Source organism: Gemmiger sp. (assembly GCF_036306485.1).
In the GTDB taxonomy this organism is placed as follows: Bacteria; Bacillota; Clostridia; order Oscillospirales; family Ruminococcaceae; genus Gemmiger.
On the sequence record NZ_JAXJZK010000044.1, the window covers coordinates 1 to 56429 of the forward strand.

Here is a 56429-nt window from a genome sequence, read left to right on the forward strand (position 1 = left end):
TCCAGGAAGGGAATGCAGGCGGTGGCCACGGAAACCATCATTCGCGGAGAAACATCCATGAAATCGACCTGTTCGCGGGCAAATTCCTGAATGTCGTTGCGGTGACGGCCGGAAACGCGGGGACGGACGAAACGGTTGTTCTCGTCCAGAGGTTCGTTGGCCTGCGCGACGATGTACTCGTCCTCGATGTCGGCAGGCATATAGACGACCTCGTCGGTGACAACGCCGGTGGCCTTGTCAACGCGGCGGTAAGGCGCCTCGATGAAGCCGTACTTGTTGATCTTGGCGAAGGACGCCAGGTAGGAGATCAGACCGATGTTGGAACCTTCGGGGGTCTCAATCGGGCACAGACGGCCGTAATGGGTGTAATGAACGTCGCGGACTTCGAAGCCTGCGCGGTCACGGGACAGACCGCCGGGACCCAGAGCGGACAGACGGCGCTTATGGGTCAGCTCGGCCAGCGGGTTGTTCTGGTCCATGAACTGGGACAGCGGGCTGGAACCGATGAATTCGCGGATGGCTGCCACAACCGGGCGGATGTTGACCAGGCTCTGCGGGGTGATCTCGCCGGATTCCTGGTTCTGGAGCAGCTCGCCCACGCTGCGGACACGACGGTTGCCGAGGTGGTCGATCTCGTCCGTCGAACCGATGCCGTGGTCCAGGCCGATCAGGTAGCTGACCGAGGCGAAGATGTCGTCCACGGTCACGGTGCGGCTGATCAGCTTGTCGTGGTTCTTGGTCAGCAGTTCCTTCTGCTCCTCCGGATCGGAGGTGGCATCGAGGATCTTACGGATCTCGGCAAAGGAAGCACGCTCGTTGATGCCGCACTCCTTCACGTCAAAGCTGAAGAAGGGCTGGGCATCCACGCAGCCGTTGGAGACCACGATGACGGGAACCGGTTCGTCACCCTTCTTCTCCACCAGGACGGTGACGCGGGTGACGCCGGCGGCGTCGATCTCGGCAGCCTTGTCACGGCTGATCTTCTCGCCTTTGGCGACCAGCAGCTCGCCGGTCAGCGGCGCGATGATGTCCTCGGCGGCCTTGTAACCCGCAATGCGGCGGGCCATGGCCAGCTTGTTGTTCATCTTGAAACGGCCGAACCGGGCCAGGTCATAGCGGCGCGGATCGAAGAAGAGCAGATTGATGTGGTTGCGGGAGTTTTCCACCGTCGGGGGCTCGCCGGGACGCAGCTTGCGGTAGCACTCCAGCAGGCCTTCCTCGGTGGAATGGGTGATGTCCTTTTCCAGCGTGGCGTTGATCTTGGGCTCGGAATCGCCGAAGAACTGCCGGATCTGGTCGTCGGTGCCAAGGCCCAGTGCACGCAGGAAGGTGGTGATGGGCAGCTTGCGGTTCTTGTCGATCCGGACATAGAACACGTCGGAGGAGTCCGTCTCATACTCCAGCCAGGCACCGCGGTTGGGGTTCATGGTCGCCGTGAACAGGTCCTTGCCGGTACGGTCCTTGGTGGAAGCGTAGAACACACCGGGAGAACGAACGAGCTGGCTGACAATGACACGCTCGGCACCGTTGGAGATGAAGGTGCCGGAATCCGTCATGAGCGGGAAGTCGCCCATGAAGATTTCCTGCTCCTTGACCTCGCCGGTCTCCTTGTTCAGCAGGCGTGCCGTGACATACAGCGGCGCAGCGTAGGTGGCGTCGCGTTCCTTACATTCTTTAATGGTATACTTGGGGTGCTTGTCCAGACGGTAATCGACAAATTCCAGCGAGAGGTTGCCGGTGTAATCCTCAATGGCGTCAATGTCATGGAACACCTCGCGCAGGCCCTCGTCCAGGAACCAGTTGTACGAGTTTTTCTGAATCTCAATGAGGTTGGGCATTCCGATCACTTCATTGATGCGGGAAAAGCTCATTCTGGTGGTTCGACCGTTTTGTACGGGCTTGACCTTTACCATAAAATGCGACCACTCCTATTCCTTAGATTGTAAAACTTGGCGAAAGCGCTCCCGCCGGGTGGGGCTTTCCATAGGATATTCGGCATTTTCCACAAACTTTGCAAAAAACGCGTAAAAGCAAAATTCCTTTAGGGCGCTCTATTCCATTTTGTGATACTGCTTCAGTATACCTGATGAAATGCCGATTGTCAAGGGCTTTTTCCGGGTTTTTCGTGATTTTGCATCAGGTTGTTGAACGCCCGGGCGAGTGTAACCTTTATCCCGGCATTTTGACGATTTTGCCCTTTTTGTCCTGACTTGACAAATCGATTTTCCTTCCCTGCCGTCCGGCTCCGGCATATTGTCCAATCCGATGCCCCGAAATTTGTGAGCTTTGGGAGGTTTCCGGGCGCGGCACGGCGCAAAAAAGCCCGGCAGGCTGCCAAGGCGGCGCCTGCCGGGAAAACCGAATTGTAAATTTTCAGGACGTTCAGTCCAGGAAATCCTTGAGCTTCTTGCTGCGGCTGGGATGACGGAGCTTGCGCAGTGCCTTCGCTTCGATCTGGCGGATACGTTCGCGGGTAACGTTGAACTCCTTGCCGACTTCCTCCAGCGTGCGGGGACGGCCGTCTTCCAGACCGAACCGCAGCCGCAGGACCTTTTCCTCCCTCGGGGTCAGCGTCTTGAGCACCTCGGCCAGCTGTTCCTTGAGCAGCGTCTGGCTGGCAGCCTCCGCCGGGACGGGCGCTTCCTCATCGGGAATGAAGTCGCCGAGGTGGCTGTCCTCCTCCTCGCCGATGGGCGTCTCGAGACTGACAGGTTCCTGGGCCACCCGCATGATCTCACGGACCTTGTCCACAGGCATGTCCAGGCGTTCGCTGATTTCCTCGGCGCTGGGCTCGTGGCCGTTCTCATGCAGGAGCTGGCTGGACACCTTCTTGACTTTGTTGATGGTCTCAACCATATGGACCGGAATCCGGATGGTGCGTGCCTGGTCGGCGATGGCACGGGTGATGGCCTGGCGGATCCACCAGGTGGCGTAGGTCGAGAACTTGAAGCCTTTGGTGTGGTCGAACTTTTCCACCGCCTTGATCAGGCCCAGGTTGCCCTCCTGGATCAGGTCAAGGAACTGCATGCCGCGGCCCACATACCGCTTGGCGATGGAGACGACCAGACGCAGGTTCGCCTCGCTCAGGCGCTGCTTGGCCTTCTCGCCTTCCTTGCCGCCAGCCTGGATGGCAAGGGCCAGTTTGACTTCCTCCTCAGGAGTGAGCAGCGGCACACGGCCGATCTCTTTCAGATACACCTTGACGGGGTCATCGATGGTGACGCCGTCGCTGGCCAGCGCATCCTCGAAGTCATCCACGCTGTCCTCGGTCAGATTGGCGGCGTCGGCCGTCACGTCAGCCACATCTTCGTCCACAACTTCGATGCCGCTGCTCTCCAGTTCCTCGTACAGCTTTTCCATCTGCTCCACATCGACGCCGCGGCCGCTTTCCTCCATGGCGTCGCTGATCTCGTTGCTGGTCAGCTTGCCGGACCGGCGGCCCTGATCAATCAATGCGCGGATGGGATCTTTCTTTTCTGCCATAAGTAGTTTCTCCTTTGGATTTTATTCTACCCGTTCTTTGGTATTTTTATCGGGGAAAATCATGGATTTATCCGGCCTTTTTATTCCTCCGGCGGCCGGTCGCCGACTTTCTTGCGCGCCAGGGCCGCAAACCGGCTGCGGAACTCGTCGTCGGAGGTTCCGGCCACCTGGGCACTTTCGGGATGGGCCGTCCGCAGACGGTCCAGCAGCATGTCCACGTCACGCCGTGTCAGACGCAGATCACTGTTCTGCGCCTGTGCCAGCATGACCTGGCCATAGGCCTTTTCGTCCAGCCGCTGGGACAGCGTGGTGGCATTGGGCGTCACGCCTTCCTGCGCGCAGTCAAAGATGGCACGGATGGCCTGCTGCATCTCGGGCAAAACGACCGTTCCGAGATCAAGGTTCTGCCGGATATAGGCAATCTGGTCGGGGTCCTGCAGCATGGCCGCCACAATCTGCCGCGCGGCACTGGCTGCGCCCAGGGCTGCGTCGCCGCCCCGGTCATAGGGTACCCGGATGTCAGCCGCAATTCCCTGACGGGACAGATCCCGCTGTTCCCGGCGATACGCCTTACGGGCCGCGCCGCGCACCGCGGCTTCCAGCTGTGCCAGCACCGCTTTTTTGTCGATGCCGGTCTGTTCGGCGATCCGTCCCGCATAGACATCCCGCGCCGTGGGGCTGACCGAGCCGGACGCCAGGATAGAAATGGCTTCCCGCACATAGTCCAGCCGTCCGTTGTCGGTCCGCAGATCATATTTGTCGCGGCACTTGGAGAGCTTGAACTCGGTCGGGTTTGCCGTACCGTTGAGTACCGCCTCAAACCGGTCCCTGCCATAGGTGCGGATGAATTCGTCCGGGTCCTTGGCGCCCGGAATCTTGAGCACGCTGACTTTGACGGGGCTTTCGGCAAAAAGGCCCAGGCTTCGTTCGGTGGCCTTCTGGCCCGCCTCATCGGAGTCGTAACTCAGAACGACCTCCTCGGCATACTCGCTGAGCAGCTTGACCTGGTCGGGGGTGAGTGCGGTTCCGCAGGCACAGACCGCCGTATCGAATCCGGCTTCGTGCATGCTGATGACATCCATATAACCTTCGCAGAGGATGAAGCGTTTGGATGTGGATTTCTTGGCAATGTTGAGGGCAAACAGGGTGCGGGATTTGTGGTAGACCATTGTCTCGGGCGAGTTGATGTACTTGGGCTTGGAATCGTCCAGCACACGCCCGCCAAAGGCAATGATGTTGCCGCGCACATCAATGATGGGAACCATCACACGGTGGCGGAAAATGTCGTAGAGATTGCCCTTGGCACTGCGCTTGACAAGGCCCGAGGCTTCCAGTTCCGGTTCGGTAAAGCCGCGGTGGCGCAGATAATGCAGCAGTCCCACAAAGTCCTCCGGCGCATAGCCGAGGCCGAAGCGTCGGATTGCCGCATCGGACAGGCCGCGCTTTTCCTTCCAGTACCGCCGGGCCGCGGCGGCTTCCGGCGTTTTGGCATTGAGCTGTTCGTAGAAATACCGCGCCGCATTGCGGTTGATCTCCAGCAGCCGGCCGCGCTGCCGGCTTTCCTTGTCGTCCTCCTCGGGCATGGGCATCCCCGCGCGGGATGCCAGCTGTTTGACCGCTTCAACGTATCCGAGGTTGGAGATCTTGCGCACAAAGTTGATCGTATCCCCTGCCGCGCCGCAGCCAAAGCAGTAGAAGCTCTGGGTATCGGGATAGACCGTGAAGGACGGCGTCTTTTCGTTGTGGAACGGACACAGTCCGGTATAGGTGCGGCCGCGGCGGCGCAGTTGCACATATTGTCCCACAACCTCAACGATGTCGTTGCGGGAAACCACTTCCTGTATGTAATCCTGAGGAATCAAACGCGGCTGCGCCTCCTTTCCTGTGGGTGTGCTGTGCCGTCAGAGGACCTGCCATTTTTTCGGCACGAACAGGTCCTCGAACAGGCGGGTGGCGTAGGCATCACTCATGCCGGAGATATAATCCACCACGGCACGGTCAATGCCCTCGTGGTACGCCACCTGCATATAAAAGTTCGGCATCAGGGAGGGATCACTGTACAGACGTTCGTACAGCTCCGAGATCATCTTGTCCACCTTTTTCTCTTCCCGCTTGGCTTCCTTGTCCACATAGACCGTGGAATACATGAACTCCTTGAGGACGCGGTAGGCTTCCTCGACCTCGAGAGAGAACTGCAGCTTTCCTTCCCGGCTGTTGGTCACCAGGTCGGTGATCATCGTGGTGATGCGGGCGGACTTGGTATTGCCGAGCACCCGCGTTGCCTGGGACGGCAGCGCGGCCGCATTGAGAACCCGGGCTGCCACCGCGTCCTCGATGTCATGGTTGAGAAAGGCAATCTGGTCGGCGTACCGCACCACGCAGCCTTCGGGGGTCCGGGCCCAGGTACCCTTGGTGTGGGTGATGATGCCGTTGCGGACCTCCCAGCAGAGGTTGAGGCCCCGGCCATCCTTTTCCAGAGAATCCACCACCCGCAGGCTCTGGCGGTAATGGGTGAATCCGCCCGGGCAGAGCCGGTTCAGTGCGCGCTCCCCGGCGTGGCCGAACGGCGTATGACCCAGGTCATGGCCCAGGGCAATTGCTTCGGTCAGGTCCTCGTTGTAGCGCAGTGCACGGGAGATGGTGCGGGCAATCTGGCTGACTTCCAGCGTATGGGTCAGCCGGGTCCGGTAGTGATCCCCTTCGGGGGAGAGAAACACCTGTGTTTTCTGTTTGAGGCGGCGGAAGCTCTTGCAGTGGAGAATCCGGTCACGGTCCCGCTGGTAGCAGGTCCGCAGCGGGTCCTCCGCTTCGGGACGGCGCCGGCCGCGGCTGGCCTCACTGAGGGAGGCATACGGGCTCAGGGTGAGCCGCTCAATCGCCCGCGTCTGTTCGCTGACTGTCATCCGATCATCCCCCTTTTTCTTCCGGTGCAGACACCTTCTGCATCAAAAACAATCCTCTATATAATAAATACGATAAAAAGGGGGATTTCCCTTGCTTCTTTTGTGAAATTTCCGAGAAATCGGAGCTCCACTTCAGAATGCCGCATAGCGCGGCGTTCCGGTCCGGACCGATGCCGTGCCGCGGGTCAGTTCCTGCAGGCTGCGGCAGAGCGATTCCTCGGTTCCGGAAGGCATCTTCCAGCGCAGCGTCACCGCGTCGGCATAGACCGGTTCTTCAAGGCGTCCGCCTGCGGCCTGGATCAGCCGCTGTGCCTGCTCGAACGTTCCATACGGGACGGTGATCTCGCAGTCGACAATCAGCCGCATCGAGACCAGCTCGGCGTTCTGCAGGGCCCCCGACGCCGCGGCCGTGTAGGCCCGCACAAGGCCGCCGGTTCCCAGCAGGATTCCGCCAAAATACCGGGTAACCACAACGATGACATCGCTGAGCCCCGCGTGGGTGATGGCTTCCAGCACCGGCGTTCCTGCCGTCTTGGCAGGTTCGCCGTCGTCGCTGTAGCGCATCCGGCCGCCTTCCCGCAGTACATAGGCATAGACGTTATGGCGGGCCGTGCGGTTGGCCGCCCGGACCCGGGACAAATGCTCCAGCGCTGCCTGTTCGGTGTCGGCAAAGGCCGCCGACGCGAGGAACCGGCTGCGCTTTTCTTCATATTCAAAGGTAGAGATTCCGCGGATGGTCTTGTAGTCCGCCATGGAGTCCTCCTTCCGGAACCATACAGCCAAAAATACCGCAGATGTTGCCATCTGCGGTATTCTGAGCTTGTAATAAACTTACTTGCCAGCCTTGACGTTGGCGTAACGGCGCTTGAAGCGCTCGACACGGCCGCCGGTATCCACCAGCTTCTGCTTGCCGGTGTAGAACGGATGGCACTTGCTGCAAACTTCGACACGGATCTCCGGCTTGGTATCGCGGGTATGGATCACGTTGCCGCAGGCGCAGGTGATGGTGCAGTCCATATACTTCGGATGAATGCCCTGCTTCATGAATTTTCACCTCTTTCTCGATCATGACTAAAAGGAGCCATACTTGATATATGTGCTCATCACAATCTTCGAATTGCGGCTACCAGCAATCGCCATCCTGTGCGAATGGAGCAGCCATCTGAACGATTGCCTGACTATTTTAGCAGATAACGCCGTACATGTCAAGACTCTTGCGGGATTTTCACAATCAGGCCAGCAGCGGCTTGCAGGCTTCGGCCAGTTTGTCCTTCTGGGCCTGGGCTTCGGCCAGGTCCTTGCCGAGCGTCGTGAAGTAGGTCTTGATCTTGGGCTCGGTGCCGGAAGGACGGATCACGACGGTTGCCCCGGAAGCCAGCGTATAGATCAGCACATTGGCAGCCGGCAGGCCGGTCGTTTCGGGTTTCTCGTAGTCCACGGCCTTGACAACCGGGTCCCCGGCAAAGTCCTTGGGCGGATTCTTGCGCAGGTTGTCCATGATGCCGGCCATCTTGTCCATACCGGACAGGCCGGGGAATTCAAAGCTGTCCACCTTGTTGAGGTAACGGCCGTATTCGGCATAGATGCGCTCCAGCTCTTCCTTGATGGAGCTGCCCTTGGCACGGTAGTAGGCGGCCATCTCACAGATCAGCATCGAACCGATGATGGCATCCTTGTCGCGCACATAGGGGCCGGCCAGGTAGCCGTAGCTCTCCTCGAAGCCGAAGATGAAGCGGTCCACTTCCCCGGCGGCTTCCAGCTTGGCGATCTGGTCGCCGATCCACTTGAAGCCGGTCAGGACGTTGCGGCACTCCACACCGTAGTGTTCGGCCACCTTGTCGGCCAGCGGAGTGGAGACGATGGACTTGCACATGACGGGGTTCTTGGGCATGGTTCCCTGCTCGATGCGGCCGGCGCAGATGTAGTCCAGCAGCAGCACGCCCACCTCGTTGCCGGAGAGCAGCTCATAGCTGCCATCCTTGCACTTGACGGCAATGCCCACACGGTCGGCATCGGGGTCGGTGGCCAGCATCAGATCGGCGCCGGATTTCTCGGCCAGTTCCAGACCCAGACGCAGCGCCTCGAAGATTTCGGGGTTGGGGTACGGGCAGGTCGGGAAGTTGCCGTCCGGGTCCTTCTGTTCGGGGACAACGGTGATGTCGGTGATGCCGATATCGCCCAGCACATGGGTGACCGGGACCAGGCCGCTGCCGTTCAGCGGGCTGTAAACGAGTTTGAGACCGGCGGTCTTGCAGATGCCGGGACGGATGGAGCGGGCTTCGATAGCGGCATACAGCGCATTGATGCAGTCGTCATCCACATAGCGGATGATGCCCTTCTCCAAGCCTTCCTCAAACGGCATGACTTTGGCGCCGGTCAGGATGTCGGTCTTCTGGATTTCGGCGTAGACGATGTCGGCGGCCTCGTCGGTCATCTGGCAGCCGTCCGGGCCGTAGGCCTTGTAGCCGTTGTACTTGGCGGGGTTGTGCGACGCCGTGACCATGATACCGGCATTGCAGTGATAGTACCGGGTGGCAAAGCTCAGGGCCGGGACCGGCATGAGTGCTTTATAGATGCGGACCTGCACGCCGTTGGCGGCCAGGACCTCGGCGGCAGCCTTGGCGAACACGTCGCTCTTGATGCGGCTGTCATAGCTGATGGCGACCGTCTGCGTACCGCCCTGGGTCTTGACCCAGTTGGCAAGGCCCTGCGTGGCCTGGCGGACGACGTAAACATTCATCCGGTTGGTGCCGGCGCCGATGACACCGCGCAGACCGGCCGTGCCGAACTTCAGCGCCACGGCAAACCGGTCCTGAATGGCGGCGTCATCATCGCGGATGCTCTCCAGTTCCGGCTTCAGATCAGGATCGTCCAGATCGGCTGCCAGCCAGCGGCTGAACATTTCCTTATACATTTTATACACCATCTCTTTCTTGCACTGCAGAATTTTTGGGTAAATTCACTTGTACATCATAAATATACCAAGTTGACGACGCATTGTCAATCGAAAACCAACGTCGGACGCAAGATTTTGCACATTTTTTTCATTGGAATCCTCTATCCGGCCAGGTGCGCAAAAAAGCTCTTGCCCGACGCCCGGGAAGGCGATATACTGAGAAGAGAAATCATTTCAGCGGGGAGACGACGTTGATGTATGCGCATGTTGTAAGTCTTGGAGTCACAGGGCTCAACGGCTATCTGGTCACAGTGGAGTGTCATATTTCCGGCGGACTGCCTCAGTTCGTGATGGTGGGACTGCCGGATTCCGCCGTCAAGGAGAGCAGTGAACGGGTGCGCAGCGCCATCAAGAACCTGAAATGCCCCTGGCCGGCCAGCCACATCACCGTCAACCTGGCCCCCGCCGATGTGCGCAAGACCGGGTCATTGTATGACCTGCCGGTCTTTATCGGCATCCTGGCAGCCCAGGGGGCACTGCCGCAGCCCGGTGTGGCCCAGGCGTTCCTGGGAGAGTTGGGGCTGGACGGCACGCTGCGGCCCATCGCCGGCGTTCTGCCGATGGCGCTGGCGGCCGAGCGCGCCGGCATCACCGAACTGTTTGTTCCCGCCGAGAATGCCGCCGAAGCCGCCGTCGCCAAAGGGCTGCAGGTCCATCCCGCCCGCAGTGCCGACCAGGTCCTGCGCCATCTGCGCGGGGAGGAAGCGCTGCCGACGGCGAAACCGGACGGCTACAACAGTGCCGGCGAATGGATGGGACCGGATTTTGCCGACGTGCGCGGCCAGGCCGAGGCCAGGCGGGCCATGGAGGTTGCCGCGGCCGGCGGACACAATCTGCTGATGATCGGCCCGCCCGGCACCGGCAAAAGTATGCTGGCCAAACGCCTGCCGGGCATCCTTCCGCCGCTGAGCTATGAGGAGGCGCTGGAGACAACGGCGATCTACTCGGTTGCCGGGCTGACACGATCGGGAACCGGTCTGATCCGGGAACGGCCGTTCCGCAGTCCGCATCACAGTGTGAGTGCCATTGCCATGGCAGGCGGCGGCAGCACTCCCCACCCCGGCGAAGTGAGTCTGGCCCACAACGGGGTACTTTTTCTGGATGAGCTGCCCGAGTTCAGCCGGGAAACGCTGGAAGTCCTGCGCCAGCCGCTCGAGGACCGTCAGGTCTCGATCAGCCGTGTGCACGGATCGGCGGTCTATCCCTGCCGGTTCATGCTGGTAGCCGCAATGAACCCCTGCCGCTGCGGCTATTACGGCTCCGGCGTGCGGGAATGCACCTGCACCCCCAGCGCGATTGAGCGGTACCGGCAGCGGATTTCGGCGCCGCTCCTCGACCGGATTGACATCCATGTGGAAGCACGGCCCGTCGAGTATGAGGCCCTGGCCCGCGAGGAGAGCGGCGAGCCGAGTGCGGCGATCCGTGCCCGGGTTATCGCCGCCCGCAAAGTGCAGCAGGAACGGTACCGGGGCAGCGGGTACCGCTGCAATGCCGACCTGCCAAGCGGCGTGCTGCGCCGCTATTGCCGTCTGACACCCCCTGCCGAAAAACTGCTGCGGGGCGCCTTTGAAAAGATGGGGTACAGTGCCCGGGCCTATGACCGGATTCTGCGGGTTGCCCGCACCGCCGCCGACCTGAACGGGTCGCCGAGCATCGGGACTCCCGAGCTGATGGAAGCCCTGCAGTACCGCAGCATGGACCGGAAACCGCGATAACGAAAAACAGCGCAGTCTCTTGCAGAAGAGGCTGCGCTGTTTTGACAGGTCGATTATCAGCGGGAAGGGTGTTCCTCCCGGCGGGCTTCATAAAACAGATACTGCTGCAGAATGCCCGCATTGCCGTACCGAGGAAAAGGATTGACGCCGTCATAATACCGGTCGATGACCCGGCGGATCCAGACATCGACCGGGGCACATTCCAGCCGGCCGTACCCGAAAAGCGCCACACAGTTGGCGACCTTGATGCCGACACCGTACAGCTGCATCAGGCGTTCGACCAGCGCTGTATCGGGAAGGGCATCCAAGGCCGCCAGATCCAGGGTTCCCTGCGCAACGGCACGGGCCGCCGCGCGGACGTAGGCCTCGCGGTACCCCAATGCACAGCCCTCCCAGGCTTCGGGCGCTGCGCCGTCCAGCTGCTGCGGTGTGGGGAACGCGCAGAGGGTCTCCCCTGTTCCGGCCGGCAGCGGTGTGCCGAACCGGGTGCAGAGGGTTTCGACACAGCGGCAGATGGCCGGAATGTTCTTGCGCTGGCTGATGATGAAGGTGATGAGCATTTCCCACGGGTCTTGCCGCAGGATGCGGATTCCCTGTCCGGCCTGGGTGGCCTTCCGCAGATAGGCATCGGTTTTCGGAATCGCGGAACGCACGGCGGCATACCGGCGGTCCAGATCAAAATACCGGTGCCAGAAGGTCTGCCAATCCTGCGGGGTACAGTCTGTCTCGTACCGGTCCGGGGTCAGCTGCCGGATCCGCAGTACCCGGTCCCCGCTGACAAACCGCCAGGTATCTTCCCGCCGGGCAATGCGGAAGGCCTGCCCGCTGGCGGCAATCTTGGCAAGATCAAAATCATCTTGGATCGTGACGATCACAGGGTGTCCTCCCGCAGAAGGGTCAGCATCCGTCGGGCGCTTTCCGCCCAGGAATAGCGCTGCAGCACGGCAGCCGCATCCCGGCCGGGCGTGAAGTCGTCCACGTTGCCGTCGTTGGTTTTCAGGTCAATGTAATCGGCATGTTCGCCGTAGATCTCCCGCATACAAGGCGTATCGCTGACCATCACGCGGGGCGCCCCACAGGCGATGGCTTCGAGCGGCGGAATGCCGAACCCTTCATACAGGGTGGGAAACACAAACGCCTTGCAGTGCTTCATCAGGGTCTTGGCCTCCCCGTCGGTGACGTACCCGAGATACACGACGTTGGGCAGATGGTCGAGTCCCAGCGCCTCGGCCTCCTCGGTCAGGCTGCCGCCGCCCGCAATGGCGAACACGGCCTCGGGTTTGCGCTGGGCCGCGCGGAGTACCCAGGGGAAGTTCTTGTTTTTCATCAGGTTGGACATCGAGAAATAATATTCGCCGGGTTTGAGGCGCGGCCATTTGGTATGCTCGCCGAACACCATGGGATCGGGGAAAACCCGCTCCATATGCTGCCAGGCATTGTAGATCACCGTGATCCGGTCAGGGGCGACATGATAATACCGCATGATCTCACTTTTGGAAAACTCCGACACCGTGACAATCCGTTTTGCCTTGGCGGCGATGGCATTGTACTGGGTGCAGTGCCAGGCGGCGCTCATCCGGCCGCGCAGGTCGGTGAAGAAATCCGGCCGTGCCTTGTAGCACACATCATGGAGCACCGCGATGCCTTCCGACCCGGAACTCCACAGGGGAATCACATTGCACAGGCAGAGCCAGCGGCGTCCGCTTTTGGCCAGATACCGCGGAAAATCCTGCTGTTCCCAGCTGGTGCCCCGTCCGGCCAGGACCGCATTCTCATACGGAACGACCGTGATGTTGGCATAGTCAGGCGTGTGGGTGTCGGGCGGAACGACGAGTTCCAGCTCCCCGGGGTCCAGCAGCTTGTCCAGTTCCGCCAGAAGCTCGATCGCATAGCGCTGGATGCCGGAAACCTGCTGGGTAAAAAAGTATCCATCGACAGCATAGCGTGACATGATGTTCTCCTTTTGCTTCGTTATCCTTCCGTGAGGCAGTACCTCTGTTTACATTGCAGAATCCGCTGTACGCTCTCGTCCAGCCGCTGTTCCGGGATCGTGCCGTCCCGCACCGCATCCAGCACGGCATCATAGGCTTCCCGGAGATTCTCGGGCATCAGCAGCAGATCGGCACCGGCCAGGATCGCCTGCACGGCGGCTTCCCCGGAGGAGCAGCGGCCAGTGATGGCTCCCATCGCCAGCGAGTCCGTCACAATCAGTCCCTGATACCCCAGCTGCTGCCGGAGCACACCGGTGAGCAGTTTGCCGGAGAGCGACGCCGGGGTATCGTCGCCGGTCACGGCCGGGACCGCAATATGGGCCGCCATGATCAGCGGCGCCTTGTCCAGGTTGCGGGCAAAGGGGACCAGCTCACAGCTGAGCAGCTCGTCCAGCGTTTTTTCGGTGGTTGCCGGTCCGTCATGGGTGTCCTGGGTGGTATCGCCGTGACCCGGAAAATGTTTGAGCGTACAGGCCACCCCGGCCCTGGAAAATCCGTCGCAGGCAGCGCCCACCAGTGCGGCCACCGTGTCGGGATCGGACCCGAAGGCCCGGTCCCCGATGACCGGATTTTCGGGATTGGTATTGAGATCCGCCACCGGTGCAAAATCCAGAGTAAACCCGAATTGTTTCAGATATGTTGCAATCGTGAATGCCATTGCTTCGGCATCGGCCGGATCGCCCGAGGCGCCGACGGCTGCGGCACTCTCGAACCGGGGCAGATCAAATCCCGGCTGGTTGGCCAGCCGCGCGACGGTGCCGCCCTCTTCATCCACACCGGTGAAGAGCGGAACGGCGGAGGCCTGCTGCATCTGACGCAGAAATTCTGTGATCTGGTCGGGGCTGACGAGGTTCTTGCCGAACACCACCACACCGCCCACCGGGATTTCCTGCAGTGTCCGGCGCATGGCGTCCGAAAGTTCGGTCACCCCGGGGCCGTCCGCGTCATGGACCTGCTCAGATGTCAGCGCGGGGTCCAGCGCGTCCGGGCGGACGAGAAACAGCTGACCGACCTTTTCTTCGAGGGTGAGCGGTCTTCCCTGCCAACAGACCTCCGATTCCGCGGCGGCAGGGGTCGGGGCGGCCGTGGGCTGCACGGTGACGGCGGCCGACCGGCCGTGCGCCCCGCATCCGGCCAGGCAGACCGCGAGCAGAAGAACCGACAGGCAACGCCAACGCCGCATACGCCATCCCCCGTTTCCTGAGAAATCCTATCATTCGGATTTATTATATCATAAAAAAGCAAAAAGGGAATAGCCGGCGCCCGGTCGGACCGGACTGCGCGGATGAGATCGGTTCCCGGACAAACAAAAAGAGCCAGCCCCGTCAAAAGCAATCGGGGCTGGCTCTTCAGTTTTGATCAGGAAGTGGCGTCGGCGAAGTCATCGGCCCCGCCCACCGGATCCTCGGCCACCACATCGGCGGTCTCGGCGCTCTCCGGCGTGGCTGCCTTCAGGCTGGCCTTGTCGTAGGCAAAGGCGGAGAGGTTCTCCGAAGAGACCTCATACACTACATCGGGGGCAGCGGACGAGCGCAGATAGTTCAGCGAATCATCCTCGGGGTCAGTTCCGCCGAAGGAGCACTGCACCGATCCGTCCGCGCTGACGATCGTCACCACCACGTTGGGCGTATCCAGTCCATAGGTGGAATCCGCCTCCGGCGATGTGATGGACCAGTCGGTGGTCATATCGCAGATGGTATTGGCCATCGTGTTCACGAGATCCTGGTCCAGCGAATAGTCGGGATCGTCACTGAGCGTCCAGGTGCCGTCGGTCTGGGTGAAGCTCAGCGTGTTGCCGCCGGACTGCACGGTCATCGTCGTGATGGCGTCGCTCTCAATATCCGTGATGTCCTGGGCTGCATAGAGCTGCTTGGGCGTCTTGCAGATGTCGCTGAGATCGGTCAGGCTCACCGTGTAAACGGGGCCGTCCTCCGACGTGCGGACATACCAGGTATCGGTCATGCTGTTCTTGCTGCCGACCGTCAGTTCCCACTGGTCGCTGCCGGTGGAGAGGGTGATGACCTGGGTGGGGTCATCAAAGCCCATCTCCTCGACATCGGCGTCATCGGTCAGCTGCCGCTGTGCCGTCAGGGCGGTCAGGTCGGCTGTGATGGCATCCGCCTTGCTCTGGTCAATGGGAAGCGCCGGGTCGGAATCCAGCGTCCAGGTGCCGTCGGTCTTGGTCAGCGAGACTTCGACCGGCTCCTCTGCGCTGGCATCCCGGTAATACAGGGAGGTCACCTCCCCGCTGTTGAGGCTGCACAGCGGGATGCCGGTGTCCTCCTCGCTGCTGTCCACAGTCTGCAGAACCAGCAGCAGGATAGCCAGGATCAGAACCACCGCGCCCAGAAGGGCCAGCGGCAAAACTTTTTTCTTGTTCATGCGGGAGCCTCCTTAACGGCGACGGCGCAGGATGGCGATGGCCACACCCACCACGATGAAGGCGAGCGGCAGCACGATGGTGAACAGGATGCCCAGCGCCATCGTTGCCTGCGGCGGCACGGTCAGCGTTTCGGCGCTCATGCTCTTGCTGTCAATGACAACGGCGTTTTCCTCGCCGGTCATCCAGTTCACAACACTGCCCAGCAGCTGGGCATTGCCGCCCGACACCGCACTGTTCATGCTGGCGGTGAAGACACTGCCGCAGTTGACCCAGACAATCTTGGCGTTGTTGGCGCTGTCCTCGGCCGCGACGGCAATCGCAAACGGACCGTCGGGATCGTTTTCACCCTTCTGGGCGGTTTCGGCGGTGGCGTAGTCCTGCATCGAGTAGGAGGACGAGCTCGTGGAGAGCAGCGTGGTGAAGGTCAGGTCTTCGGCATCTTCATTGGTCACGATGCCCTGGGCCACCGGCGTAAAGACATACATGCCGTCCGTCACTCCGGACGTGATGCTGTTGGACTTGAGTTCGGGCAGCAGGTAGGTCGGCGGGTAGCGGTACGCATAGTAGCCGCTGTCCGTCTCCACGGCCAGGCCGGGCTGACGGGTCATGCCGTATTCAGACAGGACCGCATCCAGGTTGGGCGTGCTGACCGTCATATCGGTGGCAACCAGCAGGCAGCCGCCGTTTTCCAGATAGCCGCGCAGCGCATCGGCGTCCAGCTCACTGTAATCGGTCTGCGGGGCATTGATGATGACCGCCGAGGCATCCTCGGGGATCGAGCCCGCACTGATGAGGTTCAGATCCTGCACGCTGACGCCGGAGTTGTCCAGCGTATCGGTGAAGTCGGTTTCCAGCGCGGTCTCGCCGTGGCCGGTCATCTGATACAGGACATAGCTGCTCTCGCGCGTCACCTTGGCGATGCCGGAGGAGAGCGCACTCTCGGCCGAGAAGCTCATCGTATAGCTGCCGTCGTAGTAGTAATTGGAGTAGTCGGCATCATACATATCATAGTAGTCCACCACCGTGTGATTGTCGCCGCAGACGAGAATCACGCTGGACGCCGAGGCATCCTGGGCATCGTACTGCTGCGCAAAGGTGGGATACAGGGCCGGGTCACGCTGCTGCCAGCTGAAATGGGAGCTTTCGCCCGCGTAGCGGTCCAGAATCCGGGTGATGTTGGAATCCTCGCTGCCGGTCTCGGCCAGGTAGTAGGCCGTGACGTCGGTGTTGAGGTCATGCAGCATGGTTTTGGTGGTGTCGCTGAGGGTGAACATCTTGCCGGTCGAGATGTCAAACTGAGTGAACTTGGTCGGGATGGCATTGACCACCAGGTTCAGAAGAATGACCAGGACCAGGACGATGACCGCCAGCACACTGGCATAGGCACCGCTGCGGAGACTGCGGCGGCGGCTTGCCTGCTGTGCCTCGGTGGGGGCCGGGGCATCGGAATGTTTCTTGATGAATTTCATGACAGTTCCCCTCCCCTTCTCAATGCCAGCGGCGGCGTTCCAGTGCCTGACCCGTCAGGAACAGGAACAGTCCGGCCACGGACAGATAATACACAATGCCGGAAACGCTGAACATGCCGCCCACGAAATCGGTGAACGGATCAAAGAGCGCCAGCGCGTCCAGGACCTTGTTGAAGCCGGTGAGCAGCCAGGCCGGGCGGAGCTTGAAGAGCAGGATCAGAACGACGGCACCGCCGCAGAAAACCGCACTGCCCACCGTGACGTTCTTGCAGGCAAGGCCGATGAGGACAGCCGCCACCGCCAGGACAACGCAGAACGCCAGGAAGGCCAGCGTATTGCCGGAGGTGAACAGACCCTTGATGCCGTTCATCAGGTATGCGATCAGCAGAATGCCGAAGGTGGAAAGGTAGGCGATGATCTGGTTTTCGGTCAGGACCGAGACAAAGGTACCGATGGCGATGCAGGCCGCTCCCAGCAGGAAGTAGGCAAAGATCGTGGCATAGGCACTGGTCAGCGAGACGGTGCCGAAGGCCGTGAGGACCAGCGGCAGGATGCAGGTTACCAGCATCGGCACGGCAAAGACAGCGAGCTGTGCAAGGTACTTGCCCAGCACGATGGACGGGATGCCGACCGGACTGGTGAGCAGCAGCTGGTCGGTCTTGTTGCGGCGCTCATCCGCGAAGCTGCGCATCGTCAGGGCCGGCAGCAGGAACAGCATCACCAGCACCGTGGAGTACAGAACCGAGGAGAAATCCGAGGTTGCGTACACCAGGCAGTTTGCGGAATAGTAAAGGCCGATAAAGGCGAGCATGACACCGATCACCACATAGCCGATCAGGCCGGTGAAGTAGCTGCGCACTTCGCGTTTGAAAATCGCGGCCATCTTATTCACCCTCCTTCTCGTCTGTTGCGGGAGCATCCGACGGCTCGGAGTCCGGCGCCGGTTCGGCGGAGGCCTGCTCGGGCGCCGGCTCTTCGGCCGGGGTCTGGGCCGGTTCGGACGGCTCAGTCTCGGCCGGCTCGGCGGCTGCGGGGGCCTCGGTCTTCTCAGGCTCGGTCTCGGTGATCTGCAGGAAGACATCCTCAAGGCTCATGGTATCGCTGCTCAGCGAGAGCACCGGGCAGCCTGCGGCAGCCAGGGCGCGGGACAGCGCCGCACGCAGATCCTCGCCGGAAGTGCTGGCGGCGGTAAAGCTGATTTCGTTCGCCTTCTCGGCGGTCACGCGCAGATCGGTGAGGCCCGGAACGCTGGACGCCGCGGCCAGGACATCCTCGCGGGAACCCTGTGCGGTGGCGGAGATCACACCGCGGGCGGCCAGCTTGGCGGCCAGCTCCTCCGGCGTGCCCTGTGCGGCGACCTTGCCGTGGGCGATGATGAGAACGCGGTCACAGATGTTCTGCACCTCGCTGAGGATGTGGCTGGACAGGATGACCGTATGGGTCTGGCCCAGATCATGAATCAGGGTGCGGATTTCGATCATCTGGGCAGGGTCCAGGCCGACGGTCGGTTCGTCGAGAATGATGATCTTCGGGCTGCCGAGCAGAGCGGCTGCAATGCCGACACGCTGACGATAGCCTTTGGAAAGATTGCGGATCAGACGTTTTTCCATCTCATGCAGGCCGGTGCGGGCCACGGCCTTTTCCACGTCCTGGCGGCGGGCTTCCTTCTTGCGGACACCCTTGAGTTCCGAGACGAAGTTGAGGTATTCCCAGACCGTCATATCGGTGTACAGCGGCGGCTGCTCGGGCAGATACCCAATGCACGCCTTGGCGCCCTGCGGGTCCTCCTGGATGTCGTGGCCGTCAATGCTGACGGTGCCTCCGGTGGGGGCAAGGTAACCGGTCAGCATGTTCATTGTGGTGGATTTGCCGGCGCCGTTCGGGCCCAGCAGGCCGTAAATGCAGCCGTCTTCCACCGTGAAGCTGATGTCATCGACCGCGGTATTCTTGCCGTACCGCTTGGTCAGGTGGTTGACTTCGATCAATGGATAACACTCCCCTTTTTGACGGGTTCCGCCCTGCGGCAGTTCCCGGTATCAAGTCTGTGAGTGATTATAATCCCTAATTGTGAAAATTGTGGGGTAAAGGTTTGAAGAGTTGTGAAAATTATACAAGGTTCTTCGCCCTTTTCTGCGCGGTTTTCCGGGGTTTGGTCGTGCCTCCGCGATCTTTTTTTGACGGAGCGCGAATCTCATGTTATAATAAAAAATACTGCCGATTTTTATAGAAAGGTTTTGAGATATGCTGAACTTGATCGAGACCGTCAACACGGCGGTCAACAACTTTATCTGGGGTGTCCCGGCCATGATCTGCATCATCGGCGTGGGGCTGTATCTGAGCATCCGGACCGGCTTTCTGCAGCTGCGGCGGTTTTCCTTTGCGATGAAGGCAACGCTGGGCCGGGTCTTCCACAAAAAGGATGCCGTCAGCGGCGCAATGACGCCGTTTCAGGCGGTCTGCACGGCGCTCGCGGCAACCGTGGGCACCGGCAACATTGCCGGCGTGGCCGGTGCCATTGCCATCGGCGGACCGGGTGCCGTCTTCTGGATGTGGGTGTCGGCGCTGTTGGGCATGTGCACCAAATTTTCCGAGGTGACGCTGGCCGTCTATTACCGGGAAAAGAATGCCCGGGGCGAATACATCGGCGGACCGATGTATTACATCCGCAACGGCCTGAAACCCCGGTGGCACTGGCTGGCAACGCTGTTCTCGGTATTCGGCATCCTGGCGGTGTTCGGTACCGGCAACGCCACCCAGACCAACGCCATTACCACTGCCATTGACTCGACGCTGCTCAGTTTCGGGCTGGCGTCGGAGACCGCCCTGCCGCCGCTAAACCTCGCCATCGGCATCCTGATTGCCGCACTGGTCGGGCTGATCCTGCTGGGCGGCGTCAAACGGATCGGCAGCGTGTCGGAGCGGCTGGTTCCTTTTATGGCGCTGTTTTACATCATTCTGGCTCTGGGCGTGATTGTGGTTCATCTGGACCGCGTTCCGGCAGTCCTCGGCCAGATCGTCGAAGGTGCCTTTGCCCCCTCCGCCGTGACCGGCGGCGTGGTGGGCAGCTTCTTCACCAGCATGAAGAAAGGCGTGTCCCGCGGCATTTTCTCCAACGAAGCGGGTCTGGGCACCGGGTCCATTGCCCATGCCTGTGCCGACACCGACGAGCCGGTCCATCAGGGTCTGTTCGGCATCTTTGAGGTGTTCGCGGACACCATCGTGATCTGCACGATGACCGCACTGGTGATCCTGTGCAGCGGCGTTCCCATCAACTACGGTCAGGCCGCCGGTGCCGAGCTGACGATCTCGGGCTTTACGGCCACCTACGGCAGCTGGGTTTCCCTGTTCACCGCCGTGGCCATGTGCTGTTTCGCCTTCTCGACGATTCTGGGCTGGGGGCTGTACGGTGCGCGGTGTGTGGAGTATCTGTTCTCCTCGTACTGGACCCGCCCGTTCATGTTCATCTATGCCCTGGTGGCCATCCTGGGCGCCACGGTGGACCTGGGGCTGCTGTGGAGCATCGCCGAAACCTTCAACGGTCTGATGTCCATTCCCAACCTCATCGCCCTCTTCCTGCTTTCCGGCACGGTCGTCCGGCTGGTGCGCGAATACTGGGTGCCCGGCGGTCCTGCCGAAAAACAAAACTGAACCGCATCAAAAAAAAGCCGTATCCCGATGGGACACGGCTTTTTTTGTTCAGGATCTGCGGGCGCCGACAATGCGGTCGGCGATCTGCATGGCCACTTCTTCCTTGCTCTGGAGCGGAAGCTCGGTGGCTCCGTCCGGGGTCAGGAGGGTGACCACGTTGGTATCCACGCCGAAACCGGCGCCGGGTACCTTGAGATTGTTTGCCACAATCATATCCATATGTTTCTTGGCCAGTTTGGCCGCCGAATTGGCGATGAGGTCGCGGGTTTCCATCGAGAAACCGCAGACAAACAGCCCCTGCGGCTTATGCTCCCCGACCCAGGCCAGAATATCGTCGGTGCGCTCCAGCGGAAGGGTCAGGTCCCCGTCCTTTTTCTTGATCTTGTCGGACGCCACCGTTGCGGGGCGATAATCCGCCACGGCGGCGGCCATCACGAGGGCATCGGCGTCCATCGCGTTGGCCTTGACGGCCTCAAAGAGATCCGCCGCGGTCTTGAACGGCACCGTTTTGACAAACGGCACCGGACGCAGGGAGGTCTGCGCCGTGAGCAGCGTGACATCGGCGCCGCGCAGCATACAGACTTTTGCGACGGCATATCCCATCTTGCCCGTCGAATGGTTGGTCAGGTACCGCACGGGGTCCAGCGGTTCCTGGGTGGCCCCGGCCGAGACCACGACCTTCATGCCCGCCATGTCCTTTTCATGGGCCAGTTCCCGCCAGCAGTAATCCAGCAGGACCTGTTCTTCCGGCAGGCGGCCGGACCCCACATCGCCGCAGGCCAGCAGGCCGGAGCCCGACGGAATCACCACAAAGCCGTAGTGGCGTAGCGTTTCCAGGTTATCCTGGGTGATGGGGTTTTCCAGCATATGGGTGTTCATGGCCGGCGCCACCAGTTTGGGGCAGCGCGCCGCCAGCGTGACGGTGGTCAGCATATCGTCGGCAATGCCGTGAGCCATCTTGGCCAGCACATTGGCCGTCGCCGGTGCAACCAGAATCAGGTCGGCCGCGTTGGCCAGCGAGACATGCGCGACATCATATTGAAAATTGCGATCGAACGTATCCACAATGCAGCGGCGGTTGGTCAGTGTCTCAAAGACGAGCGGCGAGATGAACTCGGTGGCATTCTTAGTCATGAGAACATGGACGTCGGCGCCGGCCTTGACCAGGGCATGGGCAACATTGGGCATCTTGTAGGCGGCGATCCCGCCCGAGATTCCCAGAACAATGGTTTTGCCTTGAAGGTTCATAAAGGGCACATCCTTTTATCCGGTTTTGGTGGTCTGTGCTAAGTATAGCGTGCTTTGTTCCAAAAGTAAAGCCGCCCACTGTCGGGTCTGTTCGGGGTCCCGGCTGTTGGCATAGATGGTCCAGTCCTCCAGCCGCACACGGATAACCGGGCTGCTGCCGGGGTAGACAAAGAGCATACAGGCGCCGGATTCGCTGCCGGTGAAGTAGCCCACCGTCCAGTCCCGGCTGGCCCCGCCGTTGGTGCGCAGGAAGGATTCCTGCGGCATGGAATCCAGCAGTTCCACCGAGCGGATCTCGCCCGGCTGGATCGTATAATGATAGTAGGCGGCCGAGAATTCCAGTCCCGCACCGTCCGGCTGCAGCCTGACCGTCGGGCGGATAAACGGGATCAGCAGAAGGAGCAGGGCCAGGATTGCCACCGTCGAAACCACAATGCCCAGGATACTCAGCACGCGGCCCACCGGATGGCCCACATTCATGGCCAGCTGCATGCTGTTGAACCGGCTTTGTACAAACAGGCTGGGATCGTCCGGGTTGCAGTACACACCTTTGGCCCAGTATTCATCGTCGTCGGTCACAGCCGGTTCGCCGGTTCCGGCAATCATCCGCCGGGTCCGGCTGCGGGCGGACACCAGTCCGATCACGACGCAGAGGGCTCCTGCCGTGACAAGCAGCAGATAGATTCCATAGTCCAGCGTTCCGGGCCATCCATCGCCGGTCAGGCGCCAGCCCATCCAGCACCAGGCTGCGGTGTTGCCGCTGCCTGCCAGCAGCATCGACCACGCCCAGGCGCGCTTCTGCATCCGGTTTACCGCCACATTGCACACCGGATCTGCCGAGAGCATCCGGTTGGGGCGTCTGATTCCCACCATCTGAAGGGCCGCCAGCAGAACACCCGCAGCCGCCGCGCTGCCGAAGAAAATCCAGAACATCGAACGCAGGGACGGCTGCACCTGCCCGGCGGCAGGAAGCGGCAGAGCCAGGAGCAGCAGAATCGGCAGCTGCCATTCCAGGCCGGGTACGCCCCGGTCGCTGCGGGCGGCTGTCAGCGTATCCACATGGACCACGCGGCGTGTTGCCGGAAAGAACCATCCGCGGTCACACTTGATGCGGTACATCCGCCAGTGAGCGTGATATATCAGCCACCCGGTCCAGGCAATGTAAAGAAGGAGCCAGATCACTTCGACCAGAACCCCGGCCGCCACATTCCCAAGACTCGGCAGGCAGATGAGCACCGCCAGCGGCAGATTGACCAGATGCGTGATCCGCCACAGCCGGGCAGTCTGATGGCACAGACGCTGCACTTCCGGGTCGGCGAGCGCTTCGGGCGGGACGTGAACCGCCAGCAGCATTCCGTCACGGAGTTCCGTGTCATGGCGCCGTTCCGCCATCGTGACAAGGACCACCACAAGATTGCAGACCAGAAAGATGATCACCGTAAGCCACATGGGTCATGTCCTCCCTTCCGGTTCGATCCTGGCAAAGGCCTGACTGCACAGACGCAGAAACGCCGACCGGTCCAGACCGTTGAGCCGCGCCTCGGCGCTGAGCAGCTCCAGCTGCGGTTCCAGTGCATCCGAACAGGCCGCCGCATTGTCCTGTTTCGGCGCCACCATCGCCCCATGCCGGCGGTCAATCACAAGATAGCCTTCCGACTTGAGCATCTGATACGCCTTGTTGACGGTCATCGTATTGATCCCGGCATCGGCGGCAAGCTGCCGGACCGTGGGCAGGCTCTCTCCGGGGACGAGCTCTCCGCGGGCAATCCCGGTCACGATCTGGTTGCGCAGCTGGCGATAGAGCGGCGTTTCAGCGCAGGGGTCCAGCGTGAGAATCATCGGGCATTCCTCCGATCTTGTATTATTTGTATTACTAAATATAATACAAATGCAGGGTTCTGTCAAGGACAGTTGGCAAATCCGGCACAACCTGTTATAATAGCAATATTTTGAGAGTACAAGAAGGTTGCAGCTATGATTCTGGCAGTCGATATCGGAAACACCAACGTCTGCATTGCCGGGCTGGACGGGCATCATGTCCGGTTTACGACCCGGATGGTCACCCGTGCCCACTGTACGACGGACGAATACACGGCGGAGCTGAAGTTCCTGCTTTCCCGTCTTCGGGTGACGGCGGAGGACTTCGAGGGCGCCATTGTCTGCAGTGTGGTGCCGAGACTGACCCGTCCTTTGGCGGACGCCTGCCGCCGTCTGACCGGGTACGAGCCGCTGTTCGTCAGCAGCTCGCTCGACACGGGGCTGACGTTCGGTGTGGATGCCCCGGAGCGTGTGGGGCAGGACCGCCTGGCCGATGCCGCAGCGGCAGCCGCCCTGTATTCCCTGCCCTGCATGACGGTGGATCTGGGCACCGCCACGACCTACAATGTGATTTCGGCGCAGCGGGAATTTCTGGGCGGTTTCATCGTGCCGGGTGTCCAAACCAGTCTGCGCGCCATCAGCGCCGGAACGGCCCAGCTGCCCCCCATTGCCCCACAGGCCCCCGATCATCTGATCGGCCGGAACACCGTGGAGTGTCTGAACAACGGCGCCATGTTCGGTACCGCCGCCATGCTGGACGGTCTGGCGGCCCGGGTGGAGGAAGATCTGGGACAGCCGCTGACCGTGGTGGCCACGGGCGGGCTGGCGCCCTATATCATGCCGTGCTGCCGGCGCGGCATCCTGTACGACGGGGATCTGCTGTTCAAGGGGCTTTCCCTGCTGTTTGAAAAAAATCACTGAATTCCTGACAAAGCAACAGGCCGTGGGAGAAACCTCCCACGGCCTGTATGTATGAAACGGGAATTACATATCCGGCGTGACGGGCACCGCACCGTAGTTGCGGACGCTCAGCACATGGCAGCTGCCGGCGCCGAACACGGCATCAATGGCAGCCTTGTATTTTTCCAGCAGATCGAGCGGCACAAACGCCTGGATCGTACCGGCAAAACCGCCGCCCTGCAGACGCCAGGCACCGCGGCCTTCCAGAACCTTCTGGCTGATGGCCAGCGCCAGGGGCACGCCCTGCTCCTTGGGGTTCTTGATGCTGTATGCATTCTGGTTGTATTCAAAGCTGGAATGGCCGCCCGCAATGATCAGTTCCTTGAACTTTTCAAAATCATCGGCCTTGATGGCGTCGCACAGTTCGGCGGCACGGCGGCAGTCATTGTAGAAATGGATGGCACGCACGACGGCACGGTCACCGGTGACCTTGCGGACCTGCGGAATGGCGGCCAGGAATTCCTGCTCATCCACCTCGCGCAGAACCTTCTTGCCGAAGAAAGCGGCCACGCTCTCCATCTCGCTGCGGATGGCGGCATAGTCGTCGGTCAGGTCAGCATGGCTGCCCTTGGTATCGCTGATGCACAGCGCATAGCCCTTGCCGGCCAGATCGAACTTGGTCTTGTTGACCACCGGGGCCGTGGGGTCCTTGAAATCAATCGTGATGGCGCTGCCCACCGCGCAGGCCGTCTGGTCCATCAGGCCGCAGGGTTTGCCGAAAAAGACGTTCTCGGCATACTGGCTGATCTTGGCGATCTCAACCTGATTGAATTTTTCCATATCGTTGTCATTGTACTCGCCGCGGAAAATCGCGCCCATGCAGACCTCAAAGGCCGCCGAGCTGGACAGGCCGGAGCCGCGCAGCACATCCGACACGGTGTAGCAGTCAAAACCGCCGACCTTGCCGCCCTCGTTGACGATGCCGGCAGCCACACCGCGGATCAGCGAAGCGCTGTGCTCCGCCTCGCCTTTCTGGGGGGTGAGCTTGCTCAGGTCAATATCATCGATCTTGCCGAACCCATGGGAAATGACCCGCACAATGTTGTCATCATTCTTGGAAACAACGGCCACAATGTCCAGGTTGACCGCAGCCGCCATGACCACACCGTTGTTGTGATCGGTGTGGTTGCCGCCGATCTCGGTACGGCCCGGCGCCGAGTACAGGCTGACCGTACGTCCTGTCCCGAAATTCTTTTCAAAATTGTCGAGCAGTTCCAAATACCGGTCACGCTGGGCCGCCACGGTGGCAGGATCTGCCGCATACAGCTTGGCAAATGCCTGATCATACTGTCCGTCCCGGATCTTCTGTTTCAGTTCTGCACTGGTCGCCATAATTCAATTCACCTTTCCTTGCGTCAGTTCGTTCTGCGGGCTTTGTCGGATATGCACAAAAGCGGCATCTATTTTTTGTGGGAATCGTTCCGTTTTTGTGAAATCCGCGATATCTTGTACCCAGTATACCAAATTTCCAGCGGATGTAAACACCTTTTTTCGATGCTTTTATGGACTTTTGATGAATTTTCTGTTATAATAACAGAAAACGATGCGCGGGCTTTCTGCCCCTGTTTGTGAGGAATACGGCATGACGACCATTTCGAAGCAATCATACAAACAAAATTACACCGACAACGTGGAGCTCTCCATCTTCAACTGCGGGCACGAGTACTGCCAGCCCGGTCATACCTGGGGTCCCGGTGTGCGCGACCATTATCTGATTCATCTGGTGGTGGCCGGCAAAGGAATCTATCAGGTCGGCGGCGCGGCATTCAGTCTGCAGGAAGGCGACCTGTTCCTCGCCAAGCCCAACCAGCTCATCACCTATGCCGCCGATGAAACCGATCCCTGGGAATACTACTGGGTCGGTTTCAACGGCGCCTGTGCCAACCGGCTGGTCCAGCAGACGCCATTCACCGACGCCCATCCGGTCCATCACTGCAAGGACCCGCAGAGCACCCGGGAAGCGCTGTACAACATTTACCTGGCCCGCGGTCCTGAGCCTCAGTGTGAGGCCCTGATGACCGGATACCTCTACCTGTTCATGGCACAGCTCATGAAAGAGGCCCGGGAGTCCATGCCGAGCACCACTTCCTCGAGCAGCCAGTATGTCCTGTCCGCCATCAAATATATCCAGTTCAACTACTCGCACGACATCTCGGTGGACGACATTGCCAAGGCCGTCGGAGTCAGCCGGAGTCATCTGTACCGTGTCTTCATGTCCAACGTAGGCCAGAGCCCCATTGATTATCTGACAGGCTACCGCATCAGCGAAGCTTGTTCCCTGCTGAAAAACACCGGGCTCTCCATTGCCGAGATCGCCGTTTCGGTGGGATTTTTCGATCAGTTCTATTTTTCCCGTGTATTCAAAAAGGTCAAGGGTGTCCCGCCGAGCAAGTATCTGGCCGCCCTTGAAAAAGATCCGCAGCTCTGACGGCAGTTGTTTTGCCGCCGCACACCATTGATTTGACGGAGTTTTTATGTCACTGACCAAAAACCAGATTCTTCCCCTGACCATTGAAAGTTTATCCAGCGACGGCAACGGCGTGGCCCATGCAGACGGCCAGGCCGTTTTTGTGCCGGGCACCGCACCGGGCGATGAGATTGACTGCCGCATTGTCAAGGTTCTGAAGACCTACGCCTTCGGGCGGTGCGAGCGTCTGCGCAAGGCCGGGCCGGACCGCATTGCGCCGGACTGTCCGGTGTTTGCCCCCTGCGGCGGATGTGCGCTGCGTCATCTGGAATATGAAGCCGAATGCCAGGCCAAAACCGGTTTTGTGCAGGATGCTTTTTCCCGCATCGGTGGGTTCGACACCCGGGTTCTGCCGCTTCTGGCCGCGCCGTCGGCGGATCGGTACCGCAACAAGGTACAGCTTCCGATCGGGCGCGATGATGCCGGGCATCTGGTATCGGGATTCTATGCCGGGCGGAGTCATCGCATCATTCCCTGCCCGGACTGCCGCCTGCAGCCGGAATGGATGAATGCGCTGGCTGCCCGGGCCTGCACCCTGATGGAACAGTATGGGATTACGCCCTACGAGGAGGAGTCCCACACCGGTCTGGTACGGCATCTGTATCTGCGCCAGGGTTGGCACAGCGGGCAGCGGCTTCTCTGTTTTGTCCTCAACGGTAGCCGGATGCCCCACGAGGCAGAGCTTTGCCGCACCCTGCAGCAGGAATTTTCGCTGACCACCGTACTGGTCAACCGCAACACCGCCCGCACCAATGTGATTCTGGGCAAAGAAACCCGTACTGTTCTGGGTCCCGGCGTCATTGAGGATACACTGGCCGGTGTTCCGCTCCGGATGGGAATTCATGAATTTTATCAGGTCAACACCCCTGCCGCCGAAGTCCTGTATGCCAAGGCCCGGGAGTTTGCGGCGCTGAAACCCGATGATTTTCTGCTGGATTTGTACTGCGGCATGGGCACCATCGGGCTGTCGATGAAGGCGGATTGCCGTCGTCTGGTCGGCGTGGAGGTGGTCCCGCAGGCCGTGGAGGAGGCCAAAGCCACGGCGGCCCGGCTGGGGCTTTCCGCCGAGCAGGCCGATTTCGTCTGCATGGACGCCGGCGCCGCCGCAGCGCGGCTGGCGGCGCGTGGGGAGCACCCCGATGTGATTGTGGTGGACCCGCCACGAAAAGGGTGCGATGCGCCGACCCTGCAGGCCATTCTGCAGATGGCCCCCCGCACCCTTGTGATGGTCAGCTGCAACGCGGCAACCGCTGCGCGTGACACCCGCATTCTCTGCGATGCCGGGTATCAGCTCCGCCAGATCCAGCCGGTCGACCTTTTCCCGCGGACCAAGCATGTGGAGACGGTGGTACTTTTGTCCAAAGATCGTTGAGCCCGCCAGATGCATCGGGAAACGTCGTGCACGGTGATCCGGGATTGCATGGCGGAAGATGCGGTCGAATTCTACGGGATTCTAGGCAGAGAGGAAGCCAAGCAATGTCTGCATCGGCCGGGCACAGATTGGTTTCATACATCCAGACCGGATGTGCACGAGAGGGGCCGGATCTGCAACCACGGCTTGTCCATGCCCAGGAATTCTGGCAGGCGGCGGGCTGCGCGCTGAGACAGAGAGATCTTCACAGGATCTTTGGTGAAACGATGGATGCCGTGAGGCGGCATTGAGAAAGCCGGGCACGCAGAAGGAATCCGACGCCGTCGGGTCCACAATCTTCACGGCAGCCGGGTGGTCAGGTTGCGGAGGATGGGAGCAAACAAGGATGAGAGAGCCTTATCAGATTCTGGCCATTCCCTATCGGATGGTTGACGGTTCCGCGAGATACTGTGTGTTTCACCGTTCCGACGCCGATCAGTGGCAGTTTATTTCCGGAGGCGGAGAGGACGGCGAAACGCCGTTGGAAGCAGCCAAAAGAGAAGTTCTTGAGGAGAGCGGTGTACAGTCTGATGACTGGGTAGTACTGAAAAGCCTGTCCTTCCTCCCCGCTGCTGCAATCTGTGAAACATGCCGGCAGCACTGGGACAGGGACATCCTTGTGATTCCCGAATACACCTTTGGCTTTGCGTGCCGGGAGGAAATCCATCTGTCGAACGAGCATACCGAATGCATCTGGCTGCCCTATGAGCAGGCCAGCGAAAAACTCCGGTGGGATTCCAACCGTACCGCCCTTTACGAGCTGAACTGTCGGCTGAAGATCGGTCGGGAGGTCTGAGTGTTTCCACAGCAGCAGTCCCCGGACAGCTGCTGATTCTTTTGACATACGGAGAACCGCTTCATGAAAGCAAGAAACCTGCAAAACGATTCCTATGAGCTCTGGTTCCGTCCTGAGGAGCTGTATCAATATCAGTTTTCCTTTGCCGGAAAGGATTTTTCTCTGTTTCAGGTCATCAAGGAGTTTGCCTTCGATTTTGAACAGGCTCCCCGCCAGGAAATTCTGCCGGGCATCTGGCTCACCGATCTGAACGGCAGATTCCGGCCGTTTTCGCTGCTGCATTCCCCCGTGGATCTTCTGATGCCCCGAATCCGGGGATACCGGTTCCGCCTGGAGATTCACAACCGGCGCAATGCGTATGCCTTTCCGTCGGTCGTAACCTTTACAAAACCGGTTCCCGACCCGGTTCCGCGGCCCGGGACGGCGGGCAAGGTCCTGCTGGACCCCGCCCTTGTCGCCTGTTCCGATACGATGGGCAGCGGGCCGAGCAGATGTGCCGTCTGGAACTGTTTTGCACGGCTGGGATTGTATGACATGTTTTCGTATTCCTATTCGATGTTCTCGCTGGGAGAACTGATTGAGAATGTGACAAAGCATCACCGGCTGCTCTGGTTGTGTGAAAAGCAGGACAACTGCCGGGAACTGCTGGAAAAATTCCGGACCGGCCGCTATGACACCACCGATGAGGAGGCGCCGATCCGTCTTTCCTACGCGGCCGGTGCTTACCATGTGAGCGACGGCAAACACCGGCTCTGCGTCGCCAGAAGGTTTCAGATTGCCCGTGTTCCCGTTTTCCTGACGGTTAGAGAAGTCTCCGATCCGACCCGGCGTGACGAAACGCCGGTGTCGGTTCCATCCCGCCATTCGACGCCCTGCAAGCCGATTCTTGAGGCGTACCGGAAGATTCTCCGCACCGTTCCGCTCACCGAGGAACAGGGGCAGTATCTGCTGAAAACCCCGCTCGAGGACCTGGATCTGGTCGGCTATCTGGAATCGGTATTTGGCAAGCCGTTCGAGCAGATGCCCGAGCTCTGGTCCTGACGGCATCGTAGTATACAAACAGCCCCCGGCGGATACAATCCGCCGGGGGCTGTTTTCCTTGCATGGATCAGGCGAGCAGGACGCCTTCCACACGCTTCATCAGCTTGTTGGTCTGTTTGGTGACAAGGCCGACGCAGATGGCGGCGGCAATGGTGCCTTCCCGGACGCCGTCGAGGTGTCCGAGGAAGAGGAAGGATAGCACAATGGAGATGCAAACCAGCGTCACGTCAAAGATCACCTTCATATTGCTGAACTTGATCGGGGCCACCTTGCAGATGGCCAGGACAATGCCCTCCCCTGCCGTGGTGACGAGGCCGGCGGAGACTTCCACACTGACGCCCAGCGCCACCAGGAAAATGCCGATCAGGCAGAGGACCCACTGTTCCAGGTAATTGCTGTAAGAGATGCCCGCAATGACCGTTTCCGCCACATCAATCATGACGCCGAACAGAATCGCGGCCGGGAATTGCAGCAGCTGGAACCAGTCATACTGTCTGCGCAGTATTCCAATCTGGATCAGCACAAAGAGAAAATTCATAATGATCGTCGTGGTGCCCACCGTCAGTCCCGAGATGGCGGATGTCACATACGGCGCGCTGGAAATCGGCGACGTTCCGAGCGCTGCCTTGATGGAAAACGCCACACCGGTGGCCATGATTGTCAGACCCAGGCACAGGAGGATCACCCTTGTGGCCAGATGGTTCCTTGTCCGTTGTTCAGATACCTTCATCTTTGCTCCTTCTTTCACACAATACCCTTGCAGAGACACCAGAAGGCTGTGCCGGTCTTCCCCCTGCAGGGATAAAAGGAAGACAATAAGAAAAAGCCGGACAAAGGATGACCGCCTGCGCGTTCCTTTCTCCAGCTCATCATTTCCGGCAAATGATTCGCTTCTGATGTTTCTATTATATCTTAGGTCTTTTTGAAAAAGATGTCAAGGTCAGGGCATCGTACGCCCTTCCAATCCCGGGGTTTGGGCCGGACGGGCATTGAAAGCCGGGCAGTGGCATGGTACAATAAAGGTGGTTTTTGCCCTTTTCCCATGGGTTGTCCCGGGTTTTGTTCAGATTCTGTTCGGAAGTCGTTCACGAATTAACCACAAATCCATGACATAATAGGAAAATAAAAGAAAAAGGACGGCGTAATCATATGAGAGCTTGGTTTCAACGTTTTATGTCCGGGCGGTACGGCAGCGATTCCCTGGGCAATTTTCTTTGCATTGTTGCCCTGGTCTGCCTCATTCTGGGCTTCTTTGTGGGCATCTTCTATTATATCGGTCTTGCCCTGCTGATCTACACCTATTTCCGGATTCTCAGCCGCAACATCCAGAAGCGCTATGCCGAAAACCAGGCATTCCTGCGCGGGACGGCCGGTCTGCGCGCCAAATTCGGCATCATGCAGCAGCGTTTTGCGCTGCGCAAGACCTACCGTTACTTCAGCTGCCCGCATTGCCGGCAACAGATCCGTGTACCCAAGGGCCGCGGGCGGATTTCCATCACCTGCCCCAAATGTGGAACGCAGTTTGTGAAAAAGAGCTGACCTGCACAGAAAGGTTGACGCCGCGTGTTCGGATATGTTACCATCTATCGAAAGGATCTTGACGAAGCCGCAATGGACTGCTATCAGGCATACTATTGCGGGCTTTGCCGTGCCCTGAAGCGGAAGTTCGGAACGGCCGCCCAGATGGCGCTGAGCTACGACATGACGTTTGCCGCTCTGCTGCTGAGTGCGCTGTATGATCCTCCGACCCAGATATCCCAGGGGCGCTGCACGCCGCACCCCTTCAGGACGCGGCCGCGGGCGACCAATGAGTTCATTGACTATGCCGCCGACATGACCGTCGTCCTGGCCTATTACAATGATCTGGATGACTGGCAGGACGACCACAAGCGTGGGAGTCTGTTTCTGGCACAGCGGCTGGAAGCCTTTCTGCCCGAGATCCGTGCCCGGTGGCCCCGGCAATGCGAGGCAATCCGGCAGCATCTGGACGCCCTGAACCGACTGGAAAGCACCGGCTGCACCGATCTGGATGCTCTGTGCGGGCAGTTCGGCGCGCTGCTGGGTGCGATTTTCTGTTACCAAGAAGATTTCTGGTCACCGGCGCTGGATCGCATCGGGCGCGGCCTGGGCGGGTTCATCTATCTGATGGACGCCTACGACGACCTGAAAAAGGATGCGCGCCGCGGAACCTTCAACGCTCTAGCCGACACGGCCGCCCGCTTTGCGGACGATGCGCCGGGGTTTGAACAGCATTGCCACGATCTGCTGACACAACAGATGGGCATCTGTGCCCAGAATTTTGAATTGCTGCCGATTCTGAAAGATACCCCCGAGGGGCAGCTGCTGCACAACACCGTGTATGCCGGGGTATGGTGCAAGTACGCGCTGGTCAAGGCCACGCGCTCGACACCGAATAAGAGGAAGGGGAAGCAAGACGAATGAACGATCCGTACAGTGTACTTGGCATTTCGCAGGGGGCCGATGAGGAAACTATCAAGAAGGCTTACCGGCAGAAATGCAAGCAGTATCATCCCGACCTGCATCCCGATGACCCCACCTGCGAGGATAAGTTCAAGGAGGTCCAGGCCGCTTATAGCGAGATCATGCGCCAGCGCTCGGGCGGCGGCGCGCAGGGCGGCGCCGGGCGTCAGGCCGGCGGAACGGCTTCCGGCCGGTATAGCAGCCAGAGCGGGTACGGTCAGCAATACCAGGACCCCTTCGGGTTTGGGTTTGATCCCTTCGGGTTCGGCTTCGGCGGCTACACCAACGCGGGCAGCAGCTACGGCCGGCAGGAGTCCCCTGAGATGCAGGCCGCCAACAACTATATCCGCAACGGCTACTACACCGAGGCCCTCAACGTGCTCAACGGCATTCCCGCTTCGGACCGCAATGCACGCTGGCATTACTATGCGGCGCTGGCCAACTCGGGACTGGGCAACAACATCCGCGCCCAGTCCGAGGCACGCACCGCCGTGGACATGGAGCCCGGCAACTATGAATACCAGAATCTGCTGGACCGGCTGCAGAATCCCGGCCGCACCTACTCCAGCTATCAGCAGGCATACACCCAGCCCGGCAGCCGCCAGCATGGCGCGAATGTCTGTCTGCAGGCCTGGCTGTATCTGATGCTGCTGAATCTGTGCAGCATCTGCTGCTGTGGCCGCGGCGGCTTCTTCTGCTGCTGAAATTTTCTGCTTGTCTTACCCGTTCGGGCGGACCGTTCATCGGTCCGCCCGTTGTTTTTTGCCGGCAGACAGAAAAAGCGCCCCGGAGACCCTTTCAAGGGGTCCGGGGCGCTGATTCCTGTTTTGCTTGGAAAGGCAGGTAATACCGGGATTACACCTGGTAATCCACAGTCAGATACTCGCTGGTGACGGGCTTGGTGGCGTCGTCAGAGCTGTTGTCCACCGTGATCACGCCGGTGCGGATCTTCTCGAGGACGGTGTTGTAGTCGTCCACGGTGAAGGTGGTGAAGTTCCAGCTTTCCTCAGCGGTGGGCAGGCCGACATAGTCGCCTTCCTGCAGGCCGAAGTTGCCGTTGGTGCCGGCGATGGTGCTCCACTCGCCCGCAGCGATGGTGGCAAGGCTGTTCTTGACGGCCGTGCCCAGGCCCTTCATGGCGGAGGTCACGAACGGGTTGGCGGAGAAGGAACCTTCCTCAACGCCTTCGACGCCCAGGTAGTTCTGGTCAACGTCGACGCCGATGACCTTGGCGCCGTGCTTGTCGGCAGCTTCCGCAGCGGACGTCCAGATGCCGCCGCCGCAGGCGAAGACAACTTCGGTGCCGCCGTCATACCAGCCGTCCATCTTGGCGGTGATCTTCTCGTCGCCGTAGAACTGGCCGCCGTAGTAGTAGTTCATCTGAACGTTGACGCCCATCTCCTGAGCAGCGGCGTCAGCGCCCTGAACAAAGCCGTAGCCGTAACGGATGACAGCGGGAACTGCCTGACCGCCGAGGAAGCCCAGCTTGGTGAAGCCGTCCTTCACAGCGGCATAACCGGCCAGATAGCCGGCCTGCTCTTCCTTGAAGGTGACGCAGAAGACATTGGAGGGGATCTCATCCAGACCGATGTCACCGGCGGTGATGTCGATGCCGATGAAGTGCACATCGGGATATTCGGTCGCAGCCCAAGCCAGCGCATTGCCGTACAGATAGCCGACACAGACGATCGTGTTGGCGCCCTCGTTGACAGCCTGACGGACCAGCGTCTCGCGGTCCTCGTCGGAGGCATCTTCACCGGAGGGCAGGTAGTAGTTGTACTCGATGCCGTTCTCGTCGCCGAAAGCCTTCACGGCTTCCCAGCAGCCCTGGTTGAAGCTCTCGTCATCCAGCGTGCCGACGTCGCAGCACTGCGCAATGCCGGTGATCGCGCCGGAACCCGCGTTTTCTGCGGTGGCATTCCCTTCGGCATCACTGACGGCCTCGGTGGAAGCAGCCGCGGAGCCGGTGGAAGACGCTCCGGAGCCACTGTTTCCGCAGGCGGCCAGAGACAGTGCCATGCAGGCAGCCATGGTCAGAGCAAGAAACTTTTTCATGGTATATTCTCCTTATTATTTGGGGTGGAATCCGCCCCTGCGCCAAGCCGCAGAACCGACTTCCGCCATTTTCGGGAAACAGCTCTTCCGTTTCCCCACAGTACTTTTATTATATATGCTGAGCCGCTTTTTTTCAAGGAAAAGCCTGCCAAAAAGCCATTACAAAAGCATGACAAAACGCCCCGTTTTCGCAGTTGCAAAAGCGGGGCGTTCTGAGAATAAGATGAGGGGCAATCCCTCAGACATTTTGCTGATCCACCGTGATGTTGTGGGTCTGCGGAAGCATATCCACATCGGAGAAACGCTCCACCTTGACGGCGCCGGTGGCGAGTTTCTGGTAGATGTCCTGATATTCCGAAATGGAGAAGTTCTCGAACCGCCAGTTCTGCAGCGGAAGCTCGACGGCACCTTCGGTGGCGCCGATCCGCTCGGTGGCGCCGGCCTTGGTCTGGTTCCAGCCGCCCGTCGTGAAGAAGTCATAGAGCTGCTCCTGCACAACGCCGTTGAAGCATTTGACCGCCGAGGTCACAACGCACTCGTCCAGGCCGGTCTGGTCCCAGTCGCTTCCGATCACCTGGCGCTGGCTCTGTCTGGCGGCTTCGATACAGCTTTCCAGCAGATCGCCGCCCGCCGTCATCACCAGCTGGAATCCTTCGTCATACCAGCCCTTGACGTGGTTGGTCACATCGTCGTTGCTCTCGTTCAGGCTGCTGTACCAGATGCGGATGTAGCCCTGGATGCCAAGGTCCTCGGCCGCCGCCTCGGCGCCCTGGACAAAGCCTGTGGCGTACCGCACCACACCGGGCAGCGGCTCGCCGCCCAGGAACGCCATGCTGGTGTTGCCCTCCCGCACGGCCGCATAGCCGGCCAGGAATCCGGCCTGCTCCTCCTCAAACAGCACACAGTGCACGTTGCTGCCTGAGCGGTAGTTGGTGTAATCCTCGGAGTGGGGCTCATCGTCCAGACAGAGATAGCTCACATCGGGATAACTGTCCTGCACCGTATACAGGGCCGCGGCCATCTCGCCGCCGTAGCAGACCACGAGGCGGGCACCGCTCTCCGACGCACTGCGCAGCGCATCGGCGGCAGCGTTCACATCATCCCCCTGTGCCACAAACTGCTGGGAGGTATAGTTGAAATTGCCGCAGAAGGTTTCAATGCCCTTCCACACCATGGCACCCGCACCGGATTCCGTCCCGGACGGGCCGACGGCCAGCGCAACGATCGCCCCGCCGCCGTCCAGCGGCGTGTCCACATCCTCGGGATGCAGTTCAAACGCGCTGTCATCGGTCAGGGTGGCATCGGTCTGTCCGGACAGGGCTGCATCGTCCTGCGCACATCCGCACAGCGAGAGCAGGAATGCCAGGCCGAGCAGCAGTGCCAGAACCCGGCGCAGAGGTTTGATTTTGAAAGAACGGGGATACGACATGAGCAGGCAAATCTCCTTTATTCAGGGGTAATTTCCAGATTTTTGGGGCCGAAGCCATAGGGAAGCAGGTTGCCGAGGGTGGTTTCCAGATAATCCTCTTCGCTCTTGGCCATCAGCACGCGCAGCGCCGGGCCGGTGAACTCGAACAGCGCCTGGCGGCAGACCCCGCAGGGGCCCGTGACCAGGGTGTTCTGTTTGTTTTCCAGGCTCCCCACAATCGCAATGGCCGTGAACTCCCTCACGCCCTCGCTGACCGCCTTGAACAGCGCGGTGCGCTCGGCGCAGTTGGTGGGCGTATAGCCGGCATTCTCAATATTGCAGCCGGTAAAGATCCGTCCGTCCGCCGCAAGAAGCGCCGCCCCTACCTTGAAATGCGAGTACGGGGCATAGGCAAACTCCCGGGCACGGAACGCCGCACGGATCAGTTCGGCATCCGTCACAGTCTGCATCACAGTTTCGCCCCCAGTGCCACCTTCATCATCGCAGTGAAACTGGTCTGGCGCTGTTCCGCCGTCGTGATCTCCGGCGAGACAAAGCTGTCCGAGATGGTCAGCAGGCAGGCGGCATTCTTGCCCAGGACCTTGGCATTGTGGAACAGCGCAAAGCTCTCCATCTCCACGGCCAGGCAGCCCTTCTCGTCCCGCAGACGCTCCCAGTAGGCCGGGGATTCATCGCTGGGTTCCCGGTAAAAGACATCGGCGGAATGGATGATGCCTTCAATCAGCGGGATGTTCTGTTCCGCGGCAGAGGCACGCAGCGCCTCGTTGAGGGTTTTGCTGGGCAGCTGGATGTCCGCCGTGTCGCCGGACTGGGTCACGGCATAATTGCTTTCGCTGTATGCACCGGTGGCCAGCAGCACATCGAACAGCTTGGCTTTGGGGGTATAGGACCCCGCCGAGCCGATGCGGATGATGTTCTCCACCCCATACTGGGTATAGAGTTCATAGGAATAGATGCCGATGGACGGCATGCCCATGCCGCTGCCCATCACACTGACGGGGCGGCCCTGATAGGTGCCGGTGTATCCCAGCATGCCGCGCACGTCGGTGACAAGGCGCGGAGATTCCAGGAAAGTTTCGGCAATGAACCGGGCCCGCAGCGGGTCACCGGGCATGAGGACGGTCTTGGCAAAATCGCCGTTGGCGGCACGGTTGTGAGGGGTCGGCATAGGTACACACTCCTTTTGGTCGTCCGCCCCGCAGGCACCGGAACGCATCGGTTCCGCAGCGGGGCGGGAATCTTGTATTTAGTATACCACATTTTTCCGTTTTGTGGTAAACTGAATGGGAAAAGTCCGTTTTTTTCACAGAAGTTTTGGATTTGGAGGTTTCCGCTCATGCAGCTTCCCGAACATTGCCAGATGTGTCCCCGACGGTGCGGTGCCAACCGTGCTGCCGGCCGTACCGGATTGTGCGGCGCAGGCGATACCCTTTACGCGGCGCGCGCTGCCCTGCATCACTGGGAAGAGCCCTGTTTGAGCGGCGACCCGCAGGATGCCGCCGGCAGCGGAACGGTGTTTTTCACCGGCTGCACACTGCGGTGCTGTTACTGCCAGAATTATCCGATCAGCCAGGAAGGGCTCGGCAAGGCCATCAGCGTCGGGCGGCTGACGGAAATTTTTCTCGAGCTGCAGGCCAATGGTGCACACAATCTCAACCTCGTCACGGCAACGCAATGGCTGCCCTGGGTGACCGAGGCGCTGGACCGGGCACGCGCGGAAGGGTTTTCGCTGCCGGTTGTCTACAACACCGGGGGTTACGAAACGCCGGAGACGGTCCGGCAGCTCGAAGGCTATGTGGACATCTGGCTGACTGACTACAAATACGCCTCCCCCGAACTGGCGGCAGAACTGTCCGGTGCGCCGGACTACCCGGAAGTGGCAGACCGGGCGCTGCGGCAGATGCTTGCGCAGACCGGTGAACCGGTTTTTGCGGGGGACTTCCTGCAGAAGGGTGTGATCGTGCGGCATCTGGCCCTGCCGGGGCATACCGCGGACAGTCTGGCCGTTCTGCAGAAACTCTCCGACATCCGGCACGAGACCGGTATTCCCTTCCTGACAAGTCTGATGAGCCAGTTCACCCCCTTTTACAAGGCGGCCGAGCATGGGCTGGGGCGGCGCATCACGACCTATGAATACCGCAAGGTTGTGGATGCGGCTATCAACCTGGGGCTGACCGACGGGTACATGCAGGAAAAGAGCAGCGCCCGGGAGGAATACACCCCGCCCTTTGATCTGGAAGGGATCTGACGTTTTGGAAGGAGACTGGAATGATGCAAACCATCCTGAGTGTTCTTTATCTTGCACTGTTTCTGGCCATCGGCTTGCTGGCCGCGCGGCGTGCACTGCCCGATGCCGGGCTGTCGGTCCTGGTACCGCTTGGCTGCGGATTCGGCGTCTCTCTGCTGGCCGTCCTGCCCGGCGTTTTTGCCGTCCTGCTGGGATTCCGGCTGCCGGCCGTCCTGCTGGCGGCGGTCGCCGCGGCCGTTCTGGGCGGGTGGCTGTTCCGCACCGGTCCCAAAACCCGGCCGGGCCCCGACCCTGACAGTGCGGCCATGTGGGCCTGTGTCCTGCCGCTCTTTGCACTGACGCTGCTGCTTCTCTACACCCATGTACTGCATTCGGTGGACGGCAGCTATCACACCGGCCAGAGCTGCTACGGCGATATGGCCATGCATCTGGGCTTTATCAAGAACATCGCTGTCACCGGAGATCTGCCGCCGGTATACCCGCTGCTGGGCGGGGACCACCGGTTCGGATACCCGTTTCTGTGCGAAACGGTCTCGAGCGTCTTTGTGGTGTTGGGGGCAAGTCTGCGGACGGCCTACATTCTGCCGATGCTCCCTGCCCTGCTGAGTGTCTTCGGCATGGTATGGCAGCTGGGGCGGCGTATTGCCGGCAGCGCGGGCAAGGCCTGCCTGGCCTTCTGGCTTTTCCTGATGGGCAGCGGTTTCGGCTTTGTCTACTTTCTGGGCAGTGCCGAAGATTTTGCCGGCATCTTCACCGGATTCTACACGACGCCGACCAACTACACCGAAAAGAACATTCTCTGGGTCAACCCGATCGTTGACCTGCTGATTCCCCAGCGTGCGACGCTGTTCGGATGGAGTGTGCTGTTCCCGGCGCTGTATCTGCTCTGGCGGTTCTGCATGGAGGAGACGCCCCGGCTATGGAAACCGCTGGCGGCGCTCGTGCTGCCGCTGCCGCTGCTGCACACCCACAGTGCCCTGGCGCTGGTGCTGCTCTGCCTGGTATGCGGCATCTACACACTGATCTACCGGCCCCACACCCGGGCCGTCCTGCTGCCCTGGGCGTTCCTGGCCGCCGTGTGCGGCGTATGCTGGCTGGCCCAGATGTGGAGCACCGTATTTGCCCAGTCGATGGACGGGCAGAACATGCTGCGGCTGCACTTCAACTGGATCAACGGGCAGGACGACGGAACGTTGACTGACAATTATTTCTGGTTCTACATCAAGAACATCGGTCTGGTGTACCTGCTGCTGATCCCCGCCTTCCTGCACGCAAACCGCCGTCAGCGTTGGTTTTACGGCGGCGGGCTGGCGATTCTGGTGCTGGCCGAGCTGGTGGTCTTTCAGCCCAACCGCTACGACAACAACAAACTGCTCTTTGTCTGGCATCTGCTGGGCTGCATCCTGGTGGCTTCGCTGCTGGTGGATCTCTTCGGACGGGTCCGCGCCATGCCCTGGCGGGCACTCGGCATGGCTGTCTGCTGCACGGTTGCCATGTTCGGCAGCGTCCTGACCGTCGGGCGGGAAGTTTTCAGCGATTACCTGCAATGGGATGCCGACGACATCTCGCTGGCCGACTATGTGGACGCCAACGCCGCGCCGGATGCTTTGTTCCTGACCAGTGACAGCCATCTGTGTCCGGTTTTCTGTCTGGCCGGCCGGCGCATCCTCTGCGGTTCCGGCAGCTTTGTATACTACCACGGCATGGAGTATTCCGCCGAGTATGCCGCGATGTATCAGCTGTATCAGACCCCCGACGAGGCCACGCTGGCGGACTGGGGCGTGGATTATGTGCTGTTTGATGACTACGTGTACGGCAGCATTCCCGAGGCGGACGAAAGCTGGTATGCCGCACATTATTCCCTGTGGTATCAGAACGACGGATGCCGCGTGTACAAAATTTCCGCATAAGCATAAAAAGAGCCGGGAACTGTGTTCCCGGCTCTTTGTTTTTCAGCTGAGCATCGCGTACTGTCCCAGTTCGGCAAACCCCAGCCGACGATAGATCCGCCCGGCCTCGGGATTGTCATAGAACAGGCAGAGGAATTGTTTTCCTCCCACAAAGGCACCACGGCAGAGCGCCGCCACCGTTGCCGAGGCATAACCCCGGCCGCGGAATCCCGGGCGGGTCGCCACACTGACAATCATGGCACTGCGGTCGTTGTCCGCCGTCGTCTGCGCCGCGCTGACCAAGCGTCCGTTTTCGCGCACGCCGTACCACAGCGAGCCGTTTTCCAGATTGGTCAGCATCGCCCGGCGTTCTTCGGCCAGCTGCTGGGCTCCCCCACCGTAGGTATCCGCGAATTCCTGGATTGTGCTGAGCAGTTCCAGCAACTCGTCCGCATCGTCGGCGCCAAGACGGCTGAGCGAGGCCCCTTCCGGCAATGTCCCGTCGATCGCAGAGACATGGTTGCAACGACTCATATAACAGGGGCGGAGTGTTTTTTCGGGGAAGAATCCTGCCAGCGGGGCCAGGACTTCCAGCTTGCCGCTGAAGCCCCGGACGGTCCGTCCGCGCAGGAACTCGGCCACCGCAGCGGCATCATAGTCACAGCGGCAGCTGTACAGAACATAATTCTCAAAAAACTGAAGCAGCAGCGCATCCCAGCCGCCATCTTTTCCCGGCAGGGCAAAGACATGAACCGGATCCCGGTCCACGCCGAAATTGCAGATATCCCCATAGAAAAAGAGATTCATTTCGGGCTCTGCGTCCAGATATTGCAGAATGGCGCTGCGGTCGGATTCCCTGAGTGCGATCATAAACGAGTCCTCACTGTTTTTTGCGGGCTACCCGGTGTTTGCCGGTCGGCTTGCGCGCCGGGGCCGTCTTTTTGGGGCGCGGACGGATGCGGACAAACTGGATAGGGTTGCCGTTGGGCAGGGTCCGTTCCTCCACCTCGAGGTCCGGGAAGGTCATCAGGAATTTGTTCAGGCTCTTGCTGCCGAAGTTCCGGACATCGAAGTCGGGGTAGCGTTTGATGAGCTGGTCCCCCACGCGGGAGGTGCGCACCCAGCCGGTGCCGTCGTCCATCTCGTCGATCATATCGCGCACCAGGCGGCAGATGGAATCCCGGTTGAACGCCGTATCGTCGCCTGCGCTGGCCCGGGCAGCGGCCTCGGCATCAGCGGCGGTGTCCACGGCAGCTTCCTCGGTGCCGCCGTGGTCGAGGATCAGGTCAAGGTACTTGAACTGGTCGCAGGCCTTGACGAAGGGGCCGAGGGCCTTGCTCTCGCCCATACCGATGACCAGTTTGCCGGCCTCCCGCAGGCGGGCGGCCAGGCGGGTGAAATCCGAATCCGACGAGACAATGCAGAAGCCGTCCACACTGCCGGAATACAGCAGATCCATCGCGTCGATGATCATGGCGGAATCCGTTGCATTCTTGCCGGTGGTATAGCCGTACTGCTGGATCGGGATGATGGAATTGTTCAGCAAAACATCCTTCCAGCTTTTGAGACGGACATCCGACCAGTCGCCGTAGATGCGTTTGCAGGTGGCGACGCCGAAAGATGCGGCTTCGTCCAGAATGACCTTGACATATTTGGGAGAGATGTTATCGGCGTCGATCAGGACAGCCAGTTTGAGATCTTGCATGGGACGGTGATTCCTCCTTCCTGGCGGGGCGGTCAAAGTACATATACAGCTGGCAGGGAATCATGCCGTTGTAGATTTTCCGCCGTTTGGCCGCCTTCTTGCCGAAGTGGGCTTCAAAGTCCGCGTCGGCCGTGATGGCATACAGCCCCGCCGTGGGATTTTCCTTCCACACCTGGCCCAGCGTGCGGGCCAGGGCAGCGGCCTGCGCGGCATCTCCCAGGCGTTCGCCGTACGGCGGATTGGTGAGAATGGTGGCTTCGCGGCGGGGACGGAAGTCCCGCACATCGCACACCTCAAAATGGCAGCGGTCCCCCACCCCGGCCAGTTTGGCGTTGGCGGTGGCCAGCGCCACCGCGGCGGGGTCAATGTCCGACCCGAAACCCTCAAAGGCGGCATCGGGGCGGGCGGCTTCCAGCGCCTTGCGGCGTTCTTCCTTCCAGAGCTCCGGCGGGACAAACGCAAACTGCTCGGCCGCAAACCGGCGGCGCAGACCGGGCGCAATGTTCAGTGCCTTCTGGGCAGCCTCAATGACCATGGTGCCTGAACCGCAGAACGGGTCCTGCACCAGTGTATCCCGGCGCACAAAGCCCAGGTCGGCGATGGCGGCCGCAAGGGTTTCCTTGATGGGGGCCAGCGTGGCGTTTTTCCGGTAGCCGCGCTTGTGCAGGCCGTCCCCCGAGGTGTCCAGCATGACTTCCACCTTGTTCTTGCGCAGTGCGAAGCGGATCTTGTACAAAGCACCGGTTTCGGGCAAGGTCTCGGTCTTATGGCCGTATTGCAGCCGTTTGACGACAGCTTTCTTGACAATGCTCTGGCAGGCCGGCACGCTGGAAAGCTGGCTGGAAAGGCTGGACCCCTTGACCGGGAAGCAGGCGTCGGCGGGGAGCAGCTCCTCCCACGGGATGGAATAGACCCCGTCGAACAGTTCGTCGAAGGTTTCGGCCCGGAAGGTCTTGAGCAGCAGAAGAACCCGCTCGGCCGTGCGCAGGTTCAGGTTGGCCGCCGCGATCATCGACGCGTCCCCGTCAAAGGCGACACGTCCGTCCGTCACTTTGACGTTCTGGGCGCCCAGACGCTTGACTTCAAACGAGAGGGTGTGCTCGGTGCCGAAAAAGCAGGGAGCCACAAGGGTATAGGTGGTGGGCATGGTTTGTCCTTTCCTGTTGTGCGGCAAAGCGAAAACTTTGCCGTATAGCCAAAAAGGCCCTGCCCCCGGCAGAGCCTGTGACCATGATGTATATCTGTGGGATGCGATCAGCCGCGCCGGCGGGAGTATCCGCCGCGGTGGTTTTCCGTGACGCGCTTGAGATCGGCAATCTTTTCCTCACTCTGGGACTTGTAGCGTGCCATCATATCCTCAAAGCTCATATCGCCCTGCGGCTGCACGGGCTTGGGCTGCCACACGCGGGGCGGTGCCTCACGCTTGGGAGGACGACCGCCCTGACGGGGCGCACCACTGCCCTGCCCCTGGGAACGAGGCGGACGGCTGCCGCGCTCCGGTGCGGGCTGCGTCCGTTTGATGGACAACGCAATCTTTCCGTCCGGTGCGATGGAAATGACCTTGACCTTGACAGTCTGGCCGGGTTCCAGCACGGCGGCGAGATCCTGCACAAACTCGTAGGAAACCTCCGAGATGTGGACGAGGCCGGTCTTCTTTTCCGGCAGAGCGATGAAGGCGCCAAACGGCTTGATGCCGGTCACTTTGCCTTCGACGATATCCCCAACCTGTAATGCCAAACTATGATACCCCTTTTGTAATTTTTTGCCCGGCACCGCGGCGCCGGATGATATGTGCACGGCGGCACCGAATTCCGCAAAAGCCGGCGTCCACCGCTGTACCGAATTATTTTCCGCTCAGATCGACCCAGATGCGCTCGTTGGGCTTGGCATAGCCTTCCTCACGGGCAATCCGCTCGATGATGGCGTCCTCCCCATCGTCCAGCGAACGGCTGAGTTCCTCGTTCTTGGCCTGCTGGGCGCTGAGCTGTTCCTTGGCTTCGGCAAGTTCCTGCCGTTTGGAACTGATGGTGATCTGGCATTGGATCAGTGAGAAAAACAGCGAACAAAACAGCAGCAAAACTCCGACGGGTACCAGCCGCTGCGCAAGGTGTTTGCGATGGTTCATGCGGCAGGCCCCCTTTTTGATCCGCACCGGTTACCAGGAAACAGTTTATGCAGTTTTAATTATATAATATTCGACTGTCTTTTTGCAACACATTTTTCGTTTTTTTTGATTTTTTCTCGGCCCGGATTTGCTGTCTTTTGGCGTTTTGGGCCGCAATCCGGCGCAAAGGCGCGGAAAAGATCCGTCCCAGCAGCCGCGTTGTCCCCGCCGCCGCGCCCCGCAGCGCAGCATGCAAAGCACGGCTGACCGCCGCATACCAGCCTGCCGCGCCCAGTGCCATACCGGCCGCCATATACCAGCGGGCAATCCCGCTGGCCGACGCCGACGCCGCAAACCCGCAGAGCACGAACGCTGCGGCGGCAAAGGCCAGGCAGTCCAGCACAAAGCAGCACAGAGCGCCGCGCAGCACAAGGCCCGCGGCATCCCGGACCGCCGCCAGGAGCAGCCCGGCACCCAGGCAGAGCATCACATCGCCGAAGACGGCCCACAGTGCCGGGGATGCCGCCATCTCAGTGCAACAGCCGCGACCAGAAGCTGCCGGCCGGGCGGCTCTGGCGGTTTTCGGAATACTGGAGAAATTCGATCTTGCCGGAGATATGCACCTCTCCGGTATGGACCGACAATTCACTGACCTGAATTTCCCGTCCGCCGACGGTCAGGTCTCCCAGCGGCGTCTGGAGTGTGGCGCCGTTCTCATCACAGCCGATGACCCGCGTCACCCCGGTCATGGTCAGGGTGGTGCGGTTTTCGAGCGTGAGAACATGGGCGCGGGCAGGCAGTGCGGCGGTTTCCTGTACATGAAGTTCCGGCATGGCAGTCCCCTCTTCTGACGGTGGTTCAGCATCAGTAAAAGATATGCGCCGCACCGGCAAAGTATTCCGGTACGGCGCAGTTTCTTTTCAGCCTTCGAGGATCTCAAACAGTTCGCGGGCCACATCCTTGCCCTTGGGCTCATCGGTGGAGAGCACCTTGACACGGACCGGACGGTTGCCGAACGTGATCTCGATCTCATCACCGACCTTGACCGCATAGCTGGCTTTGGCAGGTTTGCCGTTGACCAGCACGCGGCCCGCGTCCGCCACTTCGTTGGCGAGGGTGCGGCGCTTGATCAGACGGCTGACTTTGAGGTATTTATCAAGACGCATCGGGATGGTTTTCCTTTCCTGTGATGTAAAGAAATGCCTGCCGCAGAACTACGGCAGGCATGGAACGTGCGCAAATTTACTGGACAGCGTCCTTCAGCGCCTTGCCGGCCTTGAAGGCGGGCAGCTTGGAGGCGGCAATGGTCATGGGTTCCTTGGTCTGGGGGTTGCGGCCCTGACGCTCGGGGCGCTCGCGGACTTCAAAGGTGCCGAAGCCGACCAGCGAGACCTTCTCGCCTTTCTTCAGCTCTTCGGTGATGGTGGCGAGGGTGGTGTTCACAGCCTTCTCGGCGTCTTTTTTGCTCAAGCCTGCCTCGGTGGCAACGGCGGCAATCAGTTCAACTTTGGTCATTGTTTATACCTCCACGAAATGAAATCAGCCAAAAGCGGCGATGCGCTTTCAGATGTCGGTTGGGTGAGCGGCGGCACAGACGGAATCATTTTTCCTCTGCAGAGCCTGCTCGGGGTCAATGCCGGCAGCTCGCGCCAGGGCAACCGCTGCAAACAGCAGGTCTCCCGCCGCCTGTTCGGCCTGTGCACTGCCGGGCTGCTGTGCGCACAGTGCGCGGGCCGCAGCGGCACAGTCTTCGGCCGGCAGCGGTGCACCGCGCCGGGCGGCGCGTTTCTGCAGTTTAGCGGCTCGCATCAGGGCGGGCATGGCGCGCGGCACGCTGTCCAGATCATCCGCCAGGGTACGGCGTCCCTTTTCCTTATTTTTGAGCGAATCCCAGTCCGTTATGCGATCGGAACCGGATTCCGGTCCAAAAATATGCGGATGCCGCGCAATCAGCTTGCGGCATACTCCATCACAGACCTGCTGCCAGTCAAACCGGCCTCTCTCCTGCTCGATGCAGGTATGAAACACCGCCTGCATCAGCACATCGCCCAGTTCCTCACACAGAAGTTCCGGGTCGTCCAGGTCGATGGCATCCACCGCTTCGTAGGCTTCTTCAAGGAAATTCATCCGGATGGACCCGTGCGTCTGTACCTTATCCCAGGGACATCCCTGCTCGGGATCCCGCAGAACAGCGATCAGCCGCACCAGATCTTCCGCCGTATAGTGTTCCTGTCTGGAAAAATCCGTCATTGTCCTTCAGACACTGCCCGCCGGCCGCAGCGACACAACAGGCAATATTGTACTCTCCTGATCCAAAATTTGTCAAGTGTTCAGAGCTGTGCACCGCAATGGTTGCAGAACAGGGCGTCGGCATCCACTTCCGCGCTGCAGACCGGGCAGGTCTTGGTCTCACCGCGCGGGCGGTCCGCCGCGGCGGCCAGCTCGTCGTTCTCGGGATCGTACTCTTCCGGTGCTTCCTCCTCGGCGGGCTCTTCGGGCTGGGCCTTCTCCGCCTCGTCCGCTTCCATCCGGGCACGGATCTCCTCGATGGACTTCTCGATGCTCTCGATGTTCTCGATATATTTTTCCACAAGAGGCTCGTTCTGTTCACCGGCTTTGTGCAGGCTGTAGATCAGTGCACCGAGCTGGCGCTCCGCCTTGGCCAGCTGGCTCTGCTGGGAAGCCAGATCCAGCTGGTTCTTGCCCTTATCCGCAATGTCCAGCGCCGCCTTGCGGGCGGTATCGACAAACTGCATTCCCTGCTCCTTGATCTTATTGATATCCAGTTCAAACATAGGAAACACCTCTTCTTTTTTATCATTTGCCTTCTTGGGGAATCGGTGCTGGTTTTTCCGTTCCCCGTTTATGAGGGCTGACTACTTGCATTATACCGTATCATCGGCGCGTTTTCAATCTTGCAGCAAAAAGATTTATGACCAAATCGTAAACAATCGGGCAATTTCAGGTTCATTTCTCGGTTTTGCTGCCAATAAACTCCCGCAGCATACTGTCGGCAGGAATCAATCCCGGGTCCACCGGGGTGAAAATCGCAAACTTGCGGCGCAGCTCGTTCATCCGGGCCGCATGGGTCTTGGCCGTCAGGCGGTTGAGATATTCTTCCCAGATGCCCAGTTCGCTGCTGAAGGAGGTATCCAGCATGAGGTCGGCATTCTTCTTGAATGCCTTGATATACATATCCTCGGACTTGCAGACATGGGGCCACAGGTCCATCGTGAAGTCCGCATCATGGCCGCGGAACAGCCAGTCCCGCGTCATCCGGCGTGCCAGCCGGACATCCCGGGTGGCAATGAGACGATGGCCGTCCGGGGCGGCATACTCTTCCCGCAGACCGGCGTAGATCCGCAGCACGGCGTTTTCCGGCAGTGGGGTCGTGAGTGCCGGGTTGAAGGCATGCAGCCCCTCGATGATGACCACGCCGCCCGTACAGTCGATATGCCGTTTGGTGTCGGTGGGGCGCTGGGTCAGGAAATCAAAGATCGGCGCATCACAGACCCCTGTTTCCAGCAGGTCCTGCAGGCAGCGGTGAATGACCGGAATGTCCAGTGCTTCGACGCACTCGTAGTCGTCCGTCCCGTCCGCCTGCTTGGGATAGCGGCCCTCCCCCACATAGAAGTTATCCAGGCTGATCACTTCGCTGCGGCGGCCCCGCCGGCAGAGTGCCTCGGCAAGTTTGTGGGCCGAGGTGGTCTTTCCGGCGCTTGAGGGACCGGTGAGCATGACAATATGACGGCCGCTGTCCAGAATCTGGTCGGCGGCGGTCTCGATCCGGGCAGCATACTGCCGTTCGCTGAGTGCAACCAGTGCGGCCGCATCCCGGGCGGCCAGGTTCAGCAGTTCACATCCCACCATGCGCTTGGGCGCACGCAGGTCAGTCATTGCAGAGGTATTGGGCATAGAAGTGGTTCACTCCTTCCTTGCGGGAAAGCACCGTGTCAAAGCGGTCAATGTATTCCGTGGGATATTTGTAGTTGAAGATGCGTTCAATCCGGCCGTGGCGGACGCCCGGCGCCACCAGTTTGGTGGAACCGCCCGCTCCGGCCGAGAGAATCGTATGCACCTCTTCCATGATATAGATATTATAAAGACATTCGTACCCGGGTTTGCACCAGCCGACATTTTCGAGATTCTGCAGCGTCCCCTTCTGGCGATAAAGGTAGTAGGGACGGTAGCCCGCCTGTTCCAGCAGCTCGCAGGACTCCACCATCGCCGCCACATCATCGTATGCCGCTGCCCGGTGTTCCACCACCAGATTGGACGCCCGTTTGAGGGTCAGCGTATGGACGGTGATGTTTTCGGGTTCCAGCGAAATCGCAGTGCGCAGGCTGCGGCGGAATCCTTCGACGGTATCTCCGGGCAGGCCGGCGATCAGGTCCATATTAATGTTGTCATGTCCCACACGGCGCGCCGTATGGAAGCAGTCCAGGATTTCCTGCGCCGTATGCCGCCGGCCGATGGCGCGGAGCACCTCGTCGGAGAAGGTCTGCGGATTGATGGAAATGCGCGTGGCGCCGTATTCCTTGAGGATACGGAGTTTTTCCTCGTCGGTACAGTCGGGGCGGCCGGCCTCGACGGTGAATTCCTGCAGCGAGGCCGGATCAAAGTTGTCCGCCATGCACTGCATCAGACGGCGCAGCTGATCAGCATTGAGGCTGGTCGGCGTTCCGCCGCCAATGTAAAGTGTTTTTACTTGCAGGCCGCACGCATCCACAGTGCGGCGGGTCGCCTGCAGCTCCCGGCAAAGGCAGTCCACATAGGGTTCCATCAGGGCACGGGTGGCCTTGTCCCCCACCGTCCGGGAGACAAAGCTGCAGTAGCTGCACCGCGAAGGGCAGAACGGAATGCCTGCATAGACGCTGCAGTCCATGGGTGCGGCCTGTTCCAGAATCGGACGCTGCAGATCGGCAATCTGCAGGGCTCTGTTCCAGCGTTCCGGCGTACAGTCAAAATGATCGAGGAAACGGCGGCGGATCTCCTCCTCCGTCGCACCTTCCGCCCGCATATCGTGGATGATGCGCACCGGGCGGACACCGGTCATCATGCCCCAGGGCGGACGAATCCCGGTTGCCCGGCGCAGCAGGCCGTAAAGCATCCGGCACAGATCATATTCCTGATCCCGGGGCTGTTCTGAGGCCGATGCCGGTGCCGTCTGCCAGCAGGTCACCCCGCCGCGGCGGAGCAGCACCAGATACGCCCGGCTGTGCGCGACGGCCAGAACCAGGTCCTCCTCTTCGGGCGGGAGCGTATGGCTGAGCTCGGCGCCGGGGAAAAAGATGCGGGCCGTGTGCTCGGCTTCATAGCCGGCCGCCGCACCGCGAAGAACAATCTGCATGAAACGATCCTCCCGAATCAGAACCAGCTGCCCAGCAGGCAGGGGTTGGAACGGCGTTCGGCGCCCAGCGTGGAGAAGCCCTCGTGGCCGGGATAGACCTGCGTTTCATCGGGCAGCGGCAGGTCCTTGATCAGGTCCAGGCTGCGGCGCATCGCGGCAGGGTCACCGCCGGGAAGATCGGTGCGCCCGCAGCCGCCGGCAAACAGCGTATCGCCGCAGAACAGCAGGTTTTTGCAGGCAATCACGACACCGCCCGGCGTGTGACCGGGCGTATGCCAGATATGGAAGGTCAGCTCATCCAGCTGCAGTTTCCCTTCGGTTTCGGGCCAGGGGCAATCCACCAGCGAGGGCGTCAGCGGGAACATCTGGGTTCCCTTGGCGTCCGCCAGGTCCATGTGCACCCGGGCGCCGGTCTCGGAGCGGAGCTTGACCACACTGCCCACATGGTCATAGTGACCATGGGTCAGGAAAATCTCCTTGAGTTCGGCTTGGTTTTCCATGAGCGCCTGCAGATAGGCCTCCACACTTCCCGCCGGATCAATGGCCACCGCATGGCCGGACTCGGTGATCAGCAGAAAGGTGTTGGTATACAGCGGCCAGGCGCCGTGAATATGCACCAGTTTCATCTTCGTACTTTCCCCCCTTGGAATTACTTCCATTCATCGGTATCTATAAAGATCGTAACCGGGCCGTCATTGACCAGGCGGATCTGCATATCTGCGCCAAATTCTCCGTGCTGTACATCCCGCAGTCCCTGTTTTCCGATCTCGGTCAGGAACGCCTCATATGCCTGATTGGCGCTCTCGCCGTGGGCGGCACGGATAAAACTCGGCCGTTTGCCCCGGGAGGTATCGCCGTACAGGGTGAAGTTGCTGACGACGAGCGCCGAATACCCCAGTTCGATGGCGCTGCGGTTGAGTTTGCCCTCGTCGTCGCTGAAGATGCGCAGGCCGGCACATTTGGCGGCCAGCTTGGGAATCACGGCCGGATCATCCCCGTCCTTGACGCCCAGAAGAATCACAAGTCCCGGCCCGATGGCGCGGGGCTCCCCTCCATTGACCGTCACATCTGCGGATGTGACGCGCTGAATGATGGCACGCATGGCGTACCTCCTTTATGACGTGGTTTGGTCCGGGACCAGGAAATAGCAGGAATCTGCCACAAAGAAGGTCAGGTCTTCCCTGTCCTGGAACACTTGCTGCCAGAGGTTCCAGGTTCCCTGATCGGTGGTGACATAAACGGCATCGGATTCACACTGTCCGGCCAGAAGGGCGTCCGCGGTATCCGCGCGGCTCTGCGCCGCGGCGGGATGCTCGCCCGAAACCGAAATATCCAGATTGGTACTGAGGCCCTGCTTCCCGGCCAGGATGGCCAGCAGACGCAGCCGGTCTTCCCGGACCTCCCCTGTGGCCAGCAGCCTGGTATGTCCGATCCCGAGCGTCGCGGTTTCCTCGGCGTTGACGACGGTCTCGGACACCGGCGCTTCAAACCGGGCACGTTTTTCGGCGGCCACGGCACTCAGATCAAACGCCTGCAGAGCCACGGCAACGGCCAGGCAGATGACGCCGGACGTCCGGAACGGCAGGCTGCGCAGCGTATACACTGCATAGACAATCATGCAGGCCGCCACCGGGTAGAACATCCGTCCGCTGGAGCGGAAAATTCCGCAGAGCTGCACCAGCGCCTCGGGCAGCGGGAGGTCAATGCCGGCATTGCCCCAGTAGATCCGGTTGCTGACTGCGAACAGGGTCAGGAACAGGCAGACGGCAAAGGCCGGGCCATTGCGCCGCCACCAGGCTTTGGGCGGGCGGCGGACCGCACGCACCGCACTGACAAGCAGTGCCGCCGCGATCAGGACCAGAACGCCGAGGCCCAGATAATTGAAGCCGTCATACTGGCCGGGCTGCTGGCCCAGTGCCGGGAATACCCGGGACCAGGTGTAGCCGCCGCGGGAGGAAGGATTGATAACGGCATTGAGGTTCATTGAGAAATCCCCGTACCCGCTGCGCGAGACGGTACCGCTCCCGAGGGCTCCGCAGAGCAGACCGCCCACAACGGCAGCCGCAAGGCTGAGGGCAAAGTGCAGCACTGCACTGCCAGGGCGGCGGGCCGTGCGGGCATCCTCCCAGGCGGCGAGCAGTGCAAAGACCATGACGCAGGGCAGGAAGTACGGATGAATGCCCACCGAGAGGAAGGCCAGCACCGGGAATGCCAGCCAGAGGCGGGAGCGGTCGGGCAGCTGCCGGCGGTATTCCAGCCAGACATAGAGTGCAAGCAGGAAGAGCCACTGGCTGGCCAGCGCCGTATGGCGGAACGCCCGCTCCCACAGGGTGGGCAGCATGGAGAAGAGCAGCCCTCCCAGCGCGGCGGTCAGCGCCAGCGGCACGGTGCGGCGGATACCGCGGGTGCAGAGAAGTGCTCCGGCACCGCCCTGCATGGCGAAGCAGAACAGCGTATACCAGCCGAACCACTGGAAGGTGGAGGGCAAGACGCCGCGCAGCAGCTTGAAAAAGATGCTGACCCAGGGCAGGCTGTCCGTGTAGGAGATGCTGGTGCCGTCCGGCATGGCGAGCGTATCCGCTAGGCCGAGCGGGAAGCTCCAGTGCGAGTTGCGGAAGAGCAGCCAGCCCGCATAATGCTGCTGGACATCCCATTCATCGTAGCCGTTGAGAATCCAGCCGTCGTTGGAAGGGTGTAAAGCAGAAGTACCGTACACCGCCAGGAAGACCGCCACACCGAGTGCTGCCCCCAACAGGAAGACGAAAAGTTTTGCGCTGCTGCGTGAAGTAAAAAGTTTCGGTTTGATTTGCATGCCGACATCTTCCTTTTTGGCCGGCCCGGAACGGGCGGATCAGTTTCTTGTGACGCTCACAACGTCCTTGACCTTTTTCAGGCGTGCCACAACATTGTTCAGATGCTCGGTGTTCATGATACCGACCGTCACGCTCATCCGGGCGCGGCCCTGATCGGCGGCGCGGGCCGAGAGCGAATAGATGGGGACCCGCATATCGCCCAGCGCAAGGGCAATATCCGAGACGAGGTTGGCACGGTCCATGCAGACGAGATCCAGCGTGGCCTTGTAGTCCTCCTTGGCGTCATCCGCCCAGTAGGCGCGGACCCAGCGCTCGGCATTTTCGGGGTTGCGCATGCTCTGCAGGGCATTGGCGCAGTCCTTCTTGTGGATCGAGACACCGTAGCCGCGGGTGACAAAGCCGACGATCTCATCGCCGGGCAGCGGAGAGCAGCATTTGGCGAACTTGATCGGGCAGTTGTCGATACCCTCCACGATCACGCCGTCCGAGGAATGGACCCGGCGCAGATCGACCACCGGGATGGGCTTGGGCTCGCTGGCCTTGAGTTTGGCGTACTCTTCCTTGAGCTTGGGCAAGATGCGCGCCATCTGCAGGCCGCCGTAACCGATGGCCGCATACATCTCATCCACGGTGTTGCAGCGGTTGCGGCGGGCCAGCGTGGCCATGAATTCGTCGTACTGGTCGGGCGGAATGACCATCAGGTTGCGGCGCAGTTCCTTCTCGAATGCGTCCTTGCCTTCCGCGATGTTCTCGTCGCGGCGTTCCTTCTTGAACCAGTTGCGGATCTTGTTTTTCGCTTCGCTGGTCTTGACAATATTGAGCCAGTCTCGGGAAGGGCCACGGTTTTCGGGACCGGTGATGATCTCGATGATCTCACCCGTAACAACCTGATGGTCAATCGGCACAATCCGGTTGTTGACCTTGGCGCCCACCATCCGGTTGCCGACCGCGGAATGAATCGCATAGGCGAAATCAATGACGGTGGCTCCAGCGGGCAGGTTGATCACGTCGCCGCGGGGCGTGAAGGCAAAGACCTCCTCGGGCAGAAGGTCGGATTTGATGTCGCTGAGAAGGTCGGTGGCGTCAATGCTGGAGCGCTGGCTTTCGAGAAGCTGGCGCACCCAGGCCAGGCGCTCATCCAGCTTATCGTTGCTGGGGGCCGTGATCCCGGCCTTGTATTTCCAGTGCGCGGCGATGCCATACTCGGCATTGCGGTCCATCTCATGGGTGCGGATCTGCACCTCGAACGGGATGGCTTCCCGGCCGATGACCGTCGTATGCAGGCTCTGGTAGCCGTTGGGTTTGGGCGTCGAAATGTAGTCCTTGAACCGGTTGGGCAGCGGATGATACATATCATGGATCAGACCCAGGGCCGTATAACATTCGGCAACGCTGTCGATGATGATGCGCACCGCATAGACATCATAGATTTCCTCAAAGTTCTTGTTCTGCATATACATCTTGCGGTAGATGCCGTAGATGCTCTTGACGCGGTGCCGGATGGTGGCATCCTGGATGCCGTTCTGTTCGAGGTGTTCCCGGATCGTGGCGCAGACATCATTGAGGAAGTCATCGCCGTGCTCATTGAGCAGCGAGCGGATGGTCTCGTAGCCGATGGGGTCGAGATAATGCAGGCTGCGGTCCTCCAGCTCCTCCTTGATGTTGGAGATGCCCAGACGATGCGCAATCGGCGCGTACACTTCCATGGTCTCGAGGGCTTTGTCGCGGCGTTTCTGTTCGGGCCAGGCATCGCCGGTGCGCATATTGTGCAGGCGGTCGCAGAGCTTGATGATCATGACGCGGACATCCTGGCTCATGGCCAGCAGCATCTTGCGCAGGTTTTCCGCCTTGCGGTCCTCCACGTTGGAAAATTTGATCTGCGTCAGTTTGGTGACGCCGTCCACCAGAAGCGCCACCTCTGCGCCGAACTTCTGCCGGATCTCGTCGATGGTCACAGCGGTGTCCTCGGCGACATCATGCATGAGTCCGGCAGCAATGCTCTCACTGTCCATGCCCAGTTCCACCAGGATCTGTGCAACGCTCAGCGGGTGGCAGATATACGGCTCGCCGCTGCGGCGGAACTGGCCATGGTGGGCGTTGTCCGCCAGATGGAATGCACGGTCGATCAGGTCAAAATCATAGGCACGGCCGCTGGCTACCAGATCCTGTTTGAGATCCTCGTAGGTAATCGGCATTTTGACTTCTTCAGACATTCAAATCATCCCCCGTCGTAGTATGGGTCATTTCAGTTCGGACTGTCCTGGGTCTGCGCGAGTTTGCGCAGAATCGGCGCAGAGAACAGGTCCTTTTTGGCCGTGACGGCCACCGGCTGGTAGCGGCTGCCCCGCTGTTCGATCAGCCCGAGCTGCAGCAGAGCCGTCAGGCTGGCCAGCGTTTTGCCGGTATTCTCCGGCCCGGCGGCCGAAAACACCGGCTGCAGATCATCGGCAAACACCGTGCCGCCGCGGACCATCCGATAGACGGCGGCGGTCTGGTCACGGGTGGGCAGGCAGTCGCGGCACTGTTCCGGTGTCAGTTCGGTCCCGCCCAGCAGCGCATCAAACAGGGCTGCCTGCTCGCTGGGCTGATTGCCCAGCCCGGCAGGGCGCAGGCCGCGGCAATGGGCCGACACCATCGGACCGCTGCGGCCATGGAAGATGCTCACTTCGACGGCGGCATCCACCGTCATGCCGGTCTTGTAAGGCAGATCGTCCGGCGATACCCGGAACAGCGAGACAAAGCAGGTCTGGTTGCCCTGCCGCAGGCGGAGTCTTGTATGGCGGCCTTCGCTGCCGAGCGGCCAGGCACCGTCCACCACGGCATCCCGGATGAGCAGCAGCGGCACCGGATTGCCGCCGCCGAACGGCGCCATCCTGCCGAGTTCCTGCACGGCCGGAACGGTGAGTTCGCCGATACCGACTTCCGCATCGAGGACCAGCTCGCCGGGGCGCGGCACCGGATATTCGGCCGACGCCCAGTCGTTGATCGCCTTGCGGAAGGCGCCGATCTTCTCCTCCTCGATGGTCAGGCCGGCGGCGGCGCTGTGGCCGCCGTAGCGCAGCAGGCAGCCGCTGCAGGCGCGCAGTGCCGCATGCAGGTTGAATCCCGCCGGGGCCCGGCCGCTGCCGCGGCCTTCGCCGTTTTCGGTGGAAATGACAATGACGGGGCGGCCGTAGCGTTCGGTCAGGCGGCTGGCCACGATTCCGATGACGCCGGGATGCCATCCTTCCCCCGCCACCACAATGACGCGGTCATGGGCTCGGGCCGGGTCGGCGCCGAGCTTTTCGAGTGCGGCTGCCGTGATCTGCTGTTCGGTCTGCTGCCGTTCGGTGTTGATCTCGGACAGGCGCGCCGCAATGCCGGCCGCCTGTTCTTCGTTTTCACACAGCAACAATTTGAGTGCAATGGAGGCGTTGTTCATCCGCCCCGCCGCGTTGAGCCGGGGTGCCAGGCCATAGCTGACGGTCTCCACCGTCACGGGACTGCCGCTGTAACCTGCGGAGTCCAGCAGTGCCTGCAGGCCGGGGCGCATTGTGTCCTGAAGCACCGCCAGACCTTCCCGCACGATGGTGCGGTTCTCCCCCACCAGCGGCATCACGTCGGCGATGGTGCCCAGGGCAGCCAGTTCCCCGAAGGGTTCCAGCAATTCCGCCGGGTCCTCACAGCCTTCCAGCGCGGCACAGAGTTTGAAGGCCACCCCCGCGCCGCAGAGTTCCTTGAAGGGGCTTTCGTCATCGGGGCGTCTGGGGTCCACGACCGCAACGGCGTCGGGCAGCGTTTCCGGCGGAAGATGGTGGTCGGTGATGACGAGGTCCAGCCCCAGTTCGCGGGCATAGGCGGCCTCCTCCACGGCGGAGATGCCATTATCGACCGTCACGACCAGACGGTATCCGCGTTCGGCCAGGCTTTGCAGCACCTCACGGTTGAGGCCGTACCCGCCGCCTTCCCGGGTGGGCAGTTTGCAGCGCACCTGGGCTCCCAGATTGGTCAGACATTCAAACAGGATGGCCGTGGCCGAGATGCCGTCCACGTCATAGTCCCCGAAGATAACGATGGGTTCGCTCTC

General features: G+C 60.6%; 52 protein-coding genes and 1 pseudogene (1 of these 53 running past the window's edge). 12 read left to right on the forward strand and 41 right to left on the reverse strand.

All coding sequences use genetic code 11. The features are described 5' to 3' along the window. The 7 genes and pseudogenes from U0L91_RS08970 to U0L91_RS09000 all read right to left on the reverse strand — a co-directional run. Window positions 1–1913, reverse strand: a pseudogene (locus tag U0L91_RS08970) (DNA-directed RNA polymerase subunit beta); the annotation flags it as partial. 469 nt (window positions 1914–2382) lie between these two features. Continuing rightward, window positions 2383–3483: an RNA polymerase sigma factor RpoD gene (gene rpoD, locus U0L91_RS08975; RefSeq protein WP_330046215.1), complete on the reverse strand. Its 1101-nt coding sequence runs from the start codon at window positions 3481–3483 to the stop codon at window positions 2383–2385. A gap of 80 nt (window positions 3484–3563) precedes the next feature. Further along, window positions 3564–5345, reverse strand: coding sequence for a DNA primase (gene dnaG, locus U0L91_RS08980; RefSeq protein ID WP_330046216.1), 1782 nt, complete (start codon window positions 5343–5345; stop codon window positions 3564–3566). Window positions 5346–5384: 39 nt separating this feature from the next. Further along, window positions 5385–6386, reverse strand: coding sequence for a deoxyguanosinetriphosphate triphosphohydrolase (locus U0L91_RS08985; RefSeq protein WP_330046217.1), 1002 nt, complete (start codon window positions 6384–6386; stop codon window positions 5385–5387). Window positions 6387–6518: 132 nt separating this feature from the next. After that, window positions 6519–7139, reverse strand: a complete 621-nt coding sequence (locus U0L91_RS08990) for an IMPACT family protein (protein ID WP_330046218.1) — start codon at window positions 7137–7139, stop codon at window positions 6519–6521. A 78-nt stretch (window positions 7140–7217) separates the two neighbouring features. Continuing rightward, on the reverse strand, window positions 7218–7430 hold the full coding sequence (rpmE, locus tag U0L91_RS08995; RefSeq protein ID WP_330046220.1) for a 50S ribosomal protein L31: 213 nt from the start codon (window positions 7428–7430) through the stop codon (window positions 7218–7220). Between the two features lie 187 nt (window positions 7431–7617). Continuing rightward, window positions 7618–9300, reverse strand: coding sequence for a phospho-sugar mutase (locus U0L91_RS09000; protein ID WP_330046222.1), 1683 nt, complete (start codon window positions 9298–9300; stop codon window positions 7618–7620). Between the two features lie 236 nt (window positions 9301–9536). Here U0L91_RS09000 and U0L91_RS09005 point away from each other — a divergent pair, with 236 nt between their 5' ends. Next, complete coding sequence (locus U0L91_RS09005; RefSeq protein ID WP_330046224.1) at window positions 9537–11057, forward strand: YifB family Mg chelatase-like AAA ATPase; 1521 nt, start codon at window positions 9537–9539, stop codon at window positions 11055–11057. 56 nt (window positions 11058–11113) lie between these two features. Here U0L91_RS09005 and U0L91_RS09010 read toward each other — a convergent pair whose 3' ends face one another. From U0L91_RS09010 to U0L91_RS09040, 7 genes are all read right to left on the reverse strand, one after another. Next, complete coding sequence (locus U0L91_RS09010) at window positions 11114–11932, reverse strand: DNA-3-methyladenine glycosylase family protein (protein WP_330046226.1); 819 nt, start codon at window positions 11930–11932, stop codon at window positions 11114–11116. After that, on the reverse strand, window positions 11929–13008 hold the full coding sequence (locus tag U0L91_RS09015) for a glycosyltransferase family 4 protein (protein WP_330046228.1): 1080 nt from the start codon (window positions 13006–13008) through the stop codon (window positions 11929–11931). The genes U0L91_RS09010 and U0L91_RS09015 overlap by 4 nt, the downstream gene beginning before the upstream one ends. A gap of 20 nt (window positions 13009–13028) precedes the next feature. After that, window positions 13029–14231, reverse strand: coding sequence for a glycoside hydrolase family 3 protein (locus U0L91_RS09020; RefSeq protein ID WP_330046230.1), 1203 nt, complete (start codon window positions 14229–14231; stop codon window positions 13029–13031). Between the two features lie 176 nt (window positions 14232–14407). Then, entirely contained in the window at window positions 14408–15430 is a 1023-nt protein-coding gene (locus U0L91_RS09025; RefSeq protein WP_330046232.1) for a DUF4340 domain-containing protein, read from the reverse strand. 12 nt (window positions 15431–15442) lie between these two features. After that, window positions 15443–16900 (reverse strand): GldG family protein, encoded by a 1458-nt coding sequence (locus U0L91_RS09030; protein WP_330046234.1) that lies wholly within the window; start codon window positions 16898–16900, stop codon window positions 15443–15445. Window positions 16901–16919: 19 nt separating this feature from the next. After that, on the reverse strand, window positions 16920–17783 hold the full coding sequence (locus tag U0L91_RS09035; RefSeq protein ID WP_330046236.1) for an ABC transporter permease: 864 nt from the start codon (window positions 17781–17783) through the stop codon (window positions 16920–16922). Between the two features lies 1 nt (window position 17784). Next, window positions 17785–18885: an ABC transporter ATP-binding protein gene (locus U0L91_RS09040; protein ID WP_330046238.1), complete on the reverse strand. Its 1101-nt coding sequence runs from the start codon at window positions 18883–18885 to the stop codon at window positions 17785–17787. Between the two features lie 256 nt (window positions 18886–19141). Between U0L91_RS09040 and U0L91_RS09045 the strand changes: the two genes are divergently transcribed. Further along, window positions 19142–20548 (forward strand): alanine/glycine:cation symporter family protein, encoded by a 1407-nt coding sequence (locus tag U0L91_RS09045; protein WP_330046240.1) that lies wholly within the window; start codon window positions 19142–19144, stop codon window positions 20546–20548. A gap of 48 nt (window positions 20549–20596) precedes the next feature. Here U0L91_RS09045 and coaBC read toward each other — a convergent pair whose 3' ends face one another. Genes coaBC through U0L91_RS09060 form a run of 3 tightly spaced genes read right to left on the reverse strand, consistent with a single transcriptional unit; the run spans window position 20597 to window position 23635 of the window. Continuing rightward, window positions 20597–21796: a bifunctional phosphopantothenoylcysteine decarboxylase/phosphopantothenate--cysteine ligase CoaBC gene (coaBC, locus tag U0L91_RS09050; protein ID WP_330046242.1), complete on the reverse strand. Its 1200-nt coding sequence runs from the start codon at window positions 21794–21796 to the stop codon at window positions 20597–20599. A 15-nt stretch (window positions 21797–21811) separates the two neighbouring features. Continuing rightward, window positions 21812–23245 (reverse strand): hypothetical protein, encoded by a 1434-nt coding sequence (locus tag U0L91_RS09055; protein ID WP_330046244.1) that lies wholly within the window; start codon window positions 23243–23245, stop codon window positions 21812–21814. A 3-nt stretch (window positions 23246–23248) separates the two neighbouring features. Then, window positions 23249–23635, reverse strand: coding sequence for a GntR family transcriptional regulator (locus tag U0L91_RS09060; RefSeq protein ID WP_330046245.1), 387 nt, complete (start codon window positions 23633–23635; stop codon window positions 23249–23251). 135 nt (window positions 23636–23770) lie between these two features. On the opposite strand from U0L91_RS09060, the gene U0L91_RS09065 reads away from it, so the two are divergent. Continuing rightward, window positions 23771–24535 (forward strand): type III pantothenate kinase, encoded by a 765-nt coding sequence (locus U0L91_RS09065; RefSeq protein WP_330046247.1) that lies wholly within the window; start codon window positions 23771–23773, stop codon window positions 24533–24535. 63 nt (window positions 24536–24598) lie between these two features. Here U0L91_RS09065 and U0L91_RS09070 read toward each other — a convergent pair whose 3' ends face one another. Beyond that, window positions 24599–25906 (reverse strand): galactokinase, encoded by a 1308-nt coding sequence (locus tag U0L91_RS09070; protein ID WP_330046248.1) that lies wholly within the window; start codon window positions 25904–25906, stop codon window positions 24599–24601. A 250-nt stretch (window positions 25907–26156) separates the two neighbouring features. Here U0L91_RS09070 and U0L91_RS09075 point away from each other — a divergent pair, with 250 nt between their 5' ends. From U0L91_RS09075 to U0L91_RS09090, 4 genes are all read left to right on the forward strand, one after another. Beyond that, entirely contained in the window at window positions 26157–27002 is an 846-nt protein-coding gene (locus U0L91_RS09075) for an AraC family transcriptional regulator (RefSeq protein ID WP_330046250.1), read from the forward strand. Window positions 27003–27048: 46 nt separating this feature from the next. Then, window positions 27049–28413, forward strand: a complete 1365-nt coding sequence (gene rlmD, locus U0L91_RS09080) for a 23S rRNA (uracil(1939)-C(5))-methyltransferase RlmD (RefSeq protein ID WP_330046252.1) — start codon at window positions 27049–27051, stop codon at window positions 28411–28413. A 385-nt stretch (window positions 28414–28798) separates the two neighbouring features. After that, a complete protein-coding gene (locus tag U0L91_RS09085) occupies window positions 28799–29248 on the forward strand; it encodes an NUDIX hydrolase (protein WP_330046254.1) in 450 nt (149 codons plus the stop codon). 63 nt (window positions 29249–29311) lie between these two features. Then, window positions 29312–30289, forward strand: a complete 978-nt coding sequence (locus tag U0L91_RS09090; protein WP_330046256.1) for a hypothetical protein — start codon at window positions 29312–29314, stop codon at window positions 30287–30289. A 67-nt stretch (window positions 30290–30356) separates the two neighbouring features. Here the strand turns inward: U0L91_RS09090 and U0L91_RS09095 are convergent, their stop codons facing one another. After that, complete coding sequence (locus U0L91_RS09095) at window positions 30357–31019, reverse strand: YczE/YyaS/YitT family protein (RefSeq protein WP_330046258.1); 663 nt, start codon at window positions 31017–31019, stop codon at window positions 30357–30359. 419 nt (window positions 31020–31438) lie between these two features. On the opposite strand from U0L91_RS09095, the gene U0L91_RS09100 reads away from it, so the two are divergent. The 3 genes from U0L91_RS09100 to U0L91_RS09110 are packed head-to-tail and all read left to right on the forward strand — an operon-like array spanning window position 31439 to window position 33474. Further along, window positions 31439–31828, forward strand: a complete 390-nt coding sequence (locus U0L91_RS09100; protein WP_330046260.1) for a zinc ribbon domain-containing protein — start codon at window positions 31439–31441, stop codon at window positions 31826–31828. Window positions 31829–31852: 24 nt separating this feature from the next. After that, on the forward strand, window positions 31853–32731 hold the full coding sequence (locus U0L91_RS09105) for a DUF5685 family protein (RefSeq protein ID WP_330046262.1): 879 nt from the start codon (window positions 31853–31855) through the stop codon (window positions 32729–32731). Next, entirely contained in the window at window positions 32728–33474 is a 747-nt protein-coding gene (locus U0L91_RS09110) for a J domain-containing protein (RefSeq protein ID WP_330046263.1), read from the forward strand. Before U0L91_RS09105 ends, U0L91_RS09110 begins: the two co-directional genes overlap by 4 nt. Before the next feature lie 151 nt (window positions 33475–33625). Here the strand turns inward: U0L91_RS09110 and U0L91_RS09115 are convergent, their stop codons facing one another. The 4 genes from U0L91_RS09115 to deoD form a co-directional block, all read right to left on the reverse strand. Continuing rightward, window positions 33626–34825, reverse strand: a complete 1200-nt coding sequence (locus U0L91_RS09115; RefSeq protein WP_330046265.1) for a BMP family lipoprotein — start codon at window positions 34823–34825, stop codon at window positions 33626–33628. A 238-nt stretch (window positions 34826–35063) separates the two neighbouring features. Then, on the reverse strand, window positions 35064–36254 hold the full coding sequence (locus tag U0L91_RS09120) for a BMP family lipoprotein (RefSeq protein WP_330046267.1): 1191 nt from the start codon (window positions 36252–36254) through the stop codon (window positions 35064–35066). A 17-nt stretch (window positions 36255–36271) separates the two neighbouring features. Beyond that, on the reverse strand, window positions 36272–36703 hold the full coding sequence (locus U0L91_RS09125) for a cytidine deaminase (RefSeq protein WP_330046269.1): 432 nt from the start codon (window positions 36701–36703) through the stop codon (window positions 36272–36274). Then, on the reverse strand, window positions 36703–37422 hold the full coding sequence (gene deoD / locus U0L91_RS09130; protein ID WP_330046271.1) for a purine-nucleoside phosphorylase: 720 nt from the start codon (window positions 37420–37422) through the stop codon (window positions 36703–36705). The genes U0L91_RS09125 and deoD overlap by 1 nt, the downstream gene beginning before the upstream one ends. A gap of 168 nt (window positions 37423–37590) precedes the next feature. Between deoD and U0L91_RS09135 the strand changes: the two genes are divergently transcribed. Together U0L91_RS09135 and U0L91_RS09140 are read left to right on the forward strand one after the other, a co-directional pair. Continuing rightward, window positions 37591–38502, forward strand: a complete 912-nt coding sequence (locus U0L91_RS09135; protein ID WP_330046272.1) for a radical SAM protein — start codon at window positions 37591–37593, stop codon at window positions 38500–38502. 20 nt (window positions 38503–38522) lie between these two features. Beyond that, window positions 38523–40412, forward strand: a complete 1890-nt coding sequence (locus tag U0L91_RS09140) for a hypothetical protein (RefSeq protein WP_330046274.1) — start codon at window positions 38523–38525, stop codon at window positions 40410–40412. A 42-nt stretch (window positions 40413–40454) separates the two neighbouring features. Here the strand turns inward: U0L91_RS09140 and U0L91_RS09145 are convergent, their stop codons facing one another. The 18 genes from U0L91_RS09145 to recJ form a co-directional block, all read right to left on the reverse strand. Further along, window positions 40455–41261 carry a GNAT family N-acetyltransferase gene (locus U0L91_RS09145; protein ID WP_330046276.1) on the reverse strand — a complete coding sequence of 269 codons (807 nt, stop codon included), beginning with the start codon at window positions 41259–41261 and terminating at the stop codon, window positions 40455–40457. 10 nt (window positions 41262–41271) lie between these two features. Beyond that, window positions 41272–42096 carry an NYN domain-containing protein gene (locus tag U0L91_RS09150; protein WP_330046278.1) on the reverse strand — a complete coding sequence of 275 codons (825 nt, stop codon included), beginning with the start codon at window positions 42094–42096 and terminating at the stop codon, window positions 41272–41274. Beyond that, on the reverse strand, window positions 42056–43243 hold the full coding sequence (locus U0L91_RS09155; protein ID WP_330046280.1) for a THUMP domain-containing class I SAM-dependent RNA methyltransferase: 1188 nt from the start codon (window positions 43241–43243) through the stop codon (window positions 42056–42058). The genes U0L91_RS09150 and U0L91_RS09155 overlap by 41 nt, the downstream gene beginning before the upstream one ends. Window positions 43244–43350: 107 nt before the next feature. Next, the gene (locus tag U0L91_RS09160) at window positions 43351–43833 is read right to left on the reverse strand and encodes a S1 RNA-binding domain-containing protein (RefSeq protein WP_330046282.1); all 483 of its coding nucleotides are present in this window, start codon (window positions 43831–43833) and stop codon (window positions 43351–43353) included. A gap of 106 nt (window positions 43834–43939) precedes the next feature. Further along, the gene (locus tag U0L91_RS09165; RefSeq protein WP_330046284.1) at window positions 43940–44221 is read right to left on the reverse strand and encodes an FtsB family cell division protein; all 282 of its coding nucleotides are present in this window, start codon (window positions 44219–44221) and stop codon (window positions 43940–43942) included. Between the two features lie 55 nt (window positions 44222–44276). Beyond that, entirely contained in the window at window positions 44277–44729 is a 453-nt protein-coding gene (locus U0L91_RS09170) for a hypothetical protein (protein ID WP_330046286.1), read from the reverse strand. A 1-nt stretch (window position 44730) separates the two neighbouring features. After that, the gene (locus tag U0L91_RS09175) at window positions 44731–45033 is read right to left on the reverse strand and encodes a YabP/YqfC family sporulation protein (protein WP_330046288.1); all 303 of its coding nucleotides are present in this window, start codon (window positions 45031–45033) and stop codon (window positions 44731–44733) included. Between the two features lie 87 nt (window positions 45034–45120). Further along, the gene (locus U0L91_RS09180) at window positions 45121–45366 is read right to left on the reverse strand and encodes an RNA-binding S4 domain-containing protein (protein ID WP_330046289.1); all 246 of its coding nucleotides are present in this window, start codon (window positions 45364–45366) and stop codon (window positions 45121–45123) included. 76 nt (window positions 45367–45442) lie between these two features. Further along, window positions 45443–45715, reverse strand: coding sequence for an HU family DNA-binding protein (locus tag U0L91_RS09185; protein WP_330046290.1), 273 nt, complete (start codon window positions 45713–45715; stop codon window positions 45443–45445). A 48-nt stretch (window positions 45716–45763) separates the two neighbouring features. Next, window positions 45764–46450, reverse strand: coding sequence for a MazG family protein (locus tag U0L91_RS09190; protein ID WP_330046292.1), 687 nt, complete (start codon window positions 46448–46450; stop codon window positions 45764–45766). A gap of 80 nt (window positions 46451–46530) precedes the next feature. Continuing rightward, on the reverse strand, window positions 46531–46995 hold the full coding sequence (locus U0L91_RS09195; RefSeq protein ID WP_330046294.1) for a zinc ribbon domain-containing protein: 465 nt from the start codon (window positions 46993–46995) through the stop codon (window positions 46531–46533). A gap of 172 nt (window positions 46996–47167) precedes the next feature. Next, a complete protein-coding gene (locus tag U0L91_RS09200) occupies window positions 47168–48115 on the reverse strand; it encodes a uridine kinase family protein (RefSeq protein WP_330046296.1) in 948 nt (315 codons plus the stop codon). Beyond that, on the reverse strand, window positions 48090–49550 hold the full coding sequence (hemZ, locus tag U0L91_RS09205; RefSeq protein ID WP_330046299.1) for a coproporphyrinogen dehydrogenase HemZ: 1461 nt from the start codon (window positions 49548–49550) through the stop codon (window positions 48090–48092). The genes U0L91_RS09200 and hemZ overlap by 26 nt, the downstream gene beginning before the upstream one ends. 17 nt (window positions 49551–49567) lie before the next feature. Beyond that, the gene (locus U0L91_RS09210; protein ID WP_330046301.1) at window positions 49568–50176 is read right to left on the reverse strand and encodes an MBL fold metallo-hydrolase; all 609 of its coding nucleotides are present in this window, start codon (window positions 50174–50176) and stop codon (window positions 49568–49570) included. A gap of 23 nt (window positions 50177–50199) precedes the next feature. Then, the gene (gene dtd / locus U0L91_RS09215) at window positions 50200–50652 is read right to left on the reverse strand and encodes a D-aminoacyl-tRNA deacylase (RefSeq protein ID WP_330046302.1); all 453 of its coding nucleotides are present in this window, start codon (window positions 50650–50652) and stop codon (window positions 50200–50202) included. Window positions 50653–50664: 12 nt separating this feature from the next. Beyond that, window positions 50665–52362: a DUF6311 domain-containing protein gene (locus tag U0L91_RS09220; RefSeq protein WP_330046304.1), complete on the reverse strand. Its 1698-nt coding sequence runs from the start codon at window positions 52360–52362 to the stop codon at window positions 50665–50667. A gap of 39 nt (window positions 52363–52401) precedes the next feature. Further along, window positions 52402–54576 (reverse strand): RelA/SpoT family protein, encoded by a 2175-nt coding sequence (locus U0L91_RS09225; RefSeq protein ID WP_330046306.1) that lies wholly within the window; start codon window positions 54574–54576, stop codon window positions 52402–52404. A gap of 32 nt (window positions 54577–54608) precedes the next feature. Next, a protein-coding gene (gene recJ, locus U0L91_RS09230) for a single-stranded-DNA-specific exonuclease RecJ (protein WP_330046308.1) crosses the window boundary here: on the reverse strand, window positions 54609–56429 show its 3' portion. Its footprint extends 222 nt past the window's final position; 1821 of the gene's 2043 nt are visible here — the last part of the coding sequence; its start codon lies off the right edge, out of view; it ends in the stop codon at window positions 54609–54611.

What these genes read in the sequence shown, in the direction of transcription:
- U0L91_RS09175 (WP_330046288.1), bottom strand. Translation starts at nt 45,033, where the DNA reads ATGCCGGAACTTCATGTACAGGAAACCGCCGCACTGCCTGCCCGCGCC.
- U0L91_RS09220 (WP_330046304.1), bottom strand. Translation starts at nt 52,362, where the DNA reads ATGCAAATCAAACCGAAACTTTTTACTTCACGCAGCAGCGCAAAACTT.
- U0L91_RS09065 (WP_330046247.1), top strand. Translation starts at nt 23,771, where the DNA reads ATGATTCTGGCAGTCGATATCGGAAACACCAACGTCTGCATTGCCGGG.
- U0L91_RS09195 (WP_330046294.1), bottom strand. Translation starts at nt 46,995, where the DNA reads ATGTTTGAACTGGATATCAATAAGATCAAGGAGCAGGGAATGCAGTTT.
- U0L91_RS09090 (WP_330046256.1), top strand. Translation starts at nt 29,312, where the DNA reads ATGAAAGCAAGAAACCTGCAAAACGATTCCTATGAGCTCTGGTTCCGT.
- U0L91_RS09185 (WP_330046290.1), bottom strand. Translation starts at nt 45,715, where the DNA reads ATGACCAAAGTTGAACTGATTGCCGCCGTTGCCACCGAGGCAGGCTTG.
- U0L91_RS09155 (WP_330046280.1), bottom strand. Translation starts at nt 43,243, where the DNA reads ATGCCCACCACCTATACCCTTGTGGCTCCCTGCTTTTTCGGCACCGAG.
- dtd (WP_330046302.1), bottom strand. Translation starts at nt 50,652, where the DNA reads ATGCGTGCCATCATTCAGCGCGTCACATCCGCAGATGTGACGGTCAAT.
- U0L91_RS09110 (WP_330046263.1), top strand. Translation starts at nt 32,728, where the DNA reads ATGAACGATCCGTACAGTGTACTTGGCATTTCGCAGGGGGCCGATGAG.
- U0L91_RS09135 (WP_330046272.1), top strand. Translation starts at nt 37,591, where the DNA reads ATGCAGCTTCCCGAACATTGCCAGATGTGTCCCCGACGGTGCGGTGCC.
- U0L91_RS09170 (WP_330046286.1), bottom strand. Translation starts at nt 44,729, where the DNA reads ATGGCGGCATCCCCGGCACTGTGGGCCGTCTTCGGCGATGTGATGCTC.
- U0L91_RS09145 (WP_330046276.1), bottom strand. Translation starts at nt 41,261, where the DNA reads ATGATCGCACTCAGGGAATCCGACCGCAGCGCCATTCTGCAATATCTG.
- deoD (WP_330046271.1), bottom strand. Translation starts at nt 37,422, where the DNA reads ATGCCGACCCCTCACAACCGTGCCGCCAACGGCGATTTTGCCAAGACC.
- rlmD (WP_330046252.1), top strand. Translation starts at nt 27,049, where the DNA reads ATGTCACTGACCAAAAACCAGATTCTTCCCCTGACCATTGAAAGTTTA.
- U0L91_RS09045 (WP_330046240.1), top strand. Translation starts at nt 19,142, where the DNA reads ATGCTGAACTTGATCGAGACCGTCAACACGGCGGTCAACAACTTTATC.
- U0L91_RS09115 (WP_330046265.1), bottom strand. Translation starts at nt 34,825, where the DNA reads ATGAAAAAGTTTCTTGCTCTGACCATGGCTGCCTGCATGGCACTGTCT.
- rpoD (WP_330046215.1), bottom strand. Translation starts at nt 3,483, where the DNA reads ATGGCAGAAAAGAAAGATCCCATCCGCGCATTGATTGATCAGGGCCGC.
- U0L91_RS09005 (WP_330046224.1), top strand. Translation starts at nt 9,537, where the DNA reads ATGTATGCGCATGTTGTAAGTCTTGGAGTCACAGGGCTCAACGGCTAT.
- U0L91_RS09180 (WP_330046289.1), bottom strand. Translation starts at nt 45,366, where the DNA reads ATGCGTCTTGATAAATACCTCAAAGTCAGCCGTCTGATCAAGCGCCGC.
- U0L91_RS09020 (WP_330046230.1), bottom strand. Translation starts at nt 14,231, where the DNA reads ATGCGGCGTTGGCGTTGCCTGTCGGTTCTTCTGCTCGCGGTCTGCCTG.
- U0L91_RS08990 (WP_330046218.1), bottom strand. Translation starts at nt 7,139, where the DNA reads ATGGCGGACTACAAGACCATCCGCGGAATCTCTACCTTTGAATATGAA.
- U0L91_RS09210 (WP_330046301.1), bottom strand. Translation starts at nt 50,176, where the DNA reads ATGAAACTGGTGCATATTCACGGCGCCTGGCCGCTGTATACCAACACC.
- U0L91_RS09150 (WP_330046278.1), bottom strand. Translation starts at nt 42,096, where the DNA reads ATGCAAGATCTCAAACTGGCTGTCCTGATCGACGCCGATAACATCTCT.
- U0L91_RS09125 (WP_330046269.1), bottom strand. Translation starts at nt 36,703, where the DNA reads ATGCAGACTGTGACGGATGCCGAACTGATCCGTGCGGCGTTCCGTGCC.
- U0L91_RS09225 (WP_330046306.1), bottom strand. Translation starts at nt 54,576, where the DNA reads ATGTCTGAAGAAGTCAAAATGCCGATTACCTACGAGGATCTCAAACAG.
- U0L91_RS09100 (WP_330046260.1), top strand. Translation starts at nt 31,439, where the DNA reads ATGAGAGCTTGGTTTCAACGTTTTATGTCCGGGCGGTACGGCAGCGAT.
- U0L91_RS09015 (WP_330046228.1), bottom strand. Translation starts at nt 13,008, where the DNA reads ATGTCACGCTATGCTGTCGATGGATACTTTTTTACCCAGCAGGTTTCC.
- U0L91_RS09085 (WP_330046254.1), top strand. Translation starts at nt 28,799, where the DNA reads ATGAGAGAGCCTTATCAGATTCTGGCCATTCCCTATCGGATGGTTGAC.
- U0L91_RS09025 (WP_330046232.1), bottom strand. Translation starts at nt 15,430, where the DNA reads ATGAACAAGAAAAAAGTTTTGCCGCTGGCCCTTCTGGGCGCGGTGGTT.
- rpmE (WP_330046220.1), bottom strand. Translation starts at nt 7,430, where the DNA reads ATGAAGCAGGGCATTCATCCGAAGTATATGGACTGCACCATCACCTGC.
- U0L91_RS09120 (WP_330046267.1), bottom strand. Translation starts at nt 36,254, where the DNA reads ATGTCGTATCCCCGTTCTTTCAAAATCAAACCTCTGCGCCGGGTTCTG.
- U0L91_RS09140 (WP_330046274.1), top strand. Translation starts at nt 38,523, where the DNA reads ATGATGCAAACCATCCTGAGTGTTCTTTATCTTGCACTGTTTCTGGCC.
- U0L91_RS09165 (WP_330046284.1), bottom strand. Translation starts at nt 44,221, where the DNA reads ATGAACCATCGCAAACACCTTGCGCAGCGGCTGGTACCCGTCGGAGTT.
- U0L91_RS09070 (WP_330046248.1), bottom strand. Translation starts at nt 25,906, where the DNA reads ATGGCGACCAGTGCAGAACTGAAACAGAAGATCCGGGACGGACAGTAT.
- hemZ (WP_330046299.1), bottom strand. Translation starts at nt 49,550, where the DNA reads ATGCAGATTGTTCTTCGCGGTGCGGCGGCCGGCTATGAAGCCGAGCAC.
- coaBC (WP_330046242.1), bottom strand. Translation starts at nt 21,796, where the DNA reads ATGAACCTTCAAGGCAAAACCATTGTTCTGGGAATCTCGGGCGGGATC.
- U0L91_RS09075 (WP_330046250.1), top strand. Translation starts at nt 26,157, where the DNA reads ATGACGACCATTTCGAAGCAATCATACAAACAAAATTACACCGACAAC.
- U0L91_RS09190 (WP_330046292.1), bottom strand. Translation starts at nt 46,450, where the DNA reads ATGACGGATTTTTCCAGACAGGAACACTATACGGCGGAAGATCTGGTG.
- U0L91_RS09030 (WP_330046234.1), bottom strand. Translation starts at nt 16,900, where the DNA reads ATGAAATTCATCAAGAAACATTCCGATGCCCCGGCCCCCACCGAGGCA.
- U0L91_RS09060 (WP_330046245.1), bottom strand. Translation starts at nt 23,635, where the DNA reads ATGATTCTCACGCTGGACCCCTGCGCTGAAACGCCGCTCTATCGCCAG.
- U0L91_RS09200 (WP_330046296.1), bottom strand. Translation starts at nt 48,115, where the DNA reads ATGCCCAATACCTCTGCAATGACTGACCTGCGTGCGCCCAAGCGCATG.
- U0L91_RS09035 (WP_330046236.1), bottom strand. Translation starts at nt 17,783, where the DNA reads ATGGCCGCGATTTTCAAACGCGAAGTGCGCAGCTACTTCACCGGCCTG.
- U0L91_RS09055 (WP_330046244.1), bottom strand. Translation starts at nt 23,245, where the DNA reads ATGTGGCTTACGGTGATCATCTTTCTGGTCTGCAATCTTGTGGTGGTC.
- U0L91_RS08985 (WP_330046217.1), bottom strand. Translation starts at nt 6,386, where the DNA reads ATGACAGTCAGCGAACAGACGCGGGCGATTGAGCGGCTCACCCTGAGC.
- U0L91_RS09095 (WP_330046258.1), bottom strand. Translation starts at nt 31,019, where the DNA reads ATGAAGGTATCTGAACAACGGACAAGGAACCATCTGGCCACAAGGGTG.
- U0L91_RS09000 (WP_330046222.1), bottom strand. Translation starts at nt 9,300, where the DNA reads ATGTATAAGGAAATGTTCAGCCGCTGGCTGGCAGCCGATCTGGACGAT.